A 57,671-nucleotide genomic window follows, 5' to 3' on the forward strand; every position below is an offset into this window, starting at 1 on the left:
AGATCGTGGTGAACCTGGCCGGCAATGTCCACGACGGCATGTGGCGCTGGGATGACCTGCTGCTGGAATCATCGCAGGTCGATCAAGCCCGGCTGGCAGGGGTCCAGGCGTCACTGCACTGCGAAGACGCCATCAATATCCAGTACACCTCCGGCACCACCGGTTTCCCCAAGGGCGCCACCCTGTCCCATCGCAATATCCTCAATAACGGCTTTTTCGTCGCCGAGAGCATGGGACTCACCGAGCGCGACCGGCTGGTAATCCCGGTGCCGCTGTACCACTGCTTCGGCATGGTGATGGGCAACCTGGGCTGTGTCACCCACGGCGCCACCATGATCTACCCGGGGGAGGCTTTCGAGGCGAAAGCGGTCCTGGAGACAGTGGCGGAAGAACGCGCCACCGCCCTCTACGGCGTCCCCACCATGTTTATTGCCGAACTGGACCATCCGGACTTTGCCCACTACGACCTCAGCTCCCTGCGCACCGGCATCATGGCCGGCTCCATCTGCCCCGCCGAGGTGATGAAGGCGGTCAATCACAAAATGCATATGCAGGATGTGCAGATCGCCTACGGCATGACCGAAACCAGCCCGGTGTCGACCCAGACCGCCGCCGACGATCCCTTCGACAAGCGCGTCACCACGGTCGGCCGCACCCAGCCCCACCTGGAATCCAAAATCATCGACCCCGCATCCGGCGAGACCCTGCCCCGTGGCGAGGTGGGCGAGCTGTGTACCCGTGGCTACAGCGTGATGCTGGGCTACTGGAACAACGAGGAAGCCTCCCGCAACGCCATCGACAGCGACAAATGGATGCGTACCGGCGACCTGGCCACCATGGACGAGGATGGCTATATCCAGATAGTCGGGCGCATCAAGGATATGGTGATCCGCGGGGGCGAGAATATTTACCCGAAAGAGGTGGAGGAATTCCTCTACACTCACCCGGCGATCGCCGATGTGCAGGTGACCGGTGTCCCCGACAGGAAATACGGTGAGGAGCTTGTCGCCTGGGTCCAGCTGCGCGCCGATGCCGGCGAGGTAACCGAGGAGGAATTGCGCGAGTTCTGCAGGGGCAAGATCACCCACTTCAAGATTCCGCGCTATTTCCGCTTTACCGACAGCTTCCCGATGACCGTCACCGGCAAGATACAGAAATTCCGCATGCGGGAGATTTCCATCAGGGAACTGGGCCTAGAGGCCTGACACTTACAGGGCGCGGCCAGTGTCCGCGCCCTGCCCCTGGCCATTGCCGCCCCCCTGCAATTCCTGTAGCCCCCACCAATAGCCCACACCAACAGCCCCGTACCCTTCGCCGGCTGCGATTCTCGGGTAGTATGGGTTTTTACTGCGGCCAGCCTGCCGGCGGGACAGCCGCGGAAACCAGTTCCCGAATACAGGTGCACCATGAAAACCATAACAAGAGTCATCTTCTTCACCATTGCCGCCCTGGTGACACTGGCAGCAACGCCGCTGTCCGCGAATGACTTCCCCTCCTTAAGCGACCTGCGCACGGCCCTGGAGAGCGGTGAGAAAACCTCAGCCCAGCTGGTGCGTGAATACCGTCACCGGATCGAGAGCTACAATGAGCGCCTCAACGCGGTGACCCAGTTGAGTGACAACGCGCTGCAGGAGGCCGAACGGCTCGATCGCCTGCGCAGTGCGGGTACCGTACTCGGGCCACTACATGGTATTCCGGTGCTGCTCAAGGACAATATCGATACCGGCGACGGCATGGCCAACACTGCAGGCTCCTGGCTGCTGCGGGAGAACATCCCCGCAGACGATGCCTTCCTGGTGCGATCCCTGCGCAAGCAGGGCGCCATCATCCTGGGCAAGGCCAACCTGAGTGAGTGGGCCAACTTCCGCTCCACCTCCTCCTCCAGCGGCTGGAGTGCTGTCGGCGGCCAGACACGCAACCCCTACGACCTGAGTCGCTCGCCCTGCGGCTCCAGCTCCGGCTCCGCCGTTGCGGTGGCGGCCGGCCTGGTACCGCTCGCCGTAGGCACGGAAACAGACGGCTCGGTAACCTGCCCCGCCGCGATCAACGGGGTGGTGGGCATCAAGCCCACCCTGGGGCTGGTCAGTCGCGACGGCATAATCCCCATATCAGCCCACCAGGACACCGCCGGGCCCATGGCCACCACCGTCGAGGGTGCGGTCGCGCTACTGGATGCGATGGTAGGTGAGGACCCGGGCGACCCCGGCAGCATCCCCGCGCGCGGCCCCTACCGCCGGCACCTGAACGCGAACGGCCTCGAGGGGCTGCGTATCGGGATCGTCCGCAACCTCACCGGCTACAGCCCCAAGACGGACGCTGTCTTTGAGCAGGCTCTGGAAACCCTGCGCGCACAGGGCGCCACCCTGGTCGACAATACCAATATCGACACCCTGGGCGACATACATGCGAAGGAGTTTGACCTGCTGGCGTGGGAGTTCAGGGATGCCCTGGCCGAGTACCTGGAAACCACGCCGGTCAAGGCCAGGTCACTGGATGCCCTGGTGGCGGCCAACAAGCGCGCACGGGACCGGGAGCTACAGCACTTTGGCCAGGAAATTTTCATCAAGGCACAGGAATCCCGCGGCCGCCAGGAACCGGGTTTTGCCGAGGAGGTGGCACGACTCAAGACACTGGCCGGGGAACAGGGTATCGATGCCCTGCTCAAGGAACACGACCTGGACCTGCTGGTGGCGCCCACCACCAGTCCGGCCTGGAAGATTGACCTGGTCAACGGCGACCACTACCTGGGCTCGGCATCCACACCGGCCGCGGTTGCTGGCTATCCCCACATCACTGTGCCGATGGGCTTTGTCCGCCACCTGCCGGTGGGCCTCTCGTTCTTCTCCGGTGCCAACCGGGAGGACATCCTGATTGCGGCTGCGTACAATTATGAACAGGCCAGCGGGGCGCGCCGGGCACCGGAAATTCCGGCAGGAACCCCGCGAGGCGAATAGCCCGGGCGGTACTGCACCCGCCCCACCCGATCCAACATGCACCAACTAAGGAACAGATTGTGACCCTGAAGAAAGACAAGCAGAAAGTCCTCGGTGAGGTATTCGATGAAGAGCGTATTGCCGGGTTTCTTGAGGGCGAGGCACCGGAAGGCATGGAGCGGGATTTCTACCTGCTGGAGCGAGCCTACCGGGGTATGAAAGCGGAAAGCTTCGCCACCTTCGTGCGCCTGTTCCGGGAGCAGGACCGCAACCTGGACAGTGTCGGCCCCGACGGCAAAACGCTGCTGCAAAAAGTGGCCGGCCATCGCCAGAGTGAAGAGTACGCGCACATCCTGCGCGATGCCGGCGCGGTCGAATAAGTCACAGGCAACAGGGAACACCCGATGACTTCCAATCCCACCCATGGTGTCGACGCACTGATCCAGGGGGCACGCCTGTTGGGACGGCGCGAGCTGCGGCCATTTATCATCGTGCCACTACTGATCAACCTGGTCCTGTTTATCGCCCTCACCGCCGTCATGCTGTCGCAGCTGGGCGGACTGTCGGACTACCTCGGCAGCCTGCTGGCACACGAGCCGGTCGACACCGAGAACATGTCCTGGTGGCGGGCGATACTGGCGCAAGGTGCCGCCTGGGCGGCCAATGTTTTCCAGTGGCTGGCGTGGCTGATCGCCATTGCCGTGGTGATCCTCTTCCTCTTCGTGTACGGCTACCTGTTCGGCATTATCACCAATATCATTGCCGCACCGTTTAACGGTTTCCTGGCGGAAAAGGTCGAGGAGCTGCTCACCGGCCAGGCGCCACCGGCAGAGCCGATGGTAAGCATGGTATGGCGCACTATCGGCCGCGAACTGCGCAAGCTGATGTACTTTGTCGGCTGGGGCCTGGTGATCTTTGTCATCGCCATGCTCACCAGCTGGACGGTGTTTATCCCGGCGATCCTGGGCGGGCTCTGGGGTGCCTGGTGCATGGCGATCCAGTACGTCGACTACCCGCTGGATAACCACCAGCGTCCCTTCGACGAACTGAAGAGTGTGCTGCTGCGACGCAAACTTTCCAGCCTCAGTTTTGGTGGAGCGGTGATGCTGGCCAAGATGGTGCCGGTCCTGAACATCTTCGTGATGCCGGCGGCCGTGGCGGGGGGCACGGTCCTGTGGGTGGATCGCCTGCGACGCCACGGCGACCCCGGTGCCGACCGCCTGCTTACCGATGAGGGCAGGCACCCCTGAAATCTGCATACCGGCCCGCGTTACTCAGGTGCCCACAAAGGCCGCCATCGGGCGCCGGTGGTACCAGCGGGCCGCCAGTACACTGGAAACCAGCACCATCAGGGTCACCACGCCGGCGGTTATCCCCAGGTATTCCGAGGTAATCGAGCCGGCTATTCCCGGCTCGGGCATCACCCCGGTGGGCTGGTAACTGGCCGCCGCCATCCCGGTATAATGCATCCCGCACACCGCTACCGCCATCACCAGCGAACTGCCGATTTTCTGCCAGCGACCGCGCATCACAAACGCCATCCACAGCGCGGCATAGGCTGCGACCACCGCAATCACTACGGAAATGATCATGATATTGAGGTCATACTTGATGCTGGCCGGCATCAGCATGGCCTCCATGCCCGAATAGTGCATACCTGCCACCCCTGCCCCCATAAATACCGAGGCCGGGATCAGCCGGTCAAACATAAATTTACCCGTGCCGACAATCGCCAGTCCCAGGGCGCATGCCGCCACCGCCACCAGCACGGAGCCGATAGTGCCGGCCACATCATAGGCCATGGGCATTTCGGTCTGCAGGGCCAGCATGCCGACAAAGTGCATCGACCAGATGGCCCCGCCCCCCATCGCCAGCCCCGCCACCAGGATGGCGCGACGCCGGTCATTCCCTGTCACCGCCTCGGGTATGGCGGTCACCAGCTGCAATGCGGCGAAGGAACCAAGGGCGGAGATAAGGTAAGAGAGCAACACCAGCAGGGGATCGTATTCGGTGGACATGGCAGCCTCATTGTCATTATTGGGTCGCATGGCCATTGTCGGGCCATTTCCAGAGACTACGGCCACCAATGTGAAACAGATCACACAGCATCAACAGACTTCAATGAGGAAAGTGCCACTAATCGCCTGTGGGGGCGGCCGCTGGCCGTGACAGGAAAGGCGGGATGAGGGACAGGCCGGGGAGCAGCGCTCACTGGCACGGCGGGGCGTGTAAGCCGGGGCAGGAAATTCAGGCGCTGACGCCGTCCCGGCATTCACCCCGCACTTCACCACCGAAAGCGTGCTCGGTGCGCTCAAGCTCGAAGAAGCCATCGCGACAGAATCCGGTCTCGGCCAGCTTCTGCTGCAACATGCGGTCGAATTGCAGGCGATCACTGAGCGGCCGCACCCGGTTGCGCGGCTGCTGGATCATGCCCTGCTGGGCCATGCGGCTGCGATTCACCCCGCTGGCAGTCGCCGGCCGGGGGATGTCATTGCGCATCACCTCAAGTGAGTAGGTGAACCGCTTGGCGCCATTGCGGGCAATCTCCGTATGGAAGGATTCTTTCAGGCCCGGCACTGGCAAGGAGCGCTCGCTGGCACAGGCTGCGGCCAGTAGCGGTACCAGCAGGAGCAGGGAACGGCGCACCAGGCGGTTGTCCTTTTTCTTCATACTGTGGATTCCCAAACCGTAAAACGACCAGGTACCTGTGGACAGGCCCGTGCGGGCCACCAGGACAGGGACCGGTTACTTGAAGACTACCGTTTTATTGCCGTGAATAAAAACCCGCTCTTGCAGCACCAGCTGCAGGGCCCGGCTCAGCACCGACTTCTCCACATCACGCCCTGCCGCCGCCATGCCATCGGCAGAATAGGCGTGGTCCACATGAATCACATCCTGCTCGATGATGGGCCCCTCATCCAGGTCGTCGGTGACAAAGTGGGCGGTGGCGCCGATGATCTTCACCCCGCGCTCGAAAGCCTGCTGGTAGGGCCGCGCCCCGATAAACGCCGGCAGGAAGGAGTGGTGGATATTGATAATGCGACCGCGATAGCGGGCGACAAAGTCCGGCGTCAGCACCCGCATATACTTGGCCAGCACCAGGTAATCCGGACCGTAGCTGTCCACCAGCTGCACCACCTGTTCTTCATGCTGGTTGCGCTCCAGCCCGCCTGCAGGCAGGCAGTGGAAGGGGATATTGAACTTCTCCACCAGGGCGCCCAGGTCCGGGTGATTGCCAATCACCGCGGCGATCTCCACATCCAGTGCTCCGGCATAGCACTTCATCAGGATATCCCCCAGGCAGTGGGGCTCGCGGGTGACCATCAGTACCAGGCGCTTGCGCCCGCTGGGAACCAGCTTCCGTACCGCACCCGCCGGCAGCGCCATATCCAGGTCTTCCAGCAGGGTGGAGTCGTTGAAATTGCCCTCCAGTGCGGTGCGCATAAAGAAGCGCCCCTGCACCCGGTCCACATATTCATCGTTCTTGATGATATTGAGCTGGTGCTTGTAGCAGATGTTGGTGATTTTCGCGATCAATCCCTTGGCATCCGGGCAATCGGTTAGCAGTATCTTCTTTTCCATGGTCGAAATTCAGGCCAAATATCCAGTGCAGAGACTATACACTACCGGGTTAACGTGAATCACACCTTGCTCACCAGGGAGAACCATGGACAAGAAACTCTACGCCACGCATATGGCCACGCTCCGCCAGCGCTATGACAGCATCCTGGAGGAAACCGGCTTTGACACCCTGAACGTATTGAGTGGCCGGCCCAAGGTGCAATTCCTGGACGACAACTACTACCCGTTTCGCGTCAACCCGCAGTTCAAGGCCCTGGTGCCGGTCACCGATAACCCCCACAGCTGGGTCATCTACCGCCGCGGGCAGAAGCCGAAACTGCTCTTTTATCGCCCGGTGGACTTCTGGCACTACGTGCCGCCGGCGCCGCAGACCTTCTGGAGTGACGAGTACGAGATCGAGTTGCTGAGCAAGCCCGATGAGGCGAAACAGTTCCTGGATGCCAGTAATGCCGCCTTTATCGGCGAAACCGACGGGGTGGAAGACTGGAGTATCGGTACCGCCAACCCGGAAGAATTGCTGGCACGGCTGCACTGGGCGCGGGCTTACAAGACACCCTATGAGATGACCTGCCTGCGGGAAGCCAACCGTATCGCAGTGCGGGCCCACCGCGCCGCCGTGGCAGCCTTCCGCGATGGCGCCAGCGAGTTCGAGATCAACCTGGCCTACCTGAACGCTGCCGGCCAGGGCGAGAACCAGATGCCCTACGGCAATATTGTCGGCCTCAATGAACACGCCGCAATCCTGCACTACACCCACCTGTCCACCGAGCGCCTGCCGGAAGCGGAGCGCCGCAGCTTCCTGATTGATGCTGGTGCCGACTGCAACGGTTTCTGTGCGGACATCACCCGCAGCTATGCCTACCGCGACGGCGAGTACGCCGAGCTGGTGGCGGCCATGCACGAAAAAGAACAGGAGCTGGTGGCCGGCCTCAAGCCCGGCGTCCCCTACCCGGACCTGCATCGCGACTGCCACCAGAAAATTGGTGAGCTACTGGAGCAGTTCGGGGTGATCAAGTGCTCCGCCGGCGCCGCCGCTGAATCAGGCCTCACCGCCACCTTCATGCCCCACGGCCTGGGCCACTTCCTGGGCCTGCAGGTACACGATGTGGGCGGCCACCAGAGCGCACCGGAGGGAGGCACCACCCCACCACCGGAAAAATACCCGTTCCTGCGCACGACCCGCATCGTGGAAGCCAACCAGGTCTTCACCATCGAGCCCGGCCTGTACTTTATCGACAGCCTGCTGGGCGACCTGAAGGACACCGGGCTGGCCGCCGAGGTGCACTGGGACAAAGTGGAGGAGCTGCGCCCCTTCGGCGGCGTGCGCATCGAGGACAACGTAGTCGTGCACGAGGATCGTGTCGAGAATATGACACGGGACTGTTACGGCGAGTAAGGAGCTGTATCGCGCGGAGCCCGGGCTCCGCGCGTCCTCCCGCACAATTCCCAGCCTTCATTCACTTTCATCGCCCCGCCTGGCCCACTCAGGCATGAAAAGCAGAACTTCTGGCACGCCTTTCTTTCCTGTAAGAGAAAGTATTCCCCCTCGCTTGCCTTCCCGGTAGAAAAATTTCAATCTTGACCCGCCAATAAAAGCAAAGGGTCCAGGACCATGAAAATTCCAGCTTTTACCGCGCTCCTGGCCGCTGCCCTGCTGGGCGCAGCGAGCCAAGTGCACGCAGATGTCATCGAGTATGTTATCTACAACAAGGAAGGTATTGCCGGCACCAGCACAATTGAACGGGATGGCGAACAGGTTTCCGGAAAGCTCAAGCTGGGTTGGAACAACCGGCGACTGGAGCTCAGGGAGGAATTCACCGTCGGTACCGGCGCCATGCCGGAGCAGCTCCACATCGAGGGTATCAGCCCCTTTGGCGCGCCGGTCGACGAAACCTTCTCACTCCAGGATGGCGTAGCCAACTGGAACAGCACCGACGAGCGCGGCAGCGCCAAATCCCCCTCGCCCCAGTTTTTCATCCCCAAGAGCACGTCCCTTGGTGTACAGAACCAGCTGGTTAAGGCCCTGCTCGAAGACGGGGACCGAACTGTTGACCTCCTGCCGCAGGGCCAGGCCCGGCTGAATGAACTGGACCAGCTCACCCTGGCCGAGGGAGACCGGGAGCAGAAGCTTTACCTGTACGGCATTTCCGGCCTCGGCCTGACCCCGGAACTGGCCTGGTATGACGACCAGGGGGACCTATTCGCACTCGACGATGGTGGCTGGTTCGCAATCCTGCGCAAGGGCTGGGACAAGTCCCACCTGGAACAGCTCAAGGAGCGCCAGATTCGCGCCGCGGATCACTACCTCCAGGAGCTGTCAGGCAAGCTCACACTGAAATCCGACACCCCCATCCTGATCAGCAATGTTGACCTTGTTGATGTGGAAGCGGGCCAGCTTCGCAAGGGAAAGCATGTCCTGGTCGAGAATGGCAAGATCAGCCGCATCAGTAACACACCAATACGCATACCAGGCATTACCCGTATCAATGCCAGGGGCATGACCCTGATGCCCGGGCTCTGGGATATGCACGGCCACCTGTCGCCGCAGGACGGCGTGCTGAATATGGCCGCCGGCGTGATCAACGTCCGTGATATCGGCAACACCCATGAAAACATCATGCGGATCGAGAAACTGTACGATTCCGGCAAGGTAATTGGCGGGGATGTGTATCGCGCCGGCTTTATGGACCGTGACAGCGAGAATGCCATGCGCATGGGCAAGACTGCCTCCAGTCTTGAACACGCGAAGGAAATAGTCGACTGGTATGCCGATCGCGGCTATATGCAGATCAAGACCTACAGCTCCATGGAGCCCGAGTGGATAGCGCCCCTCGCCGAGTATATCCACAGCAAGGGATTGCGACTGTCAGGGCATATTCCCGCGTTTATGACCGCGGAGGAAGCGGTGGATGCGGGCTTTGACGAAATCCAGCATATCAACATGCTGTTCCTCAACTTCATGGGCTCAATCGACACCCGCAAGAAATTACGCTTTACCGAAGTAGGTGAGCACGCCCACGAGCTCGACCTGGAAAGTGAGGAGGTCGCAGCATTCCTGGACAAGCTCGCCCACAAGGGCACGGTGGTGGATGCAACCACAACAGTATTCAGTTCGATGCTGCTGCGCCAGCCGGGCAAAATGGATCCGGAATACGCGAACATCGCCGATAACCTGCCCATCAATGTGCGCCGAAACTTTATCGGCGCCGAGCTCGATGTAAAACCTGAACATCGCCATGATTATGACCTGTCCGCACAGGCCCTGCTGGAGATGATGCGCAAACTGCACGAGCACAAGGTCCCCATGGTGGCGGGCACCGACGGACTGCCGGGCTTTACCCTGCTACGCGAGCTGGAACTCTATGCCAAGGCCGGCATTCCCAATGCCGATGTGCTGCGCACTGCTACCGTAAATCCAGCGAAGGTGGTGGGCAAGCTCCAGACCAATGGCACCATCTCGGTGGGCAAGGACGCCGACCTGGTATTGCTCGACGGCAACCCCCTGGAAGATATCAGTGCACTGCGGCGCACGGCGCTGGTGATCGAGGGACAGAACCTCTATCGCCCGGACGAGCTCTATCGGGCCATGGGCATCAAGCCCTTCCACGAGTCGATTCCGGTGCGGCTAGGTGGTGCTGTGGATATCGCCACCAACTAGTTTTAGCCACTTCCACCAGGACGGGCGGGCCGCCGGCCCGCCCGCTCCCCCGCGGCCAGAGATTACGCCACAGGGCCGTTGGCACTTTTACGCGAGGTCTTTCACCTCAAGTTGCGCCCGCACTGTCCGCGCTGCCTCAACCATGTTCAAAAGCGACGTCCCCACCTCGGCCCAGTCACGGGTTTTCAGGCCACAGTCCGGGTTAACCCACAGCTTTTCCGGCGGGATTACCGCCACCAGTTTCTGCAATCGGTCCACCAGCTCCTGCCGCTCCGGTATATTGGGAGAATGGATATCGTAAATGCCAGGCCCGATTTCATTCGGGTAGCCGCCATTGGCACCGGCGAAAGCCTCCAGCAACCGCAGGTCTGAGCGGGCCGACTCGATGGTGATGACATCCGCATCCAGCGCCACAATCGCGTCCATAATGGTGTTGAAATTGCTGTAACACATATGGGTGTGGATCTGGGTTTCCGGCTTTACCGTCGCACAGGTAAAGCGGAAACACCCCACAGCCCAGTCAAAGTAGGACCGGTGATCGGACTCGCGCAACGGCACACCCTCGCGCAGGGCAGGCTCGTCGATCTGGATAATGCCGATGCCCGCCTTTTCCAGGTCCAGCACCTCCTCGCGCAGTGCGCGGGCAATCTGCAGGCAACTTTCACCGCGCGGGATATCCTCCCGCGGGAAGGACCAGTTGAGGATGGTCACCGGGCCGGTCAGCATGCCCTTCACCGCCTTTTTCGTCAGCGACTGAGCATAGCGACTCCACTCCACAGTCATGGGGCTGGGGCGGGAAATATCGCCGAAGATAATCGGCGGTTTGACACAGCGGGAGCCATAACTCTGCACCCAGCCATTGCCAGTGTGGACAAAACCGTCCAGCTGCTCGCCGAAGTACTCCACCATGTCATTGCGCTCAGCCTCACCGTGCACCAGCACATCCAGGCCCAGGATTTCCTGGCGACGCACCGCCTCGGCAATTTCCGCGCGCAGGTGATCCAGGTATTCCTGTCGGCTGATATCTCCCGCACGGTACTGTCGGCGAATCTGGCGCAACAGGTCAGTCTGCGGAAAAGAGCCGATGGTGGTGGTGGGTAACAGGGGAAGCTGCCAGCGCCGGGCCTGCAGTGGCGCGCGCTCGCTATATGGCTGCGCGCGCCAGGTGTTCTCCAGCCCTGCCGGCACATGGGCTTCCCCACCGCCAATGCTCGCACCCGCGGCCGCATCACCCGATGTAACCGGCTCACCCGAATGCAGGGCCTCCTGCAGCTGGCGCAGCTCGTCGAGCTTCTGCCGCGCATAGGCGAGCCGTTGGCTCTGCTCAACCGGCAGTGCCTTTTCCGTGTCCAGGTCCACCGGGCAGTGCAACAGGGAGCAGCTGGCAGACAGCCACAGGTTATCCCCCAACTCCCGCGCCAACGGGGCCAGCCGGCCCTGCCAGCCAACGAGGTCAGCCCGCCAGATATTGCGGCCGTTTACCAGCCCCACTGAAAGCACCTGTCCGCCGCTGCGGGCGGCAACCGCCTGGCCGACCTCTTCCGGTGCCCGTACCGCATCGATATGAACCCCCTGCACCGGCAGGCCGAAGGCCAGCGACAGGTTTTCCCGCAGTGGGGAGAAATACGTGGCCAGCAGTTTTTTCGGGCCCTGCCCTTCAGCCAGCGCTGCGTAGGCCGGCGTAAAGGCATCGCGCCAATCCCCCGGCAGGTCCAGACCCAGGATCGGTTCATCCAGCTGTACCCATTCCACGCCGGCCTCTGCCAGCTGCTGCAATAGCTGCCGGTACAGGGGCAGCAGTCGTGGCAAAAGTTCCAGCCGGTCCCCGGCCGCACGCCCCAACCACAGGTAAGTGAGCGGCCCGATCACCACGGGTTTCGGTTGAAAGCCCAGGTCACGGGCCTCTGCCACCTCCGCCAGCAACCACTCACTGTCGAGCGAAAACTGCTGCCCGGCCTCGAACTCCGGCACCAGGTAGTGGTAATTGGTATCAAACCATTTCGTCATGGCGCTGGCAGCCACCGGCTCGCCACCCGGTGCACGGCCACGCGCCATACGGAAGTACTGGTCAAGCTTGCTGTCCGCCGCACCCACGGTAAATCGCTGTGGCACAACGCCGAACATCAGGGAGTGATTCAGTACCTGGTCATACCAGGCGAAATCCCCCACGGTTACCTGGCCCAGGCCTGCCTCGGCCTGCACCTCCCAGTTCCCGCGACGTACCACTGCCCCGGCTTCCAGTAGCTGTTCCTGCGCCACCTCTCCACGCCAGTAGGCTTCCAGTGCCCGCTTCAGCTCGCGATTGGCGCCAATGCGCGGATAACCGAGAATATGTGTCTGTGCCATTACGTTTCCCTCATGTGCTTGTTCTTTTGCCATTCGCTGATACTTACTCTTGCCGTCATCACGGCAGTGAGCCTGCATCTGCCCGGGCGCACACAAGGTGCGCCCCTACATGCCCCGCTCTGTTTCCCTCTGTTCCGGCAAATCCCCTGAACTTCGTGATCCCGGCTCGAGCCGGGTGACGAGGGCGGGAGAGTCATCTTGCCGGGAAAGCCGGACCCATCGCGGCCATTGGCCATAGCGAAGCGCCCTGTAGCCGGCCATCAGCCGAGGCGCGAAACCGAGGGTTGATTCTGCGATCCATGTGATATTCAATCAATTTCATATTTCTTGCCTAGAACATGAATATTTCTAAAGATGATTGAATTACGCCAGCTAAAGGCCCTGACGGTGCTGCGGGAGACCGGCAGCATGGTTCGCGCTGCGGAGCGAATGCACCTGACCCAGTCCGCCCTCTCCCACCTGTTCCGGGAGATGGAAGACCGCCACGAACAGGCGCTGTTTGTGCGCAAATCCCGGCCGCTGCGCTTTACCAGCGCCGGCCTGCGCCTGCTGCAACTGGCGGACGATGTGCTGCCACGGGTGGCAGTGGCGCAGCGGGACCTGGCCCGGCTGGCCTCGGGCCAGGCAGGGCGGCTCAATATCGCCATCGAGTGCCACAGCTGTTACCAATGGCTGATGCCTACTCTGGACACCTACCGGGACAACTGGCCCGAGGTGGAACTGGACCTGTCCAGTGGCTTTCACTTCGCCCCGTTGCCGGCCCTGACCCGGGGAGACCTGGACCTGGTGGTAACCTCCAACCCGGACCCGGAGCTCCAGGGCATCCACTACGCCCCGCTGTTCAGTTTCGAAATGGTGCTGGCCGCCAGTCGCAAGCACCCGCTGGCGGCAAAGAAGTGGGTGACGCCGGAAGACCTGGCCGGCGAAGTGCAGATCACCTATCCCGTGGAGCGTGAGCGGCTGGATATTTTCCAGCACTTCCTGGATCCCGCCGGTGTGGAGCCGGCAGATGTGCGCACGGCTGAGCTCACGGTAATGATGGTGCAGCTGGCGGTCAGCGGCCGCGGTATCTGCGCCCTGCCCAACTGGGCCCTGCACGAATACCTGCAAAAAGGCCTGATTGCACAGCTACGCCTGGGAGAACAGGGTTTGTGGAGCACGCTCTACGCGGCAGTCAGGGAAGAGATGCTGGGGCAGGCCTATCTGGCGGACTTTCTGCAAACCGCAAGGGATACCTGCTTTGCCAACCTGAACGGTGTTCGCGCTGCAGAAAACGGGGGGCACAGCCTTTAAACGAGAATCGCAAGCAGAACTACTGGGAAGAACAGTAATCAGGGGCTGGAAGCATAGGGGAGGCAGCAACGTCCTGGACCACCTGTCGACCGACAGGGGATTCACGCGGAAGTAGAAAACACGGTAATCTTTCACAAAGACTAAACCGGTATTCAGGGAGAGATATTATGACCGACACCATCCCCCAGAAATGGCACCCCTTGAGCCGTGGACTCCACTGGCTGATCGCCATCCTGTTCCTGTGCGCCTGGGCTTCGGTCGAACTTCACGAAGGGTACGACAAGGAAGATCCCATGCGTAGCTGGTGGATGGTGCTGCATTTCTCGATCGGGCTGAGTGTGCTGGTGTTCGCGATCGCCCGCATCTACTTCCGGGCCATCTACCCCCGCCCGGAACTCTACGGCGGGCGCTGGCAACGCAAGCTCTCACAGCTTGTGGAAAGCCTTTTCTACGTCATCATGCTGGCCATGCCGATCACCGGGATGGCCATGCGGCAATTCGCCGGCAAGGAAACCACGGTTTTCTGGCTATTTGAAATACCCACACTGGTAGAAGAGAACAGCGACATCGCCAAGCAACTGGCCTTCTTTCACAAGGAGCTGATCTGGAACGCCTTCCTGGTGCTGCTGGTGCTGCATATTGCCGGCGCCCTGTGGCATCACTTCGGCAAGCGGGACGGGACGCTGCGGCATATGTTGCCGTGGGGAAAGAGCTGACAATTCTTACTGGCGCAGCCCGGCCATAAAGCCGGGACTGCGCAGCAACAACGGATTACTGTTTTCTCTTACGGGGCTTGTCCGCGGTTTTGGGGCCGGACTTGGGCTTGGGCTTGGGCTTGCGCTTGCTCTGCGCCGGCTTGTCGCTAAACCGTGAAATTCGCATCTCCCGGCCTGCCACACGCACTTTTTTCAGATGACTGAAAATCTCCTTGGGCATGCCCTCGGGCAGGTCCACGGTGGTGTATTCCGGGTAGATTTCAATGCGACCGATGTAGGAACTATCCAGGTCCACTTCATTGGCAATAGCACCGACGATGTTACCCGGCTTGACGCCGGCCTCGCGGCCCACCTCGATACGGAACCGTTCCATCCCCTCATCCGGCGGCGGCATTTTCTTGTCTTTTTCGTAGCCACCCTGCTTGCGGCCGCGGCTCTCGAAATCGCCATCCCGTTCGCGGCGCTCGCGCTTCTCGCGCGGCTTGAATTCCTGCTCCTTGACCAGCAGCGGCTGGTCACCCTGGGCCATGGCGGCCAGGGCAGCAGCCAGGTCCAGCGGGTCCACCTCGTTCATCTCCAGGTACTTCTCCGCCAGCAGGCGATACGGCGCCAGGTCGATATCACCGTCGAGCGTCCCGGTGATACGGTCGCGGAAGCGCTGCATGCGCGCGTCGTTCACCGCGGCGGCGCTGGGCAGCTCCAGCTGCTCGATAGTCTTCTTGGTGGCACGCTCGATCGTGCGCAGCATCCGCCGCTCACGTGGGGCCACGAACAGGATGGCATCACCCTCGCGGCCAGCGCGGCCGGTACGGCCGATGCGATGGATATAGGCCTCAGCATCGTAAGGGATGTCATAGTTGATGACATGACTGATCCGCGCCACGTCCAGGCCGCGCGCAGCCACGTCGGTGGCCACCACGATATCCAGCTTTTTCTTTTTCAGCTTGTCGATCACCGCCTCGCGCAGGTTCTGTGCCATGTCGCCGTTCAGGGCGGCACTGGCGAACCCTCTCGCGGCCAGCTTGTCGGCCAGCTCCACGGTGCTGTTCTTGGTGCGCACGAAGATGATGGTGGCATCCACCGGCTCTGCTTCCAGGATACGGGTCAACGCGTCCAGCTTGTGCAGGCCACCCACCGGCCAGTAGCGCTGGCGGATGGTCTCCGCGGTCTCGGTCTTGACGCGGATCTTCACCTCTACCGGCTCGCGCAGGTACTCGCGGGCAATGCGGGCAATCTCTTTGGGCATGGTGGCGGAGAAGAGCGCGATCTGGCGCTGCTCGGGAATCTGCTCCAGCACCCATTGCACGTCGTCGATAAAGCCCATGCGCAGCATTTCGTCGGCTTCATCGAGGACCAGGGTCTTCAGGTTGGACAGGTCCAGGCTGCCGCGGCGCATATGGTCCATGACCCGGCCCGGGGTTCCCACTACCAGCTGCACACCGCGCTTGAGCTGCAGCATCTGGCCGCGGTAATCGGCGCCACCGTAAATGGGGGCCACATGGAAGCCTTTCAGCTTCTGGGCGTAGGACTGGCAGGCCTCGGCTACCTGGATGGCCAGTTCGCGGGTGGGCGCCAGCACCAGCGCCTGGGGGCGGCGGTCCTTCAGGTCCAGCTGCGCCAGCAGCGGCAGCGCGAAGGCCGCGGTCTTGCCGGTGCCGGTCTGCGCCTGCCCCAGCACATCGTGGCCGGCCAGTAATGAGGGAATAGTCTGCGCCTGGATCGGCGACGGGGTTTCATAGCCCAGGGACTGCACGGCACTGAGGATTTCGGACGGCAAGTCCAGCTGGTCAAAGCCAATCGGCTCGGGGGTATCGGTCATTTTGGAATTCACTTGAATCTACATAGGGGGGCCAGGCGTGGCCAGGTTCCCGGTGGGATAACCATAGCGCACAGCCGCACATTGCTGGGCAGGCGAAAAAGCCCATTAATAGCAACCCGCTATCTTCAAGCTTATTCAACGCAGTACAGGGGCCTTTGGCGAGGAGGTCTGTTACCCATGAGGCTTATGTCCCGCTTGCAACCACGTAAGGTGGTGGGGGCAGAAGGCCGCGCAGTCTAGCAGAGTGGCGGGCAGATTGGCAGCTTATTTTTTAACCAATCGAATTTGAAGGAAGCACGGCCCCCCGGTGCCAGAGACAACCGGGGAATGCCAGTCAGGCGGACGGTCAGTCGCGTCCGTACAAGTCGCGGGTGTAGACCTTACCGGCAACATCTTCCAGTTGCGGGCACATGCGGTTGGCCACGATAACATCGGCACGGTGCTTGAACGCCTCGAGATCGTTAATCACCGGGGAGTTGTAGAAGCTGTCACCCTCATATGAAGGTTCGTAGACGATCACCTCGATCCCCTTGGCCTTGATCCGCTTCATAATCCCCTGGATGGAGGAGGTGCGGAAGTTGTCGGAACCTGCCTTCATAATCAGCCGGTGCACGCCAACAACCTTCGGCTGCAGCTTCAGGATGGATTCCGCCACAAAGTCCTTACGGGTCGAGTTGGCATCAACAATGGCCTTGATCAGGTTGTTGGGCACATCCTCATAGTTGGCCAGCAGCTGCCGGGTGTCCTTGGGCAGGCAGTAGCCGCCGTAGCCGAATGAGGGGTTGTTATAGTGATCGCCGATACGCGGGTCCAGGCCGACACCGCTGATAATCTGGAAAGTATCCAGGCCATGGGTTTCGGCGTAGGTATCCAGTTCGTTGAAATAGGCCACCCGCATCGCCAGGTAGGTATTCGAGAATAACTTGATCGCCTCGGCCTCAGTGGAGCCAGTCATCAGGATTTTCACATCCTTACTGAGCGCGCCCTGCAGCATCAGCTCGGCGAACAGTTCCGCCTTCGGCGACTCGCCGCCGACCACAATCCGCGAGGGATACAGGTTGTCATGCAGCGCCTTGCCCTCGCGCAGGAATTCCGGGGCGAAAATAATATTGTCGTTGCCAAAACGCTCACGGACTTCCCGGGTAAAGCCCACCGGGATCGTGGACTTGATCACGATGGTGGCGGCCGGATTGATAGCCGTCACATCCTCAATCACTGACTCAACAGTGCTGGTATTGAAGTAGTTGGTCTCGGGGTCATAGTCCGTCGGCGTCGCCACGATCACAAACTCGGCGCCCTCATAGGCCTGGCGCTTGTCCAGTGTGGCGGTAAACTGCAGCTCTTTCTCGCGGAGGAACAGCTCGATCTCAGCATCGACGATCGGGGCAACTCCCCGGTTCAGGCCTTCCACTCGCTCGGGGACCACATCCAGGGCCACAACTTCATTGAACTGCGCCAGCAACAGCGCATTGGAAAGCCCCACATAACCGGTCCCGGCCACGGCGATTTTCATATTGGAACCTCTTGGAATCTCTTCTTGCCTCGCAGCAACCATTGCGCGGGTACAATTTGACAGGAGCCTGTCCTGCTGAAAGTGCGCAATTCTACGAAAAAACGCCCCTCCGGAATATAGGTCGGGCCCTTAAAAGGGCCCGACGGGTCGAAAACTGGTCAAATGGCCAAGTAGATTACTAAACAGCCTCGACCACCGACTGCTTCGCGTCTGCCAGGAAGCCCTGCAGTTCCTCGCCCAGGTCGGGGTGGCGCAATCCGTATTCGATCTGGGCCTTCATGTAGCCCAGCTTGTTGCCACAGTCATGGCTGCAGCCAACGATCTGGTAGGCTTCGACCCGCTGGCGGGTAAGGAGCTGGTCGATGGAGTCGGTCAGCTGGATCTCGCCACCGGCGCCGGGCTGGGTCTGCTCCAGCAGGTTCCAGATCTCCGCAGGCAACACGTAACGGCCTACCACAGACATGTTGGAAGGGGCTGCGTCGACACTGGGCTTCTCGACCAGGCCGTCAATCTTGGCGGTGCCGCCGGCGTGCAGCTCGGCACCCAGGCAATCCACAACGCCATATTTGCTGACCTCTTCCCAGGCCACCGGCTCCACCATGATCTGGCTGTGACCAGTCTGCTCAAAATTGCGTACCATGGCCGCCAGGTTATGGGCCGTCGGGTCAGCCCGATACTGGTCCACCAGCACATCCGGCAACAGCACTGCAAAAGGATTGTCCCCTACCACAGGGCGGGCGCAAGCAATAGCGTGCCCCAGGCCCTTGGCCTGCGCCTGGCGCACGGAAATCACCGTAACGTCCTCGGGCACGATCGAGCGTACATCGTCCAGGATCTGGCGCTTCAGGCGGTTCTCCAGCTGCGCTTCGAGCTCAAAAGAGGTATCGAAGTGGTTGGCGATGGCGTTCTTACTGGCGTGAGTAACCAGGACAATTTCCTTGATCCCGGCACTCACCGCCTCGTTGACCACGTACTGGATCAGCGGCTTGTCCACAATCGGCAGCATCTCTTTCGGGATAGCCTTGGTGGCCGGCAACATACGGGTTCCCAGGCCAGCCACCGGAATGACCGCTTTTTTTACTTTGTTCATTTTCTCTCCTGATAATACTGGTGTGAATTCCATTTCACTGTGCGGGCCCTACCCGCTGTTAAGAGAATGCCAGAGGCACCCGTGACTCACTGTCACCCGAATTAGGAATCCGCTTCGCCGGTCGCGCCTAATGGCCGCAGCACTCCATAATGCAAAGCTTGCAAGATACATCCCCGGCAAGCAACCGGCCATAAATCACACTGCATTACAGCCCACCATGTAGCGGACTGGCAGCACCCGCTGCCGGTGCCGCCACCCGCCGGCCACTGCCCACCACCGGTAGAATCCTCATGGTGGCTGCATCTACCGCATGGCCAACCTGCTTGAAGAAACTGCCATCCAATTGTGTCAGTTCATAGAGATACTGGCGGAAACGCCGGAAAAGCCGGAAGTCCACCGGATCGGCGTCGCGCCAGAAGCTGTCCAGGTCTCCCCGGTGGGTAAGGCCGGGCAGGTCGTAGAGGGCCCGACCGATCAGTTTTGTCGGCACCCGGTGCAGCAGCGCCGAAATTCCCACAGTGCTGTTGATGGTCACCAGGCCCTTGGCATGGTCCAACAGTGTGGGCAGGTGCAAGTCGTGGCAGTATATCACCCGCTTTTCAACGTTCTGCTGGACGGCCAGGGTGCGGATCAGGCGTCCGTAGTGGCAGAACCCCCGGTCCATGGGGTGGTGCTTGATCACAAGGTAATCACTGGCGTCCGCATTGGCGGCGAAAGATGAGATCACCTGGTCGATGGAATGCTCAATCGACAGCAGGTCGGAATGGGTACGCAGCTGGAAGTCGTCCCGGGTTTGCAGCGGCAGGAGGTAAAAGCGACCGGAAAGCTCTCCGGCCAGGCGCGGCAGGATCGAGCGCTCGGTGAGCTTGTACAGGCCCTTGCGGTAGAAGCTCCGCAGCCAGCACAGCCCCTCGGCAACCCAGCTCCGCCCCCGGTGATGCTGGTAGTGGGGAAACTTCCCCTGGGCGAAACGCGTGAACAGGTAGTAGCGGCAGGCATACTTGGTCCGCTGCCAGAAAGTCAGCCCCACCTCGAGCGAGGGCTGCCGGCCACGGGGCTCAAACGAATCTATTGCAGAGAGGGACCAGTCGGTACGGGAGTTGGCATTGACCCCGTACCACTCAAAGGTGACGAAGTCCGGCCGCAGGTAACCCTCCTCGAACACGCCGAAAGCCACTCCCAGCTCCTCACACACCTGCCCGGCTACACGGTGATAGTAGCGGCAGTCGCCATACACAAACACGGCATTGATGCGATGCTCAATCAGGTAGGCACGGATAAAGGAAGGCCAGTCGCGATATTGCCCGGTGTAATCGACCTGGTGATCCGCCCAACCGAAGTGGCGGTCGCCACCATTGAAGTTGATTTTATGGGTCTCAGTCCCCTGGCGCGCCAGGCGCCGTGCCAACTTGGCAAAGAAAGGCCCCAGCGGCCCCTGTAAAAAGACGACGGATGACACGATTCCCCCACACCGGTCCCGGGCCAGGCGGCCCGATTCCCCGGAATACAGCGGTCCCGACACCCGGTTCCGCGGCAATCCCCATTGCCAGCGGAAACGTTTTTACGGTGTCGCAAACCGCCCCCCATTTATTATGCGGCTGTGCCGCCGATCAGTGGCTGCCGGTTCCGGCGGGGTATTGCTACCAACGCCAGTGCCGTACAGAGTCCCCGACCACTGATCTCCCCATTGACCGCTCAAAAAAACAGCAGCCTTAGTATAATTTCGTCGGTTATTCTACCGCTAATCTGGTACTTAGTCCGCAGTTTGTAATGCGATGTAATGGTAGTAGCAGAAAGAAGTTGGATTGCCGGCAGCCAGACAGACCAGCGTCCAGCCGCCCACTACTATGAGCTAGCAATCGCCGTTCCAGAAAACGGCGGCGGGGTGAATTTCCCGGGATTCAGCGGCTGAAACGGCCGGTAAACCTGCGCTGCTCGCCTGCAAGCTCGCGGGGCCCATCCAGCCGGCGCAGCACTCGTTCCCACACCCACTCAAAGGCGCGCCCGGCAGCCCGGGGAATGGGGGTAAAGATAGGGTTGAACGGGTTGTCCCGCGCCTGCATCCAGATCGTCATGCGGTGGGAGGCCGCGTTAGCCTCGCCGCGGCGGTGAAAGCCATAGACATTGGCAACCAGCAGGGTATTGGCCGGTACACGGAAAACCCGCGGTGCAAAGCCCATTTCCGTAAGCTCCTGCGCGCTGACCCGGAAAGAGCCGTCCCAGTAGCGCCCCGGTGCCCGGGCCTCGCCCTTCTTGCAGGCCTCCAGGCTCTGGCGGTACTCCCACTTTAGCCTCGCCCAGCCCAGCCGCTGGGATCCCGGCACATAAACGAAAGGACCATTCCTGTCGTCCACCGGGTCAAGGTACAGCCACCCTTTCACACAGGGATGGAAAGTATCCGCGTGCATATCGCGCTGTGGATCCGGTCGCGGAGTCACATTGGCGTGATTGCACAAATTTTCGACATAAAAGAGCGGCGGGCGGTTCTTGGAGGAGCAGTAGCGCACCAGGTGATCGAGACGCGGGTCATTGGCGAAGGCAGCCATCTGCGGCGTCCCATTCCGGACCTCATGCGTCATAAAGGTGCGCTGGGTGAGTGTGGTGCCCTCCACGGTCTCACGCACCTCGCCCTCGTAATGCAGGAGCTCATCCCGCAGGCGCTGGAACTGCTCCGGCGGCAGGAAGTTTTCCTTCAGCACATAGCCATCGCGCAGGAAGGCCCGGCGATCTGCAGCGGGCACCAGGGGAGCCAGCAACAACAGGCGAAAGCGGAACAACCCATGGGCAATCACCACACGCAAAACGTGCAGCCCGCAGCGGTTCAGCCAGTAACTGCCGATAACCGGGTTGTTCTTGAAACTCTTGCCCCAGGCGAGCAGCTCCACGAGCCACAGGGGTAATTTCCACAATTTCGTCAGCCTGTGTGCCGGCATTAGTCTTTCTCGATCAATAATTTGTTCAAGCCGGTACCGGCGCGCTGGCCCATACCGTAGGAGCGGCCCATGGCCGCGATCCCAACTCGCCAGTCCCACCAGGTCGCGGCCATGGGCCGCTCCTACAACAAGAGGAACCCGGGAATCCCAGGCGGGTAGCGCTTACATACCGCACAGCACACACCCTGCAACAAGGTTTAAACCCCACACCCCGTAGGAGCGGCCCATGGCCGCGATCCCAACTCGCCAGTCCCACCAGGTCGCGGCCAGCGGCCGCTCCTACAACAAGGGGAACCTGGGAATCCCGGGCGGCTAGCGCTTACACACCGCGCAGCGCACATCCTGCAACAAGATTTAAACCCCAACCCCGTAGGAGCGGCCCATGGCCGCGATCCCAAATCGCCAATCCCACCAGATCGCGGCCATGGGCCGCTCCTACAGACATCATGAGATATTTCTGGATGCTACCGGCGCAAGAATGCATTGCGGTAAAGGCGAAATAACCGGCGCCCGATGGCCAACGGGCCCGATGGCGCTGGTCGCTCGCGTTGTTGCTGCAACAGGCGTACTGCCGTCTCGGCATTCACCAGCTCGCCCGTGTGCGGATCGCAATACACCGGGTACAGCAGCAACACACCGGCCACCAGCTGATCAATCTCCAGGGTTCGCCCCCGCCTTGCCAGCACGGGTGCGGGATCAAACTGCCCGGCCCGCGCGTCGGCCACAGACTGGAGTTTATCCCTGGCTACCGGATCCAGAAGCAGGTCCTCACTCACCCCCCAGCCCGCATAAAATGGCAGTCCGTAAGTGACCACTTTGCGCCCGCGCAGTAGTGCTTCAAAGCCGCTCAGGGAGCAGAGGGTATGCACCTCATCCACCTGCTCCAACAATTGCGGCATGGCAGCATCGGTAATCTGCCGGTCCCACAATTCCGTTGCCGTAACGGCACCCCTGCGGGCGCCGGCCACCACATCCGGGTGGGGCTTGTAGACAATAAATGCATCGGGGTTGAGCGCACGCACAGCGCGCAGCAATTCTTCATTGGTTTTCAGCAGCGGCGAGCCACCGGCAATGGACGCATCGGTTTCCACCTGCCCCGGCACCAGCAGTACTCGCTGCCCGGGTGCCGCGCCGAGGTCCGTTAACTTCCCAGCCTGGCCCACGTTGTATTTACTGAGCCGCGCGCTTACCAGTGACTCGCGCAGGGCACAGGCGCGCGCTAGCAGGGCCCGGTCGAATTCTGTTTCCGCCAGGATTGCCTCCAGGTCACTGGCAGCCCGGGCATCGTAATAAATGCCCCGCGCATCCAGCACCAGCGACAGGGGCCGGACCAGGTCGGCCCCCAGCCCCACCGAGCGCAGGAAACCATCCTCCATCCGCCACAGCGGCATGCCCGCATCTTTACATGCGCGCACCAATGACGGTGCCAGCCCACTGGCCCACGCCGCTACGCGAGTTTGGCTGGCCCCCTGCCGTGCCCGCACCGCCGCCGGCCGCGCAGGGGCAAACTCCAGTGTGCTGGGCCGCCCCAGGAAATCCGGCACAAAGCGCCTTTTCCACGGCGAGAAACCCAGCCCCAGCCAGCAATCCCCCAGCCGCGCCCGCTGGCGTTTCTGCTCTGCCAATAGCGCAATGGTGTCCTCGAGTTCACAGCGCTCACCGGTATAGGGGTTGATATAGCGGCTGTAACGCAGGTAGGCCGCGCAGAACACCTGCTCCAGGCTGCGCGGCACACCCCGGCGCTCGCAGTGCTGCCGGTCTTCCGTCAGCCCCCAGCCGGCATAAAAAGGCAGGCCGAAGCAGTGCACTTTCCTGCCCGCCAGCAGCGCATCAAAGCCCATCTGGCTGGTAACCACATAGACTTCGTCCACCACGTCCAGCACCGCCCAGGGTGAAATATCTTCGGCCAGTACACGGCAGCCGTGCTCCCGCGCCAGCTCCAGCAGGTAACCGCGCTTCTTGCCAGCAATAACATCCGGGTGCACCTTTACGCACACCTCAGACTCCGGATGCTCGGCAATGGCCGCCTCCAGCATCTGCCGGAAACTGTCGGCACCGGCCCCGCCGAATGTCACCGCCGCATCCCCCAGGGTCTGGTCCACCACCAGCACCCGCGGGCGATCGGGCCATTGCAGTGGCATATCCGGGGCGCGGTTATACTTGGACAATCGGTAGCGGCGTAACAGCACCATACACTCGCGCGCCCGCTCGATTTCACTTTCGCTGAAGTCCGCGTCGCGAACCAGGGTTTCCAGGTCACTGGGGTGGGTGGCGTCGTAATAAATACCGCTGTGGTCCACCACCATACTGTGGGCTGGTGCCCCACTCACACCCAGCTCCAGCGAGCGCAAGAAGCCGTCTTCCAGACTGATATAGGGCAGGTCGCGGGCAGCGGCAATGCGCCGGGCCTTTTTCGCCGTGGGCTTCAGGCCCCAGCCGGCAATATGAGTGACATCCCTGCCCGGCCGCTGGAAGAAAAACCGCGCGGGTGCCTCAAGCAATGTATCCAGGTGCCTGATCCGGAGAATACCCGGTGAGCAGTAACCGACTACAGGCATGCGCGGGCCCCCTCCAGCAACCGCTGACGCAGGGCAGCATCATCCACCAGGCGCAGGATCGCTTCCGCCCAGGCCCCCTGCTCCATGGGCACCAGCAGGCCGTTTTCACCGTCGCGGACAATATCGCCGTAAATATCGCCCCGGGCATAAACGCCCACCGCGCCGGCCAGGGTGATATCAAAAAACTTGGTGTGGGCGCGGGCACGGTTGAAACGGTTATCCAATAGCGGCGCCAGGCCAATGGTACGGCCCGGCCGCTGTACCAGGGCGCGATAGGTGGGCCATTTCATCGGGTGCAATACGTGGACCCGCGGCAGGCCGCGGAACAGCCGGTTGACCGCCGCATTGCCGATCACCTCGAACACCAGCTTCTCATTGCGTTCCAATACCTCGGCAATTACGGGCCGCAACCAGCGCAGGTCGGCACCGTGGGAGGCGGAACCGTGGTAGAAAACTGTCATAACCGGGGGGGATTCAGCGGTTCCCGCACCGGCCAGCACTGGTTCCGGCGGCCGGGCCGGCAGCAGCTGCGGCTGCCAGTGGGCATATTTCGATTGCAGGTAGGGAGTGGAAACCAGCAACTTTGCGCCCTGTGACCTGAGCCAGCCTCGGTGACGCCAGCTAAGGCGCAACAGCTTGGCCTGGTAACGCAGCGGCATGCCGATAAAGGCCCGCCAGTCGAACAGGTCATCGTCCATAAACAGGTAGAGCCCGGCGATGGCGGCCCGGTGCTGCGTGACCAGTGCGCGCCAGGGCCCGGGCAGGTAGCGCACAAACACCACCGTCGCCCCCTGCAGTTCACCCGCCGTGGGCAACTGGGAAAAAGTCCGGCGCAGGGGCGTGTAGCCCTGCTCCCGCAGGAAGGGCATCACGAAATAATCGGTGGACGGGTTCTCCCCCTCTTCCACCACAAAGCAACGCTTATCCCCCGGCAAAAAGCACTTCCCCAATATTATTATTGATTCACATTCTGTAGGAGCGGCCCATGGCCGCGACATCATAGTCCGATCACAACCCATCGCGGCCGCTGGCCGCGACCTAACCGCCCCGCTACCAGAACTCCAGTCGCGGCCATTAGCCGCTCCTGCAGCGAGCTTATCTTTATCATCACCCCGTAGGGGCGCACCTTGTGTGCGCCCAGGTCCCAGAACCGGGAATGGGCGGACACAAGATCCGCCCCTACGACAATCTGGGACCTAACCGCTAAAGGGGAATACCAGACGAACCCGGGATCCTATTCTTTCCACTCTCCCCGTAGGAGCGGCCGCTGGCCGCGACCTAGCCGCCCCGCTACCAGAATTCCAATCGCGGCCATGGGCCGCTCCTACAGCGAGCTTATCTCTTATCATCACCCCGTAGGGGCGCACCTTGTGTGCGCCCAGGCCCCAGAACCGAGAATGGGCGGATACAAGATCCGCCCCTACAGAACCCTGGAACCTCAACCGCTAAACGGGAATACCAGACGAACCCGGGATTCTATTCTTTCCACTCTCCCCGTAGGAGCGGCCGCTGGCCGCGACCTAGCCGCCCCGCTACCAGAACTCCAGTCGCGGCCAGCGGCCGCTCCTGCAGTGAGCTTATCTTTATCATCACCCCGTAGAGGCGCACCTTGTGTGCGCCCAGGCTCCAGAACCGAGAATGGGCGGATACAAGATCCGCCCCTACAGAACCCTGGAACCTCAACCGCTAAAGGGGAATACCAGACGAACCCGGGATTCTATTCTTTCCACTCTCCCCGTAGGAGCGGCCGCTGGCCGCGACCTAACCGCCCCGCTACCAGAACTCCAGTCGCGGCCATTAGCCGCTCCTGCAGCGAGTTTATCTCCTATCATCACCCCGTAGGGGCGCACCTTGTGTGCGCCCAGGCCCCAGAACCGGGAATGGGCGGACACAGGATCCGCCCCTACAACAATCAGGGACCTAACCGCTAAAGGGGAATACCAGCGGCAACAACACCAGTACCGTAACCGAATAAGCAACGGTCAACGGCAGACCCGCACGCAGGAAGTCCCGCAGGTGATACCCGCCCAGGTTCTGCACCATCAGGTTGGTCTGGTAACCGAAAGGGGTCAGGAAGCTGGCACTGGCCCCATAGGCCACCGCCATCACAAACGGCATCCAACTGACGCCGAAGCTCTCCGCCAGGCTCCACGCCAGCGGGAACGCCAGCGCCGCGGCGGCGTTATTGGTCATCAGCTCGGTCAGCGCCAGGGTGAGGAAGAAAACCCCAACCAGGCCCACATAGGGCCCGGCATCCGCCACGGTCCCCCGCAGGGCCAAGGCCAGCCCATCCGCCAGTCCGCTGCCGGAAAACGCCTCCGCCAGCACCAGCGCACTGGCAATAATCAGCCAGATCTGGAACGGGAAGCGGCGCTGCAACTCGGTGGTGGAAACAATATTCAGGCTGATCATGCCCCCGAGCAAAACCACCAAACCTTTCAACAGCGAGAAATAGCCCAGCGCCGCGCCGGCCACCACGGCAGCAAAGCCAAAGCCCAGCAGCCAGCTATCGCGCCGCGACAGCTGCCGCTGCACCTTGCCACCGCTGATCACATAAAAGTTCTTGTCGATATTGCGGTGATGCTTCCAGTCGGGCCCCACCGCCAGCAACAGCGCATCACCCGCGCGCAGCTCGATCTCCCCCAGCTTGCCGGAGAGGCGCTCACCGCCGCGGCGCATCGCCACCACGGCGGCATCGAAGCGGGTCCGGAACTGGCAGCTCTTGAGGGACTCACCCAGAATACTGGAGTTGGGTGTGAGCACCACCTCGGTCAGGTTCATCTTCAGCTGTTCGTCTTCCAGGGCAAACACCTTGAGGCCCTGGATATCCTGCAGCCGCCCCAGGTCTTTTACATCGCCACTGAAAATCAGCTTGTCGCCACTGCGGATGATCTCGGTAGGCGCCACCGGGCTGATCACCGTGCCACCGCGCACAATCTCCACCAGGTACAGCGTCTCCAGCTGGCGCAGCTTGTTCTGCTCCACGGTATGGCCATGCAGCGGCGAATCCTCGATCACTTTGGCTTCCAGCAGGTACTCCATCACCGGCTCACTGGCCACCCTGCCTTCCGGCAACAGGCGGTTACTCAGCAACAGCACCGCCAGCCCCACCAGGGTGGCGGCCAGACCCACCGGCAGGAAGGCAAAGAAGTCCAGCCCGGGCAGGCCCCGGTCCAGCACAAAGCTGTTCACAATCAGGTTGGTGGAAGTCCCGATCAGGGTAAGCGTGCCGCCCAGTATGGCGGCATAGGAAAGTGGCAAAAGCAGCTTGGCGGGCGGGTAGCGGCGCTGCGACCGTACACTGGAGGCCAGCGCTGCCACCACCGCCGTATTATTCAGGAACGCCGAACTCAGCGCCGTGGTACCGATCAGGCGCAGCAGGCTGCCCTTCAGTGAACCATTGATCAGCCCATCAGAGATCGCCCGCAGCCAGCGCGCCTTCTCCAGCCCGATGGAAGCCAGAATCAGGGCCACCAGCGTAACCAGGCCCGGGTTCACCGCCTTCTGTAAAACGGATTCAGCCGGCACCAGGCCGGTCAGGAAGCACACGCCGGCAGCCGAGGCGAATACCAGGGATGGGCGGGTACGGGTAAAAATCAGGGCGCCGATCACCAGGAGGAAGATACCGGCAACGACGAATTGGGTCAGTGTCATAAGTTATTGTGCCGGTCTTGTATTTGGTTGGCTGCCTACATTTTAAGCAACCGGCTGGTTCGGGCAATTATGCCAAATCTACCGACGCAGCCCAAAGTACTTAGCGCTATCGACATATAGCCATCAGGGCGCTATCTCAGCGAGAAATCCTCATAAATCAGTGTCAGGTTGGGATTGTATGCGGGATCTGAGTCCAGCACCTGCCCCCAGCGCCTGCGCATGTACTCCGCCTCGCGCTGGGCGCGACGGCGCTTGGCCATGGTATCGTCCGCACCCCGGGAAACTGACTCATGATGGTAAAGTTCCGCATGGGGAGTCCACAGGTTGCGGTACCCGGCCTCGCGAACCTTCAGGCATAGGTCAACATCATTAAAGGCCACTGCCAGGTTCTCCTCATCGAGGCCGCCCACCTGTTCGAAGATGGACTTGCGCAGCAGCAGGCAGGCACCGGTTACTGCTGACAGGTTCTGTACCAAATGCAGTCGCGAGAAGTATCCATAGTCATGGCGCTGGAAATACTTGTGAGAGTGGCCAGCCACTCCGCCAATACCCAGGATCACCCCAGCGTGCTGGACGGTGTCGTTCGGGTAGTAGAGCTTGGCACCTACACAGCCGATTTCCGGGCGGCAGACCTGGCCTACCATCTCTTGTAGCCAATCCTTGTTGATTGGCTCGATATCGTTGTTGATCAGCCCCAGGATCTCACCCTTTGCCAGCCGCGCCCCGAAGTTATTAATGGAGGAGTAGTTGAAGGGGTGATCCCAGCGATGCACTGATACCCGTGGATCGGAACTCACTTCCTCAAGATACCGCAGCGTCCTGGCGCAGCTACTCTGGTTATCCAGGATCAGCAACTCGAAATTTGGGTAATCTGTGCGGGACAGCAGCGCATCCACACAGGGCTTAAGGATCTCACAACGATCCCGTGTCGGCACTAGCAAGCTGACCAGTGGCGCTGGCTCTGGCACGGACCAGCGTAGGCTGTAGGTATTTGGGGCAGTACCCGGCTCCACCCGTGCTGGCAGATTCTGCCGCTTAAGATAGTCTGCCACCGCCCGCAGCCCCGCCTTCATGGCATAACCCTTATTGGCCCCCGCCAGTGCTGTAGAGCCCTTGGCGGCTCGCCAGTGGTAAAGCACTTCGGGGATATGTACCACTGTGCTTTCACTCAAGTGGGGCAAACAACGGAGTAGCAGGTCGTGATCCTGACTGCCCTCAAATCCCTGGCGGAAACCACCGACCTTTCGTACCAGGTCGGTCTTCAGCACCATCAGGTGGCAGATGTAGTTCTGGGAAAGAAGCAGGTCCGGGTTCCATGCGGGCTTGAAGTGCGGATCAAACCGTTCGCCTGCTTCGTCAATCTTATCTTCATCGCTGTACAGAAGCTGGGCGCGGGGCGCTTCTTCGATAGCCTCAGACACCCTGGCCAGGGCATGGGGCACCAGGGCATCATCGTGATCCAGCAGCGCGACGTAGTCCCCGGTCGCCAGCTGTAACGCGCTGTCACTGGCCGCAGAAATATGCCCGTTTTGCTCCCGGCGGCGCACTTTTATCCGCGGGTCCTGGGCAGCATATTGCTCCAGCAGACTGCCTACCCTCCTGTCCGGAGATGCGTCGTCCGCTACGCAAAGTTCCCAGTTCTGATAGGTTTGCCCCAGAACTGAATCGATACACTGCTGTAACAGGGAAAGGTCGCTGTTATAGGTGGGCAAGAGGATAGAGATTAAGGGACCGCCTCCTGTAGAGGAGAGTTCAGCTGGCCCGCGAGATCGTTCCACCTCAGCGATCCAGTCGTGATAGTCCCGCCCGTGGTTCCTGCGCTCAAATGTTTCGCTATAACGAGCCCACGCAAACTCCTGCCATGGCTGTCCCCGCTCGCCTGCCTGATGCTTTAGCGCCGAGCGGACCTCCTCCTTAGTCAGGCCGCGATAACAGATGTGCATATTCGCCAGCCGCTGCACCAGCCTGTCCAGGCCGAACCAGGAACTCAGTCGAACTAACTGCAAGTGTCCTACCGAGAAAAGACCAGGGGCTTCTAACGGATCGAATCGCACTGCGCGGATTGCCGCGGGAAAATACAGCAACCGCTTGGAGACCTTGCCGGCCCGCAAGGGCAAGGAGTACTTCTCGTCTTCACTGAAGCCATTGCCGGAATCAACGTATAGGCAAACGTCGGCCTCATTCTTCTGGCACTCCAGCTGGAGCTCCAGCATGTACCAGCCAGGCCGAAACCTGCCGGGCACCACCTGGAACTGGGGGTCAATGCCGGTCGAGCGCCACTGGTAGCCATCCCCTCCATCTGCCGCCACCACGTCGGTGGTGGGCCGCAGTCGAGCTAGAAGGTTCACCCTGAAAAATGACTTAAAAAATTCAATCACGGCTTTGGTCTTAAACTGGTGCTAAATAACATTATCTAATTGGGCGCAACGGCAGCGGCCCGCCCCACGCGAGCCCGCCGTGCGCCATTCAGGTGACGAACTGCCTGTACCAGCCGGAATAGTCTTGCCCAAGCAACTTGGACAGCTGGTCGATCTCATCACGGTATAGGTTTGCCGCGAACTCAAGGAGGCTCTCTCTCAACGGGTGCTGTTCGCCGGCAAACACCCGCTCGGTAAAGAAGCCCGGAGGGAAATCATCCCAGGCGGAAGGGTCCACACCAATATGCCGACTCACTGTATCGAGTGCATTCCTGGGGCGCTCCAGTAATTCCTGGTAGTCCAGCAGCAGGAAATTATCCCTCGGAAAAAACTCAAACCAGTTACGCAAGCATGCAGAGTAATTACTTCGCGCGCGATTGCCTTTGAGGTTCAGCTGCCACCGGAAAAATTCATCGGACAGGTGCTCCGGCTGTATGGCCTGTCCCTCGAAGCGGGTCTCCTGCAGCATCCGCAGGTTCATCAAGGCCAGGGACCAGGCCCGCTCAATCGGATTGCGCATAATAAAGATAATGGGCAACTCGCCCGAGAAGCCACGCACGCGCCTGATCATTCGCCGAGGCAGAATAGCGTAGGCTGGTGTAATATCGCCCCGAGCTGGGCCCGGAAGGCCCGCATACAAGTCACTGTACCAATCAGTGCCCTTATCGTAGTGCAGGTCCCAGAAATGAACTTCTTTCCGACCGGGGAAGTTCACCTTTGGATGCGCACTGAGCTTCTCGTACAGCCAGGTGGTCCCCGCCTTTTGGGCACCGATGCAAAGAAAGTCCGGGCCCTGCCGCCTTTCGCCGGCAGCCGGAAGCAGCACTGAGGGCAAAGCACTCAACTTGATGCCTCCTCAAGCTTGGTAGCCCGCCACTCGGCATGGGTCATCCAGCGTTCTAGCTCTGGAAACTGAATCGGTTTTGCGTGCAGGGGCTTTACATCATCCACCACCCGCACCTGAATGACGTCCGAGGGAGCCACATCCAATGCCTTCAAATCCAACTCATAACCGCACTCGCCAGTGGGGTGAACCCCCGGCTTTTGCAGGTGCTCGCGGTAGATACTGGCCTCGACCTGTGCGATCACCTTCCCGTTTACCTCAACCTCTACCGTGACAGGCCGGGCGTGGTGCACAGCCCGCGCCCAGCCACGGAGCACACCCGTGCGCAAAATATCGAGGTTCACCGCACCGCGGCCCTTGGTGATTCGAGTTTTATCCAGGTAGTCAGAGGGGTTCGGAGAGATAAACCGAAGTGCTGTCTCTAGTTCTTGTGAACTAGGCTCCAGACCGGCAAAGTCGACCAGTTGCTCGACAAACTCGCGCTTGTAGCGGACTACCTTGTCAGACGAGACCATCATTGCAGGAGATTCGGTACGCTGGAGAAACTCAACAATCTTGCCATAATCATCAAGCGCCTTACGCAGCCCGACCTTCATGTCCTGCTTCATCGAAATGGCATTGCGGTTGGCAATGGAGAACAGATCACGGAACACAAAGATAAAATGGGGATTTCGCAGTTCCTGCTCCAGGAAATCGAGTCGAGAGAGAGTCGAAGGCCGCTTCCAGCCCCACTGATCATGCGATGCGTTATAGGCAGATACCACATCCTCGAAAGCTTCTTCCGACTGCCCCTCAAAGGACAGGCTGAGCCGCAGGTCTTCGAATACCGGTGGGTGACAGCGCTCGCCCATAGGCAGGCCCAAGGCAGCAAGAGCACCGGCAACTATCGAGGTGCCCCCGCGCGCTACGCCTACTACCACAATCGTGCGCGGGCCGCCTGGCTTTGGTTCTGCCACGACGGCAGCGCCCTTGTTTACCAACGCTTCAGAGTTCATTTACTTCTCGAATTATATCTATCAGCGGGACCTGTAAGCGAAGGTCGCCCGCCACAATTACCTTGTTAAGCAACCGAACTATCGGGCTGTGCTTCTTTAGCATTAGAGCGATACCCATTCGGGTTCTGGCTCTGCCAACGCCAGGTATCAGCCATCATTTCCTCTAACCCGAGTTCAGCATTCCACCCCAGAAGCTTTTCAGCTTTGGTCGCGTCTGCCCAGAAGGCAGGAAGGTCGCCGGGCCGACGGGGCGCGATGCTATAGGGAATCTTGACCCCAGATGCCTCTTCAAAGGCCTGGATAATCTCAAGCACAGATGTGGCCTTGCCAGTTCCGAGGTTAAATGCCTCTGCACCCGTGTTATTTTTCACCCAATCGAGTGCCTTTACATGCCCCCTGGCCAGATCCACCACATGCAGATAATCGCGCTCGCAGGTGCCATCGGCAGTCGGGTAGTCATCCCCGAAAACCGACAGCTCGGCCCGCTTGCCGACAGCTACTTGGGCGATGTATGGCAAGAGGTTATTGGGAATACCCTGAGGATCTTCACCGATCAAGCCAGAAGGATGCGCACCAATAGGATTAAAGTATCGCAGTGATGCGATCGAAAGCTTAGGAGCTGCATTTGCAGCATCCTTCAAAATCTGCTCAACCATCCACTTACTAGTGCCATACGGGTTGCTAGTGCCACCCGTTGGAAGAGTTTCGACATATGGCACAGGCGCATCGATCCCGTAAACAGTGGCGGAGGAGCTAAATACTAAATTTTGTATACCAGCCTCGCGCATTGCATCAATCAGGACAAGACTACCTGCCACATTATTCTGGTAGTATTCGACGGGCTTTAGAGAAGACTCGCCGACGGCCTTCAATCCAGCACAGTGTATAACCGAAGATACAGATTGCTCCGAGAGCACCACATTTAGTATTTTCGAATCACGAACATCACCTTGATAAAATTCAATATCTTTTCTCGCCATGCTTTTTAAACGATAAAAAACATCAATAGCACTATTAGCAAGATTGTCCAGAATCACTACATCCATGCCTGCAAGACCAAGCTCTATAACAATATGACTCCCTATATAACCAAGCCCGCCCGTCACCAAAACTGTACTCATCTGCACAACTCAATTTATAACCAAAATGAAAAATATGATACCTGGCGGCAGACTACTAAAAGCCCTTAGGCGCGCCCCTCAAGCAATTCGACAGGGACACCTGCTTGCGAAAGAAAACCAGATTGCCTGAGAACCTCAGGAGCAACGCTCTTAAGAATCCTAAAAATACTACGCCTAATTGCCATTTTATCCGGCGGAGTAACACGATAATCATCTTCCAAAGCCAACCAACTTTCTTTTATGAAATCAATTAGAATGCCGCTCTCTATACGATCAAAAACAGCCTCCAGCATAGAAAATAGCTTGACAGAGGACTTAGCACCTCCGGAAAGAGACGAAGACAAAATCTTGGAAGCCCTATCAACATCGCCTATGTTCAGATAACAGCTAGACAGCGTATAAATATACGAATCACTATCTCTTATATTGGCGGCCCAAGCCCTCTCAAATTCATCCAGAGCAGACGTTGAATAAGGAGAATATATTAATCTTATAAACTCAGACAAGAACTGAAAATGTTTATCCTGCTCCGGCAAAAACGTGTTCGTGAAGAACTCAATATTTGAGGCGCTAACCAGACGCCTTGCTCCGTAATGGATAATCAAAGGTTGGACAACAGCGTGCTTAACACCTTCAAACATTAAAACACAACTATTATTGAGCCCAGCAAACTCCAAATAAGACAGATGGTCGTGGATAATCTCATCCCCATAAAGTACTTTCTTTTTAGCGGGACTCAACATAATCTTGTCTTTTAACTCATAAAATCTCTCTATATTTTTAGCATGGCAATCCGCAGAATAGATAGACGCGCAATATCGAGGGCCGGAAGGGGATAGAGAGATTACATTATCCGCACCGAGAAATGCTCCATAGAGAAGCGCACCATAACCTCCCATTGAACACCCAAAAGTCGTGACCTTTCCATCAGCTTTTCTTAGTTTAGCCACAATATCAGATAGAAATTCAATTGAATCAGATAATTCTCCTACACCATCGATGCCAAATTGATAATAGCTCTCACGAGAAGAATTCATAAGTATGACGTTAGCACCAACAGACTGCAGTTGCTTATAGTACTGAAACCTTCCAGGAGGATTATTAACGCCTGAGAATGCCAAAACAACATCATTCGAATTAGGGTTCTGAAGAACCTTGACGTAATCTGTAACTTTTTCTACTGAGCTAAAATCGCTCATAATCAACTAACGCTCATCCAAACTAAAATGCTCACATCTCCGGAGAGAGGCCATCAAACACCCTCGAGATACAAATGGCTATAATTAGAATCTATTTTAGCCATTCGACTCAAAACTTCCGAAAGCGTACTATTTAGCCTTGCAATTGTCTCTTCTTTGAGCTCTTTTTTATATCTACCAGGCATAGTATCGGAGCCAGACCAGCGATTCCCAACCCACTTAGGGTTTCCAGCTAAATTCTCTACTCTTTCCGGCTCTACCTGCTCTCTTAATTCATCTGACAGGTCCACACCAACAAAGTCCGCGGCGGCATCTACAAACCCATCAAAATCCAAACAAAGCTGAGCATAGGTGAGCAGCTTATAACGATCCCGCAACTCATTTATTAGCCACCAAAAGTTATCATAATATCTAATCTCGGCTGCAGCCTGCTTGAGCACCCAAGAGTCAATCCCTTGCTCTGCAATTCTTCTTCTTCTCTCATTCAATACGTCCTCACTAACTCCCGGAGCAGGGTGGCTCTGGGTCCAATGAAACATATTACAAAGCCGATCTCTTGGATCCCTAAAATTCAATGAGAAATCGTAATTAGAAAGGGTTGTCTGCCGATTAAAATCTATCGGCCTATTAAAAACATGGAACTTACCGTCCTGCGGTACCGTAGAATCCCTAAGCTCTGCCAATCTGCCGTCAAGCATGAAACGATCAACAAACTTGCTTTCCCGCTCGCAATAGCCTCCGAGGCGACACAGTATACGGATCATGGATCCTGTTCCGGACGTCGCAGAAGCAAAAAATATTTTCGTTCTCATTTCACAAGACTCAAGTTCACTCAAGCTCCAACGCCTCCTTATAAACCTCTACTTTCTTAGATATTAGCTCTCCGTGAGGCCGTAATTTTTTGGCCATACACATAAACTTGTATGCGACCTCAATATCTCGCCCTTCCCAATAAAGAGCTGTGTCTCGCAAAGTAACAGCATCAAACTCCATCTCTTGACCGCCCATCAGCAACCCCTTAAAGCAGTCTATAGCATGTACCCCTCGATTCCGAAGATAGTCATAGATACAAAGTCTGATATGAAACGGAAGTTGCTGAGATTGGCGAACTAAGCATGTCAGCATTTCATGATTAAAGCCTCCCCCCGTATTCGTTGGGAAGTCCTTATCACAGCATTCATCTCCTAACATATCTCTTAACGCATTATTTTCTTCTTCTAATTCCGCTCGAACAGCCTGCAGTTCATCATCGGATAATAGAAACTTTCTATCATCAAAGTCGAGCTCTGAATTAAAGTGATGGATATCATCTCGCAAAGGGTTCAACTTGCCGTCAACTATACTCGGATACTGGCTATTAATATAATTAATCAACCTAACTGTCTCGTCACCCAGGCCCTCGTTGGCATTAACAGTATTTATATATGTCGCCTGCTCAGCAGCGATCAATTCGAGAAAAAAACCAACCGGCCCAAAAGATGACTGACAAGCTCTTTCGAACGAGTAAAACTCAATTTCAGGAAAAATCCCTTTCAAATTTCTTATTAACAGTGATGCCTTTGGAACGGAAATTTTACTCAGGCTTTCTTGCCCCCCCTTAATGTTTTGCTGAAGCATAGAACATAGAAAGGAGTATGGCCTTCTCACAAAGGAAATAACTCGTACTCTAAATCCAAAATTACTTAAATAATCTCTAAACTTAGCTAACGACCTCTCGGAGAGGATCGATATATCCTCGCCTGAAAAAATTAGCTTTTCATGTCGCTCGAGGCACTCATCTAGCTGACGCCTGTATTCTTTGTTTACCTCTTGGACATCAACGTCCCAACGAACATTAATATGGTACGTGGATGGCGACTCTGAAAAAAGGCTATATATCGGTATCGAATGATTTTCAATTGTGCGCCCATCAAGATTAAAGACAGGATATTTATATCCCGTTTTAGACAACATGCAATCCGCATTTCTCGCGAGCGTTGACTGTATCGTGGATGTCGCCGTTTTATGAAGCCCTACGTGAACTATAACCTCTTTCATTTCTTTCTTTCTCTACCTTAATAGCACTCAAGATGAAGCTTAGAACACTCAATCATATTTATTGGTTGTGCAATTGCATTCCGACAATCTTGCCAAGCCCCATAACAAGAAACCGCCTCCATGAGAACCGAACGCAAACTTGATGAAGTGCGCCCCTTATAAGTAAGCCCACCTTTATTTTTTGAGATTTTTTCACCAACACCGCCTAAGTCAGATCCTATTAGAGGACGTCCATGATTGTAGGACTCCTGAATAACCATGGGCGAATTTTCCCACCAAACTGAGGGAATGATGACCCAATCAGCTTGCTCCATCAGCCTTCCAATTTCATGGGACTCATAAGGGCCATGTAGCGTCACAAGATCATCCAGCTCTTCAAGCAGATCGTGAATTTTCTCCTGAAATTCTTCCGTCTGGCCTTCCAAATTTGCGCCGTGGATATCCAGATGAACTTTTTCTTTGATATCTTCGGGCAGAAGCTTGAAGGCCTCCAGCATCACGTCCACGCCCTTGAAGGGGTTAATCTGGCCGAAGAAGGCAAAGCGCCCACGCACCTCACCATCAGCGAGAGGGCGCGGACGTGGAGCTTCCACTTCCGGCTGGCCATTCTCAATCATGACCATCTTTTCCTCGGGAATGCCCCAGGCTTTGTAGCGGTCGATCAGGAAGTGGCTGGGAGAAACAAAGACATCCACCAGGTCAAAAATCGATTTGATGTACTTCTCCCTCAGGAAGAAGTCCGCGGCCGAGCGCTCTGGGAAGCAGCGGGCACAGTCCGTTGGCGACGACTTATAGCAGAGTTTCATCTGCTTGCCCGGCTTGACCATCTGGCCGTTATTGGCACAGATGGCCAGGTATTCGTGCAGGGTCAGCACAATGCGGGCTTCCGGCAAGGTGTTCTTGACCTCCCGAATTAGCTCCAGCCCCATATGGATATAGTGATGAAGGTGGACCACCGTGGGCTGGTAGCGCTGCAACAGTGCGCGGAAGTCCTGCCAGACATGCTTCTTGTTCCCCGACTGGAACAGGAAGAAGTCCGACATATGGGTATGGAACAGGATCTCGCGCTCGGAATTGATCGTCGAGAAGGCGGAGCCACCGTGGGACGGCTGGTCCGTACGGGCCAGGAAGACCGTATCCAACCCCCGGCGCTCGTATTCCTTAAACAAATTATAGGCAGCCACTTCTGCCCCGCCCTTACTGTGGTCCGGGTGCCCGTGGGAGATAATCAGGATTTTTTGTTCGCTCATTGGTTTCTCCTACCGCACCAACTCTTCAATGAGGCTGCCCCAACGCTCGGTATGCTGCCAGGCGTTATAGAGGGTGATCTTGAATTTCCAGTCCCGGTTATCGAACAGGTCCTGGGACTGGCGCTCCAGGTGATAGAGTTTTTCATCGCCGAGCACATAGTGCCGATAACCCGCCTTGCGGAGTTTGAGGCACAGGTCCGTGTCTTCGAAATCGCCCAGCACATAGGTTTCATCGAGGCCCCTAACGGATTCGTAGAGTGCCTTGTCAATAAACATGCAGGCACCCGTGACTGCCGGCGACTCGGCAACGGGGGGTTGCTCGACCAACCACTCCGGATTGCCTTTGCCCGGGTGCTCGTTCAGCCACACGTCGCCAAAGCGGGGGTTTTTAGCAAAATCGATGCCGACATGCTGGATGGTGCCATCGTCGAATACCAGCTTCGGGGCCACCACGCCAATGTCTGTAAGGCTTTGGGCTTTTTCTTCGATCCGTGACAGCCAGCCACTCTCACTGGGAATCACATCTGAATTCAGCAGTACCAGTTTATCGGCTGTAGCAAAGCGTGCGCCCAGGTTATTGGCGCCGGCATAACCCAGGTTTCGCCCGGCATACAGGACACGGAAGCTCACTGGAAACAACATGCTGGTATCGTGACAGAAAGGGATAAACTCGTTGTACAGCCTTGGATCGTCGAGAACGTAGATCAGCTCAGTCTCGGAAAAATCACTGTCGTTGGTGAACTGGGCTAGCTGGTGCAGCAGGAAATCGTAGCGGCCGTAAAGGGGCACGATGACGCTGCGCCAGGGCTTGTGCACCGCGGGGCCAAACTGTAGCTGCTCTACTTCCATCTCACCGAGACTCTCCCTGCGGTGCTGCCACAGTGCCGCCAACGCAGGTCCGATGTGCTGCTGCATATTGCCCTGGTAGTCGCTGCCTCCGACCTCGAAGTTAACCAGCACCTGCTGACTGGCGAGGCCAACATCCTGGCCCACTATCTTTTGCTGCACTGGAAGTTCGCATACTGCACCTTCGCGGGTAATAAACACCATCTCCAGCTGGGCACGCTCTATAAGGTGCGGCATCTCGATCCAGGCATACAACCCGGGTCGATAGGAAGCATCCGCTCTGCCCGGAAAGGCATCAAGCACATCCGGGCGAGGATAACGTGCAGAGTTTTCGAGCAGGTTCTCGCTATAGGTTCCATCAGTTGTGCGGATAACCAAGGAAGAAAGACCCTGTTGCCCATCAAGGAGCCAACCAGACATAAACAGGCCCTTGCCCGGCACCGCAAGCAAGTTTTCCCAGTGCCAGTTTACGCTCTGGCGAAGCTGTTCCTCGCTGAGTTTTCGCAGACCGGGGATTTCAAAGAGCTTATTGCCCATATGTCGCTGCAGTGCGCGTTTCAACCTGACCTTTTCCTCACTCCGCCAGGTGGTGCAGTGGCCGAAAAGCTCCTCACCGTTGAGGGTCGTAAAAGGCTTCAACTCAACAATGTACCGATCTTCACCAGCCTTGATCTCCAGGGTGAGCTGCTCATGGTCTGGTAACCGGTCGTGAACCCAGTCTGCCAGGAGGCTAAAACCCCAACGATTCTCCTCGCCCTCGTTTGCGAAATGCTTGCTTACGTCCATTCGAGTGGTCCGCAAGAGTGAGAACGGGAGTTCCGTCTTGCTTGACTTGCGCGACTCTTCCTTGCTCTCAATCAGATTGAGTTCGAAATCGACAGCGGCATGGCCGGGATGGAATGCCCAGCCCTGGATCAGCAGATGGCGCTCATTAACTACACCACATACGTCTACCCAGACCCGCACAGGATCAGTTTCGATTGTTTCCGGCCCGGAGGCGAATGTCTTGGTAAAAAGGCGCACAGTGCCCCTCACTTTGATGCTCCCAGAGTGGGGTTGGTTACCTGGTATTGTTCCTTGATCCAGCTTTGGTAACTGCCATCCATCACAGCAGACCACCATTCTTCGTTATTCAGAAACCAATTCACTGTTTTAGCGATGCCACTGTCAAAGGTTTCCCGGGGCTCGTAGCCCAGTTCGTTATTGGATCTGGTTGGATCAATTGCATACCGGCGGTCGTGACCCGCTCGGTCTTCAACATATGTGATCAGCGCTGCTGAATTGCCTTCGCTGGCTTTAGCAGCCTTTGGAAAACGTTCAGCTAGCAGGGGGCACTCCACAAATGCCTGATCAACCAGCCTACAGATTAACTTGACGATATCGATATTGGCCCATTCGTTAACACCACCAATGTTGTAGCACTCTCCCAGTTGGCCGTTTTTGATCACCAGATCGATACCACGCGCATGATCTTCCACATACAGCCAATCCCGTATCTGCTGGCCATCCCCATATATGGGCAGCGGCTTGTCCTGCAAGATGTTGGTGATGACCAGCGGAATCAGCTTCTCCGGGAAGTGATAGGGCCCGTAGTTGTTGGAACAATTACTGGTAGTGACTTTCAGCCCGTAAGTGTGGTGATACGCCCTCACCAGGTGGTCCGATGCAGCCTTGCTGGCCGAGTACGGGCTGTTGGGTGCGTAGGGTGTGGTTTCACTGAAAGCAGGGTCTTCCGGACCAAGGGTGCCGTAGACTTCGTCTGTCGAGACGTGGTGGAAGCGATGGCTCTCTTTGTTGAGGCCCTCGTCCAGCCAGATTTTCTTAGCGGCCTTCAGCAGGCTGTGGGTGCCGATGATATTCGTCTCGATAAAGGCATCCGGGCCGGTGATGGAGCGGTCTACGTGGCTCTCTGCGGCAAAGTGCACCAGGGTATCGATGCGATGCTCTTTCAGGAGCATCTCTACCAGTGCGGTATCGCAGATATTGCCGTGGCAGAAGAAAAAGTTTGGGTTCTCTGCTACCGGGTCCAGGTTGGCTTTGTTGCCGGCATAGGTCAGCGCATCCAGCACGACGACCTTGTCCTGGGGGTAGGTTTTCATCCAGTAGTGGACGAAGTTGGCGCCTATGAAGCCGGCTCCGCCGGTGACTAGTAAATTGCTCATTGTTCGGTTTTTCGTCTTCTCTTTCGCGGCCATGGGCCGCTCCTACAAGTTTCTCAGTTTCCGGAGCCCACGATTGACTGGGATGCCGGTGGTAGTCGGTTTCTAGTTCGCCTTGCTTTGCAGGACCTGGCGGAGGACCTGGCGCCAGTGGTGCAGCTTGATACCCTTGCCGTTCACCTCTACCCGCTTTTCCAGCACGCTGTAGGGTGGACGGGAGGCGGGGGTTGGGTAGTCGGCGGTGGTGATTGGGTCGATGCTGACTTCTTTATCGGCCGGGATCAGGCCGCTGGCTTTGCCCTCTTCGTAGATGGCCACGGCGAAGTCGTACCAGCTGGCAGCGCCGGCGTCAGTGCAGTGATAGATACCCTGGGCGCAATCGTTGGCGGCCAGTGAGTAAAGGGCCCTGGCCAGGGTGCCGGTCCAGGTGGGTGTACCTATCTGGTCAGCCACCACACCCAACTGGTCCCGTTCGTTCATCAGGCGCAGCATGGTGTTGACGAAGTTGTTGCCATGGGCGGCGTACACCCAGGCGGTGCGGACAATAACGGCTTCCGGCAGGATGGCCTGCACGGCGACTTCGCCCGCAGCCTTGCTGCCGCCGTAGACGCCCAGCGGACGGATTGCGTCCTCTACCGTATAGGGGCTGGACTTGCTGCCGTCGAAAACGAAGTCGGTGGATACGTGGATCAGCCGTGCACCAAACTCCTTGCAGGCCACGGCCAGGTTTTCCGGGCCGGTGGCGTTGATGGAGTAGGCGCAGTCTACTTCTGACTCAGCTTTGTCGACAGCGGTGTAGGCGGCAGCGTTGATCACCACATCCGGGCGGTGTTCATCCAGCGCACTAAAGACGGCAGCGCGGTCGCTGATATCGAGATCTTCGCGGCCCAGAGCCACCAGCTCGACTCCTTTTGGTGCATCCTGTTGCAGCTGCTGGCCCAGTTGGCCGTTCTTGCCGGTGATTAATATCTTCATTTGGTTCTGTGCGTTCTTGTTTGTTCTTTGCGGCCTTTTGGCTCTACTTGTTTAGCCTGCGGGGTTGTCCGCCATGTGGCTCTGCTTGCGCCTGCCCTGGAACCCGTTACCGGATCAAATTCGGCAAGAGATTACTGCATGGCACAGGCAGCAATTACGCGGCCAGTGTCAGGCGAAAGTGACTGCATCTTTTAGCAAGCTGCCCTCGGCGTCTTTGGCCGACAGCTTTGGTTGTTCACCGTTCACCAGCGGCCAGTCAATGGCCAGGTCCGGGTCATCCCAGCGCAGGGAGTGCTCGAACTCCGGCGCGTAATAGTCGGTGCACTTGTAGACAAACTCGGCGGATTGGCTGGTTACATAGAAACCGTGGGCAAAGCCCTCCGGCACCCACAGCTGCCGCTTGTTTTCAGCGGACAGGGTGACGCCCACCCATTGGCCAAAGGTAGGCGAGCTTTTGCGCATATCCACAGCCACATCAAACACCTCACCGGCGGTAACACGCACCAGCTTGCCCTGGGTGTTCTGGCTCTGGTAATGCAGGCCCCGCAGGATGCCCTGGCTGGACTTGCTATGGTTGTCCTGCACAAAGATTCGGTCAGCACACTCGCGGCTGAAGACGTCATGGCGGAAGGACTCAAAGAAAAACCCACGCTCGTCACCGAACACTTTCGGCTCGATAATTTTCACTTCGGGAATTTTCGTCTCGATAATTTTCATACTACTTATCCTGGAAATTGTCTGGTCATCAATAGGTCGTCCAGCGCAGAACCGCTGGGTGATATTCCCGGCAATCTGAAGCCCAGTGAATCAGCGCCCGAAGGCGTGGTCGCTCCGTGACTCGGCCAGTATCTGCATCAGGTACTCGCCGTAACCACTCTTGATCAGCGGTTGCGCCTGCTCTTCCAGCATGGCGGCATCGATAAAGCCCTTGCGGAACGCCACTTCTTCCGGGCAGGCGATTTTCAGGCCCTGGCGGCGCTCGATGGTCTGCACATAATGGGCGGCATCCAGCAGGTTGTCGTGAGTACCGGTATCCAGCCAGGCGGAGCCACGGCCCATCAGTTCCACATTCAGCAGTCCCTGCTCCAGGTAGATACGGTTGAGGTCGGTAATTTCCAGTTCGCCACGGTGACTCGGCTTGATCTCCCGCGCCAGGTCGCACACCTGGTTGTCGTAGAAGTACAGGCCGGTAACGGCATAGTTGGATTTGGGCTGCGCCGGCTTTTCCTCGATGCTGATGACCTTGCCATTGGCATCGAACTCGGCCACGCCGTAGGCGCGGGGATCCGCCACGTGGTAGCCGAATACCGTGGCGCCCTGCTGGCGGGCATCCGCATTGCGCAGTACTTCATTAAAGCGCTCTGCATAGAAGATATTGTCACCCAGCACCAGTGCACTGGGGCTGTTGCCCACGTGCTCGCGGCCGATAATAAATGCCTGCGCCAGGCCATCCGGGGAGGGCTGCACGGCGTAGGTGAGATTGACGCCCCACTGGCTGCCATCACCCAGCAGGTTCTGGAACAGTTGCTGTTCCGTAGGCGTGGTGATGATCAGGATATCCCTGATACCCGCCAGCATCAGCGTGGTGAGGGGGTAATAGATCATCGGCTTGTCATAAACCGGCATCAGCTGCTTGCTGACGCCTTTGGTGAGCGGGTACAGGCGCGTGCCCGAGCCGCCAGCCAGGATAATGCCCTTGCGGGCGGAGAGTTCCTTTTCCATTGATAGTGCTTCCATAAGTCCCCCTTTTGTTGTTCGCGGCGGCAGTCACTGGGCCGGCACGCCCAGAATCATCCTCATAATGATTCAGGGGCTGTGCCATGCTGGCCCGGGATACCACTGCTTCGCAAAATTGCGGCCATTTCTGCCGCTACCTCTTCTTGCCCGGCTCCGGGCTGGTTAACCTGTTATGAGCGCTCTCCGCGATTCCAGGATTTAAAATACTTATCGGTCCGCACGTCAGAACGACAGTACTGCGGCGGTCCCGACAGCAATACGGTACAAAATTTCCGTGACATCCTTGGTCACCTGCAGCTCGCTGGAATTGATCTTGGGCATCACCATGATCTCGTCCCCCGGCCGCAGGGCTTCACCCAGGCGGTTGTCGAACTTGCTGTCTTCGATGCGGCTGATAGTACCGTCCAGGTGCAAGATCACCAGTTCGTCCTGGTTGGCGTTGTTGGCAAAGCCGCCCGCCAGCTCGATATAGTCTTCCAGTGTGCGCCGGTCGTTGTAGACCAGCGAGGTGGGGAACACCACCTCACCCACCACGGAGATGGTGGAGGTCTTCACCGGCACCACCAGTTCGTCGCCATCTTCCAGCAGCATGTCACCGGCATTGGGGGTATTGGCCAGTACCACCTGCCCGCGCGGTTGTGCCTTGCGGGCCTGCTTGATAAAACTCTGGATCATGGCCGCATTATCTCTCTGCGCCGCCTTCTCCAGGTCGGTATTGGGCTGGCGGGTGAGCACTTCCATCTGCAGGGCATCCAGCGAGCGCTCCAGTGCCACGCGCTGCTTTTCTGCCACGCTCTCGCGGTAAAGCTGGATCGAGTCCCGATCGGCATTGGCGCGGAATTGCAGTTGCGCCAGCAGTTCGTCCAGGGTTGCACCGTAGGGCATCACATAAGTGGCAGGGCCGTCGGTTTCACCAGTGACTTTCACCGAGATGGACTGGATTTCGTTATCGCGAATCAGCTCTACCCGCGCGCCGGGGTGCAGGGCGGTAGTGAGCGCCTCTTCCAGCGGCACATAGGTGGCCTGCTGCTGGTCATCGATGACCTGGGTGATGCGGGCGAAATTGGCCTGTGGATCCGGCTTGGCCACCATCAGCATTTCCGCCAGGTGTGTGCTGGGGCCGATAAACTCGATCTGCGCCGGCTGCTGCACGGCGCCCTCGATGGTCACCGCACCCTTGCGTGGTCCAACCACAATGGAATCGCCATTGCGCAACTGCAGTGGCGGCATGCTGCCTTCCACCAAAAAGTTGTACAGGTTTACCTTTTCGATCAGCCGGCCATTACGCTGCACCCGGACATCGATAAAGCTGCCACTCTTGCGGTCGATACCACCGGCACTGTCCAGGTAGTAGAGGATGGAATCAGAGGAATAGCCGTTGTAAAGGCCCGGGCTCTTCACATAACCGGTGACAAAAACCTTCACCGGCTGGCTGGCCTCCAGGTTGGCGTAGGCCCGCACATTGTTCTTGAATACGCGTTTCACGTGGCGCAGCACGAACTCGTTCAGTTCGCCGTTTTCCACGCCGGCCACATGCACTGGCCCCACTTCCGGGATAAAGATATTGCCCTGCGGGTCCACCGGCAGGGTGGCGCTGAAGCTGTAGGCACCCCAGAGCTGCAGGTTGATCTGGTCACCCACGGTGATGCGGTAGGACGGGTTGAAGCCGGAAAACGGCTGGTCCTTGAAGGCACCGCGGAACAGGGAGGCACCAAAAACCGGTACACCACTGTCGGCCGGCATCTGCGCGCTCTCCCCCTCCAGCTGCTGGGTTTCCAGCTGCGCCTGGGCGGTGAATGCGGCACTCCCCAACAGTGCCAGCAGCAGGATTCCCATGCCTTGTTTCAGTGTCTGTTTCATGTTGTCCGTTTTTCTATTTCGTATTTTCAGCTTGTTTGCCCGCCTGCAAGCAGGCTCCTACGGGGGGAAGACCTCCCGCGGGTTGTCAAATCCGGTGGTCGCGAATACTGGAAACCAGCATCTTGCCAATGCCGTAGAGCAATAGCAGGATCACCGCCAGGCTGGCCAGGTTATAGAATTTGCGCGGGTACTCCGCCTCTTCTGCCAGTGACGGCTTGCTCACCGTCATCAGGTGCTTGAGCCGGCCAGATGCCTCCATCCGTGCGGTTTCCAGTGCCTTGAGGGCTGCCTGGTAGGCGTCCATGGCGAATTGCAGGTCCAGCTCCAGGTTCTGGAAATGGGCGCTCAGGCTATTCAGCCGCTGCTCGCCGTCTTCCTCGGTGGCCCCCACCAGGCGCACTTTTTCCGCCTCGATCTGCTGTTCCAGTGCGCTGATTTCCGCTTGCAGGGAAACCACCTGGGAACTGCCCGGGTTCAGGTAGGTTTTGGCTGCGGTGAGCCTGGCGCGCTGCTCGGACACCTTGGCCTCCAGCCCCTGGATAATGCTGCTGATGCCCCTGGTGAGTTCTTCCGGGCTGACCACCTTGTTGCGGTTCTGGAAATCCAGAATCTCCTGCTTGGCGCTGCGCAGCTTGGTCTGGGCCAGTTCCAGTTCGGTGCGCACGAAAGCCACCTGCTTGTCCGCCAGCTGGTTGCTGAGGGCGTTGACGAAGTCCTCGGATTTTTGCGTGAGCACTTCTACCTGCTGCCGGGCAAAGTCCGGGTCGAATGCCTGGGCAGCGATGGTGATGATGCCGGTCTGCTCATCAAAGGCTACCGACACGTGTTCCCGGTAGTATTCCAGGTAGTCTTCCTGTGATGCGTCAGCAGCCAGGCGGGAGAACACATCGTGCTCGGTGCTCTTGTAGTAATCGGACAGGTTGAGCTCCTGGTCCAGGAACAGGGCCATATCCAGGGAGTGGATGTAATTCACCACCAGATGGGCATCCTGGCTTTCACTGCCTACACCCGGCACCAGGAATCCCAGCGTCGAGGACATACTGGGCTCGGAGCCATTCTCTTTAACGATCAGCTGGGTGGTACTGACATAGCGCTCGGTGACCCAGAACAGGTAGTAAGCACTGACCAACAGCAAAGGCAACAGTACGAATACCGCCAGCCCCTGCCAGCGACGCCAGCTACGGGCTACGGGTGAGGCGTCCGCCTGCGGCTCGTTGGCCGAGAAGTGCGCCATCATGCCCTTTACACTGGCCGCGGCTTTTTTCAGGCCCTGCGCTTCTCCACCCTTGCCTTCTGGCCCTGGCTGGGAGTTGTGCGCCGGCGCTACCGGTTCCTTTGTTTCCATAAGTGCTGGATGCTTCCCCAAATCAATGGCTGGTAGCCGCTGCCGGCTGCTGGTTATTCTGTTGTTTCTGCTTTGGCTTTGGCAGGCCCTGCTGGTACAGCGCAATTGCCTCCTCGACCGTGTCGAAGATTTTCAGGCCGCCCTCCCCCACGTAGATGCCTACATCGCAGTTCTTTTTCAGCTGCGGCATAGCGTGGGCGACGATAATAAAGTTTGCTGTCTTGCGCTTTTCCGCAATCACCTGCTCGCACTTGTGCTTGAAGTGGGCGTCCCCCACAGACATCACCTCATCCACCAGGTATACATCGAAGTCAACGGCAATACTCAGGCCAAACGCCAGTCGCGAGCGCATACCGGAGGAGTAGCTTTTTACCGGGGCATCAAAGTAATCGCCGATCTCGGCAAAATCCTGCACCCGCTCCAGCACCCGGCGGCGGGCTGTGCCCCAGATACCGTGGATACCGCACACAAAGGCGCAGTTCTCGCGCCCGGTCATACTGCCCTGGAAGCCACCCTGCAGCCCCATGGGCCAGGAGATGCGCTTGTCTGTCACAACCTCACCCGAATCCGGGTAATCGATCCCGCCCATCAGTTTCAGCAGTGTGGACTTGCCGGCGCCATTGCGACCGAGGATGCCGATGTTCTTGTTCTCCGGGAATACCGCGCTGACATCCCGGAACAGCACCTTGCGGCCTTGAGGCGTGCGGTATGACTTGGTGAGGTTGCGTAGCTCGATCATTGGCTGCGTACCAGGTCACGCCAGTTCGCCCGATAGACCAGCAGCCCAAACGCCAGCATGGCCACCGAACTGAACGCCAGGTACGGCAGGTTGGCGAACATGCCATGGTAGCTGGCAAACAGGCCCTCACGGGTCAGCTCGATTACGTGCAGCAGCGGGTTCCAGGACAGGTACGGGTGGTACTCCTCCGGGATCTGCTCGAGGGAGAAAAACACCCCGGACATAAAATAGAGTGGGCGAGGAACAATGGAGGCAAACTTACTCACTTCGGGGTAACGCTCACCGAGCACACACAGGGCCAGACTGAGCCCCAGGCAGAACCCCAGGAAAAGCAGGTTCACCACCACCAGCAGCAGGAAATCATTAAAAGTGGCAGAAACCCCGAACCAGGCCAGAATGCCCAGCAGCGCCACCATCGCGAACAGGTAGATACAGAACTCCAGCAGTACCCGGGTGATCACCGCATCAAACGGGCGCAGCTGGCGGTAATTGAACAGGCCCCGGTTGGATTCCACTGCAGCCAGTGATTTTTGGAAACAATGGGAAAAGAACAGGAACGGCGCGATACCGCCGAGCATAAACAGCATGGTGGGAATACCCGGGTAAAACTCCCGGCCCAGGAAGCTGAAAATAAAGGCCAGCACCATGATGTGCATGGCCGGCTCCAGCAGCACCCACGCGTAGCCCAGGCGCCACTTGCCGAAGCGGGTCTTCATCTCGCGCACCAGCAGTGCGTGGACCACGTCGCGCTGGATCTGCCAGGGACTGCGTTGAGTGATGGAGTTCATTTTTAATACAGCTTTTTTTGTTTGTTTTTGGCACCGCTCGCAGGCTATCGTGTATCCGGGATTTGACAATGCAAACCCCGGACCAGTGTCCTACTTTTAGCGGCCACCGGCCCCGCGGCATCAATAACGGACAACAATCCCGTAAATTGCAGCCACCCGGACCATTTTGTGAACTCCCTCTCTTTTCCCCGTTGCATGACCGGCTAGTATTTGCGGCCTTGCCAAATTCCGTTTTCCACAACGCGGGGATTTTAACCCCCGTACCACAACCGAATCAGCTGTAGTCTGATTACATGCGATTACAGCGCACTGCCCGGGTCACGAACCGCTTCCCCATAAGCGGCACTCCCTCACCAGGAGCTTAAGCTGCGCCACTCCTGAAAATTCTCGCAAGACGCTGCGCATTTGACGCACCAGAATCAGAACCCCTCAAAGGAAATGCGATCGCTCACAGTTTGAGCAGACCTGGCTGGGCAAAAAATGACCTATCACGCCAACTCACTGCTACAGGCGCCTTCGCAAGAATCCGAGCAAAAAACAAACAGAGCAATCGTCAGCAAATATGCGAACCAGTTCACTAATGCCGGCGAGAGTATGCCGGATTGCTTATGGCGATTCCACGAGTTTTTTGTAGGGATATTTGCTGAAAAATCATGATGTTAGGCAATCACAGAACCCTGTACGCGGTGATATGGACTGCAAGGAAATACGACCGCCAGATACATGGGCAGTTCAGCAGCGTGGAATATTTTCCCAAATTTTTTGTAAATAAATTACCAGGATATCCTTTCAAGCATGCCGGGAATACACATGCCCCCTAATCACGACTGGACGTCAGGGCGCTGCTAACACGGCCAGTAATGCACCATGGCCCTGCCTCGATTTCGCAGCGACAGCGGACAACAAAAAAGGCCGCATCCTTTCGGATGCGGCCTTTTTCATATTTGGTGGAGCCTAGGCTGGGCGCCCCACGGTATCAAACCGCTTTCAGCGGTTCGACCTCTGAATTCAAGCCAAACAAAAACCCCGCACCTTTCGATGCGGGGTTTTTTTGTTTGGTGGAGCCTAGCGGGATCGAACCGCTGACCTCAACACTGCCAGTGTTGCGCTCTCCCAGCTGAGCTAAGGCCCCAAATTGGGTTGCTTTCTTGTGGGTTTCCCCTGAAAGCGAGGCGCATTTTAACAGCGGGCCGGCGCCTGTCAACAGGGAAAATAACTTTTTAATCAACCAGTTACGACCGGTGCGTCGAGATCGGTCTTTTGCGCGCCCCGGGCCGGGAGTCACTGTGCCAGCCTGGTCGTGAATCCGGGCGCACACGAAGTGCGCCCCTACTGGGGTTCCGGTATACGGGTGCGGGCGGTATTGGCCGTAGGGGCGCACCTTGTGTGCGCCCTGACCGGTACGGGCGGTTACGCCAGGCTGGCGTATTCCTTTTCCCAGCGTTTCAGCACTTTCTTGCCGGCACCGCCGAGGACATCCACGGCATGGCGCAGGCGGGCACGGCTGAGGTCCGGGCCCAGCAGGACCATGGCGTCCATGACCGAGAAGGACGCAGTGGTCCCGCTGATGGCCACGAACAGCGGCGCATTGAAGTCCTTGAGCTTGATCTCCATGGCCTGGGACAGGGCTTTCATGCTCTGGAAGATGCTGTCCTTGTCCCAGCTACGCAGGGCCTCCAGGCGCCACAGGGCGAACTGCAGCAGCTTCTTCTGCTCGTCCAGTTCCAGCTTGTTGGCGCTGAAGCTGGCCTCCGTGAGCGGCAGCTGGCCGGCGGCCAGGAAACTGGCCAGCGGGGCGAAGTCGCCGAAGGTCTCCATGCGGCCTTTCGCGTGTGGGAGTACCTTGAGCAGGTTCTCGCGGTTGAGCAGCCAGTTTTGCAGGCGGTCTGCCAGTTGCTCGTCTTCCAGCTCGCGGATCCACAGTCCGTTGAGCCAGGACAGCTTCTCCACGTCGAACACCGGCCCACCCAGGGAGACGCGCATGATGTCGAAGTGCTCCAGCATCTCGTCCAGGCTGAACTTCTCGCTCTCGTCCGGCATGGACCAGCCCATGCGGCCCAGGTAGTTCAGCAGGGCCTCGGGCATAAAGCCGGCGCGCTGGTAATAAAGGATGGAGGTGGGGTTCTTGCGCTTCGACAGCTTGGTCTTGTCCGGGTTGCGCAGCAGCGGCAGGTGGCACAGCACCGGCATGTCCCAGCCGAAGTACTCGTACAGCAGCTTGTGCTTGGGTGCGGAATTGATCCACTCCTCACCGCGCAGGACATGGGTGATCTCCATCAGGTGATCGTCCACCACGTTGGCCAGGTGATAGGTGGGCATGCCATCCGACTTGAGCAGGATCTGCGCATCCACCTGGCCCCAGTCGATCTCGATGGTGCCGCGCAACAGGTCTTCCACCACGCAGGTGCCGCTCTCGGGCACGTTCATACGCACCACGTAGGGCTCACCGGCGGCCCGGCGCTTCTCCACCTCTTCTTCCGGCAGGGCCAGATCGCTGGGCTTCAGCGCGGTGCGGCCGGCCTCGCGCAGTTCCTCGCGCAGCTGTTCCAGCTCGTCGGCGGTGCGATAGCAATGGAAGGCGTGGCCCTTCTCGACCAGCTCGTCACAGTATTTTTTATAGACATCGCCGCGTTCGCTCTGGCGGTAGGGCCCGTGGGGGCCACCCACGTCCGGGCCCTCGTCCCAGTCGAGCCCCAGCCAGCGCAGGCTGTCGAGGATGGCCTGCTCGGATTCCGGGGTGCTGCGCTGCTGGTCGGTGTCCTCGATCCGCAGCACGAACTTGCCGCCCTGGGCGCGGGCGAAGCACTGGTTGAACAGGGCGATGTAGGCGGTACCTACATGGGGGTCGCCGGTGGGCGACGGCGCGATACGCGTTCTTACGGTCATGACAAGCCTGGTCCAGATCAATGGGAGTGTTTTTGAGGCGCGGCATTATATCGCTGTGGGGCTTCGGGTCACAGTCGGGGCGCGAAAACTGTCCCACCTGACTAATCGCGCAAAATACCGGCAGGAAGTGCAAAAAAGACCCGCAAAAAGCGTGACTAAGTTCACGAAAACCTTATTATTGGCGCGAAAACCAGAGGGTGCTACGTCCGTACCTAAAAACTGGGTGAGCGATAACAAATTAGCTTGATAACAACCCACTATCGACCTGTCTTTTATAAGGGAAATTTCATGAAGACTATTCTGCGCAGTGCCGCTGCGATCCTGGTATTTGCCGTTCCCAGTGCAGTAATGGCTGCCGGAGAGACTGACTCCAAGGATATCCTGATCAACCTAACGATCCCGGAGCGGATCGTCGTCGACCAGCTCGACAATATTGACTTGACGCCAACTGCTGGCAACGATGCTGCTGGCGAGGATGCCTTCTGTGTCGGTGGTACCGGCTTTGCCACCTACTCAATCCAGTTTGATAGCGGCAACGGCAGCACAGCTGATCAATTCCTGCTGGCTAATACTACTAATGCCAGCTTGACGGTGCCCTACTCCGTTGGGTACAGCAACGACGAGACTGCCTCTTCAGCGACTTCGACCGCCACACAGGGAGACCTGCTTCCAGGTAATGCCCGTCGCGACTTCAGATGCGGCGTAGGCTACGAAAACGCCAAACTGTTTGTCAGCGTTCTGGCCGATGACTGGCAGGATTCCGCAGGTGGCTCATACAGCGATACGCTGACCGTCCTGGTAACGGCCGAATAACGACGGCCCAGGGTGCCGGGCCATACCCGGCACCAATGCCCCTCCCATGAAGTACCTAACCGCGGCTGTCATCTTTACCGCCGCCTGCTACAGCTGTCCCACTGCAGGCACGGCCGCGTTCACCCTGGAAACGGCGCCCCCTGCCGGATTTGATGACCTCACCGAGCCCCAGCAGCTGGTGGCAGACCTCTATTTCGGGGGCCGCATGGTCGGCGCTGTCGCGGTCACGGTGACGCCAGGCCAGGTCAGCTTTGATGAGCCCGCTGCGGTGATGGCCCTGCTCCCGGAAGCGCTGCCACCGGAGCAGGTGATACCTTTGCTACAGGGAGAGCACCCTACCAACGCGCACCGAATATGCCGTCGTGGACAGGACTCCGGCTGTGGCTTCCTTGAGCCAAATGACTTTGCCCTGATCTATGACGAGGATCGCTTCCGCGTCGACCTGTTCTTCGCCCCGCACCTGCTGCCCCGCCGCACCGCAGTGGAAGACCCGTATTTACCCGAGTCCAGCAGTGATGTTTCCTACATCCACAGCCTCAGCGGTAGCTGGAGCGGCATAAGGACAGATGCCGGCCCGGATGACACCACTGCCAGCTTATTCGGCCGCTCGGTCCTGGGTTTCGGCGAGAGTGGCGTGCATGCCCAGTGGGCCACCGGCAACGAGCGTGGAGCCGAGCTTTACCAGCTCAACTGGGCACAGGATTACCGCGGCCGGGCCTGGGCAGCAGGCCTGATCCAGCCCCAACAGGGGTTCAGCAGCTTTGCTGCCGCCCCCTATCTTTACGGCCTGGAGTACCGCAGCTCCTATAACAGCCGCACCGACAACCGCCAGCAGCAGGGTGCCCCCCTGGAGGTAAATATGCCGCTGCGCGGCCGGGTGGAGGTGTACCGCGATGGCCGGCTGTTGCACAGCGAACTGCTGGAAGCCGGCAACCAGCTGCTGGATACGTCCACGCTTCCCGGCGGCGCCTACGAGATAGAGGTACGCTCTTTCGACGAGAGCGGCCGGCCACTGGCGCAGTTCACCCAGTTCTTTGCCAAGGATGCGCGCCTGCCCGCGCCCGGCGAGTGGCGCTGGAGCCTGCAACTGGGGCGCCCGGCCCAGTTGTCCAAAGACCTGATGCCCACAGCGGCGGGCGACTACCTGGTGAGCGGCGGGCTGGCCCGACGTATCCACGACAGTGCCGGGGTATTTGCCAGTGCGGCAGCCACCGAGACAGAGCAACTGCTGGAAGTGGGCGCACGCTGGGTGACTCCATTCGTCGCCATCTCCCCGAGCCTCCTGCAGACCGCCGATGGCCGGCAGGGCCACCGGCTCACCGCGCAGGTCACGACCCCGTGGTTCCGACTCAACGCAAGCGAGTCTTACCTGGAAAATGCGCAAAAGACGCGCGCTGCAGATAACTTCTCATTGCTCGGGCGAGGTTTCCGCCAGCGCAATGCCAGTGCCAGCCGGGAATTCTGGGATGGCCAGCTCACTCTGAGATACAGTTCGCGGGAATTTGGTGGTGCCTTCGTGGAACCGGACTTTGAGCTGGACACCGGGCTGGAGTCCGCCGGTGAACTCATCACCCTCGAATATCGCCGCAATATTCTCCGCAATCGCAACTGGCTGGGAGACCTGACCCTGGCACACAGTGAGGCGGACGGCCGCCCCCTCTCCACTGCGAGCCTACAATTCCGTGCGCGCGACAAACACTGGGGGCACGGGACTCGTGCGCGAAGTGAGTATAGCGAAACCGGTTTCGACAACCGCGTGGGTGTGGACAGTACCTGGAATGACCGCGACACCTGGGCTGCGGAACTGGAACAAAGACTGACCGCTGAAACCGCGGGCGGGGACCACTTCCTCGGCAGCCGTACCCGCCTTTCGGGCCACCGCGGCTACTTGGATTCGTCCCTGCAATGGACAGATTCCGCCGGCACAGAGGCATTCAATTATGTCGGGAGTTTCAGCACGAACCTGGCAGGTGATGGCGATACCATTGCCTGGGGTGGGGAGCGCCCCTACCAGAGCGCCGTGGTAGTGGATATCGACGGCAGCCCTGAAGAGGATTTTGAAATCCTGGTCAACGGTGTCCGGCGCGGCTACGCCCGTGGCGAACAGCGCTCGGTAGTGAACCTGCCCTCCTTCGATACCTATGAAGTCAGCCTGCGACCTCTGTCCGATGGATTCCACGATTACACCGAAACAAGCGAATCCCTGACCCTGTACCCGGGCAATGTTGCCCGGGCACGCTATCGCATCCAGCCACTCATCCTGGCACTGGGGCGCATTGTGCGCAACGGCCGTCCGGAGGCAAAAGCCCGGATAACCATTGGCGAATACTCTACTGTCACCGACGAGAACGGCGTGTTCCAGATGGAGATGCACGGGGACCCGCGCGCCCTGACCTTGCCGCCAGTGCGCTGGAAAGGTTGCCATGTGGCCCTGCCCGACCAGATCGCTGGCAAGCACTGGATCAACCTGGGCGAGATAGATCTCGGTAAAGCGGAATGTGAACCGGCAAGCGCCCGACTCGAACGGACGGGGGAACAGGATGCTTAAGCAGCTCTGCCAGAAGTTGTTCCTGTTGACCTCGGGTGCTTTTTTGCTACTGGCTGCCGCTGGTACCAATGCGGCCTGCGATCCCGATGCATTGCTGCAGGCGTGTGATTTTGACAGCCCTTACAGCGTGACCCTGCAGGGTGCCACTGCCGGGCAGGCGATAGGCGCAATTAGCTTTCGCGTCACCAGCAAGCGCCCCAAGAACAAAGGTACTTTCCAGGCCAGTAAATACAGTGTTATCGCCTACGCCGAGATAGGAACCGAGTTTTCACTGGTTTCCCAGTACGGTGATTCAATGCCTCTGGTGCTGACTTATAACAACTGGAACGGCAACTTCGCGGAACTGGCCCCGAGCACCAGCTCCGGTCAATTGAACGGGACCACCACATTCCAGCCCGCCTCACTCCAGCTTGCGATAAGCGATACCGCCACCGCGTTGCGTCCCGGTACCTACACCGGCGGTATCCGGCTTTTATGGCAACCGGCGAATGCCTGCAAGGAGTGCGTACCCTTCACTGAAACCATCGACATTGCGGTGACCATCCCGGCCACTATTGCAATCAGCGGGCTGGACGATGTCAGCATCGATTACCCCGCCAGTAGCAACAGCCAGGCATTCTGCGTGACCACCTCTGCGGGACTGGATTTCAATATCCGCGCAGACAGTGATACCGGCTCCGGGAGTTTTATCCTCGAAGGCCTAGGTGTCGGCGACAGGATAGAATATCGCGTGGCTGCCGGCAGTGTCGGCGGCAGCCCTGTGGACCTGGTGGAGGGTATACCGAGCGCGGCGCAGTGGCCGGGGGATCCACTGGACAACTGCGGCAGCGGTGGTGAGAACATGCAGCTGGTGATTGCAGTGGACAGTAGTGCGCTGGAGAGCGCGGTGGAAACGGCTTACACAGACAAGCTGACGATTACAGTAGAGGTGCAATAGTCCCGCTCAGTCCGGGATCGGTATTTCGAACCGCCGGCTTTCCCTGCCCCGTGCCAGCAATTTCAGCATCCCACCCGACTGCAGGGACTCATCCACGGCCAGGGCCGCCCCTGCGTATATGCGCCCCGCCATATCCAGCGGGCGGCAACTGGCTCGAGAGGGGCAATAAGTGACCTCCGAAACCTCGGTATTGATGTTGCCGCGATTGGTCAGCTGCCAGCCCTCTTCGCCTTGCTCAAGTGCCAACTGTGCCCGCCCCTCTTCCGGCTGCACAAACACCAGCGCCTGGTAAGCCACCAGGATTTTCAGCGCTGTGCGATCAGACTTGATTTCCCCCACCACCGGCTTGAAAGTCACCCGATAGACCTTTTCCCGGTCCAGGTCGCGCTCCAGCGACATAAGCCGGAAACGTTTCTGCTCCCCGGAGGCCAGCACTGCACGTGCGGGGTTCACCAGCAACTTGAACTCCTTCGGGTTCACCACCCGCACCCGTTTCTCGTCGGGCATACCCGGGTTGTCGACACGGTAGATTTCCGTCTGCAGGTAGAGGGTTTCCTGGTCCGGGTTTGAGACCACGATATCGTCGCGGGAATTGGGCTGGTCGGTGAGGTAGACAATGATCTTGTCCAGCGACATGGCACCCAGAGCGGGCTGGGCCAGCAATAGCAGGGTCAGGGTAAGAACGCGTTTCATGGCACCGATGGCAAATAAAGGGGAGCGGGTGAAGTTCATGACGCCATTCTATGCCGAACAGACGTGCCGGCAACAGCCCGCGGCCCCGACTACTCTGCGGCAACCGTGATCGCGAGAATGCCATCGTCCTGCCGGCCGGACAAGACTGAGTGCTTGCCTACGGGGGCCGGGATACAGCCCTCTTCCAGCTGCCTGTGCGCAATAGCTGATGACCAGTCGGCCCCGCTCCCCACCCGCACAGAATAATGCCGCGCCGGCACGCGACGGATGCAGACCCGAGGCCGTGGACTTTGCAGGTCCGGGGCATCAAATTCGACCGAGACCGGCAAACGCAGGGCGATGTGCACGCTGCCGGTGGCGATTGCGTGGTCCGCCAGGGCGAGCGGGCAGGCCAATAATGACACCAACAGGGCCCGTGTCATCGCGCTGCGCGACATATTTACCTCCACCCCGGCTCTGGGGTAGCTGCACCACTGATGAAGACAGTCTAGCCAGCGCCCCACGGGGCGCCCTGATCGCCCATGCTGATACGGCTTTTTCCCGGCGCTGCAGGCTTGCAACCGCCGGTGTACGGTCTATTTTTTCAGTGGGGCCGCTCTCATGGGGCGACCGTTCGACCGATGTGGAATCCCCCTGGGGTCGACGACAATAACGCCGCTACTCAGGTCTGAAGCTCATGCTCATTGCCCACCGAGGCGACACCGTACGCCAGCAGGCCAATACCATCGCCGCTTTCGAGGCGGCCCACGGCCTCGGTGCCTGCGCGATCCACACGGAAATCCAGTTCAGCGCGAGCGGCACGCCCTGGTGCCACCATGCTCCCAACCTGCAGGTACCGGGTGGCAAGCCGGTGGCCATCGACCGGTTACGTGACGGCGACCTGCGCGGTTTCGGCCTGAATACCCTGGCCGATGTCGTGGACTGGGCCAGCCGTCACCGTCACCTGGACTGGTTTGTGGAAGTGGACCACGCGCAAATGGAGCGTATGGGGGTTGAGAACACCATAGGCCGGGTGGCGCGGCTGATCCGCCCGGAGAGCGATTCCTTTGCCCTGGTGAGTACCGATATCCGCAGCCTGCGGATGGCCCGCAACCTGGGCTGCCACCAGGTGGCATTGAAAGTGGAAAGCGTGGCGCAGAGCCTTTCTGTCGGGGTTTTGACCCTGGCACCGGATTACCTGCTGATCCAGGACAGCCAGGTGGACTGCCCGGAACTCCCCCCGGGGCCCTGGCAGTGGGTGGTTTTCGAAATCAATTCTGCGGAGGAAGCCGTACGCTGGCGCCGGCGCGGGGCGCACCATATCCTGACCGGTAACCTCGCTTTGTTGATGCGCTCCCGGGAAGCCAGTGATGTCTACGGATTTTGATGTACTCGTAGTAGGGGCCGG

General features: G+C 58.8%; 45 protein-coding genes and 1 tRNA gene (2 of these 46 running past the window's edge). 13 read left to right on the forward strand and 33 right to left on the reverse strand.

What is annotated here, in order from left to right; all coding sequences use genetic code 11:
- The 4 genes from LVD10_RS09695 to cysZ form a co-directional block, all read left to right on the forward strand.
- Positions 1–1,205, forward strand: the 3' portion of a protein-coding gene (locus LVD10_RS09695; protein WP_237063415.1) for an AMP-binding protein. The gene continues 484 nt to the left of window position 1, outside the view; only the last 1,205 of its 1,689 coding nucleotides appear in the window; the start codon falls outside the window, past its left edge; its stop codon occupies positions 1,203–1,205.
- A gap of 201 nt (positions 1,206–1,406) precedes the next feature.
- The gene (locus LVD10_RS09700; protein WP_237063417.1) at positions 1,407–2,954 is read left to right on the forward strand and encodes an amidase; all 1,548 of its coding nucleotides are present in this window, start codon (positions 1,407–1,409) and stop codon (positions 2,952–2,954) included.
- Positions 2,955–3,013: 59 nt separating this feature from the next.
- Positions 3,014–3,313, forward strand: a complete 300-nt coding sequence (locus LVD10_RS09705) for a PA4642 family protein (RefSeq protein WP_232941241.1) — start codon at positions 3,014–3,016, stop codon at positions 3,311–3,313.
- 24 nt (positions 3,314–3,337) lie between these two features.
- Complete coding sequence (cysZ, locus tag LVD10_RS09710) at positions 3,338–4,183, forward strand: sulfate transporter CysZ (protein ID WP_237063419.1); 846 nt, start codon at positions 3,338–3,340, stop codon at positions 4,181–4,183.
- 24 nt (positions 4,184–4,207) lie between these two features.
- Here cysZ and LVD10_RS09715 read toward each other — a convergent pair whose 3' ends face one another.
- The 3 genes from LVD10_RS09715 to purU all read right to left on the reverse strand — a co-directional run bounded on the left by LVD10_RS09715 (position 4,208) and on the right by purU (position 6,515).
- The gene (locus LVD10_RS09715; RefSeq protein WP_232941239.1) at positions 4,208–4,987 is read right to left on the reverse strand and encodes an MHYT domain-containing protein; all 780 of its coding nucleotides are present in this window, start codon (positions 4,985–4,987) and stop codon (positions 4,208–4,210) included.
- A gap of 193 nt (positions 4,988–5,180) precedes the next feature.
- A complete protein-coding gene (locus LVD10_RS09720) occupies positions 5,181–5,603 on the reverse strand; it encodes a hypothetical protein (RefSeq protein WP_232941238.1) in 423 nt (140 codons plus the stop codon).
- A gap of 75 nt (positions 5,604–5,678) precedes the next feature.
- The gene (purU, locus tag LVD10_RS09725; RefSeq protein WP_237063421.1) at positions 5,679–6,515 is read right to left on the reverse strand and encodes a formyltetrahydrofolate deformylase; all 837 of its coding nucleotides are present in this window, start codon (positions 6,513–6,515) and stop codon (positions 5,679–5,681) included.
- 85 nt (positions 6,516–6,600) lie between these two features.
- On the opposite strand from purU, the gene pepQ reads away from it, so the two are divergent.
- Together pepQ and LVD10_RS09735 are read left to right on the forward strand one after the other, a co-directional pair.
- Complete coding sequence (pepQ, locus tag LVD10_RS09730; RefSeq protein ID WP_237063423.1) at positions 6,601–7,911, forward strand: Xaa-Pro dipeptidase; 1,311 nt, start codon at positions 6,601–6,603, stop codon at positions 7,909–7,911.
- A gap of 216 nt (positions 7,912–8,127) precedes the next feature.
- Positions 8,128–10,173 carry an amidohydrolase family protein gene (locus LVD10_RS09735; RefSeq protein ID WP_232941235.1) on the forward strand — a complete coding sequence of 682 codons (2,046 nt, stop codon included), beginning with the start codon at positions 8,128–8,130 and terminating at the stop codon, positions 10,171–10,173.
- An 87-nt stretch (positions 10,174–10,260) separates the two neighbouring features.
- Here the strand turns inward: LVD10_RS09735 and metE are convergent, their stop codons facing one another.
- Positions 10,261–12,519 carry a 5-methyltetrahydropteroyltriglutamate--homocysteine S-methyltransferase gene (gene metE, locus LVD10_RS09740; RefSeq protein ID WP_237063425.1) on the reverse strand — a complete coding sequence of 753 codons (2,259 nt, stop codon included), beginning with the start codon at positions 12,517–12,519 and terminating at the stop codon, positions 10,261–10,263.
- Between the two features lie 354 nt (positions 12,520–12,873).
- Here metE and LVD10_RS09745 point away from each other — a divergent pair, with 354 nt between their 5' ends.
- Both LVD10_RS09745 and LVD10_RS09750 read left to right on the forward strand, forming a co-directional pair.
- Positions 12,874–13,812: a LysR family transcriptional regulator gene (locus LVD10_RS09745; protein WP_237063427.1), complete on the forward strand. Its 939-nt coding sequence runs from the start codon at positions 12,874–12,876 to the stop codon at positions 13,810–13,812.
- A gap of 167 nt (positions 13,813–13,979) precedes the next feature.
- Positions 13,980–14,528 carry a cytochrome b gene (locus LVD10_RS09750; protein WP_237063429.1) on the forward strand — a complete coding sequence of 183 codons (549 nt, stop codon included), beginning with the start codon at positions 13,980–13,982 and terminating at the stop codon, positions 14,526–14,528.
- Positions 14,529–14,583: 55 nt separating this feature from the next.
- Here LVD10_RS09750 and LVD10_RS09755 read toward each other — a convergent pair whose 3' ends face one another.
- The 27 genes from LVD10_RS09755 to gltX form a co-directional block, all read right to left on the reverse strand.
- Positions 14,584–16,347: a DEAD/DEAH box helicase gene (locus LVD10_RS09755; protein WP_237063431.1), complete on the reverse strand. Its 1,764-nt coding sequence runs from the start codon at positions 16,345–16,347 to the stop codon at positions 14,584–14,586.
- Positions 16,348–16,693: 346 nt separating this feature from the next.
- The gene (locus LVD10_RS09760) at positions 16,694–17,860 is read right to left on the reverse strand and encodes a nucleotide sugar dehydrogenase (protein WP_237063433.1); all 1,167 of its coding nucleotides are present in this window, start codon (positions 17,858–17,860) and stop codon (positions 16,694–16,696) included.
- 178 nt (positions 17,861–18,038) lie between these two features.
- Positions 18,039–18,950 (reverse strand): UTP--glucose-1-phosphate uridylyltransferase GalU, encoded by a 912-nt coding sequence (gene galU, locus LVD10_RS09765; protein WP_237063435.1) that lies wholly within the window; start codon positions 18,948–18,950, stop codon positions 18,039–18,041.
- A 205-nt stretch (positions 18,951–19,155) separates the two neighbouring features.
- On the reverse strand, positions 19,156–20,409 hold the full coding sequence (locus LVD10_RS09770) for a capsule polysaccharide biogenesis protein (RefSeq protein WP_237063437.1): 1,254 nt from the start codon (positions 20,407–20,409) through the stop codon (positions 19,156–19,158).
- 442 nt (positions 20,410–20,851) lie between these two features.
- A complete protein-coding gene (locus LVD10_RS09775; protein WP_237063439.1) occupies positions 20,852–21,859 on the reverse strand; it encodes a phytanoyl-CoA dioxygenase family protein in 1,008 nt (335 codons plus the stop codon).
- A 488-nt stretch (positions 21,860–22,347) separates the two neighbouring features.
- Complete coding sequence (locus LVD10_RS09780) at positions 22,348–24,441, reverse strand: capsule polysaccharide biogenesis protein (RefSeq protein ID WP_237063441.1); 2,094 nt, start codon at positions 24,439–24,441, stop codon at positions 22,348–22,350.
- Positions 24,432–25,376 (reverse strand): glycosyltransferase family protein, encoded by a 945-nt coding sequence (locus LVD10_RS09785; RefSeq protein ID WP_237063443.1) that lies wholly within the window; start codon positions 25,374–25,376, stop codon positions 24,432–24,434. Before LVD10_RS09785 ends, LVD10_RS09780 begins: the two co-directional genes overlap by 10 nt.
- Positions 25,377–26,361: 985 nt before the next feature.
- Positions 26,362–28,095, reverse strand: a complete 1,734-nt coding sequence (locus LVD10_RS09790) for an SLC13 family permease (protein ID WP_237063445.1) — start codon at positions 28,093–28,095, stop codon at positions 26,362–26,364.
- A 131-nt stretch (positions 28,096–28,226) separates the two neighbouring features.
- Positions 28,227–30,473, reverse strand: a complete 2,247-nt coding sequence (locus LVD10_RS09795; protein ID WP_237063447.1) for a glycosyltransferase — start codon at positions 30,471–30,473, stop codon at positions 28,227–28,229.
- A gap of 88 nt (positions 30,474–30,561) precedes the next feature.
- Positions 30,562–31,356: a sulfotransferase domain-containing protein gene (locus LVD10_RS09800; protein WP_237063449.1), complete on the reverse strand. Its 795-nt coding sequence runs from the start codon at positions 31,354–31,356 to the stop codon at positions 30,562–30,564.
- A complete protein-coding gene (locus LVD10_RS09805) occupies positions 31,353–32,351 on the reverse strand; it encodes a sulfotransferase family protein (RefSeq protein ID WP_237063451.1) in 999 nt (332 codons plus the stop codon). Before LVD10_RS09805 ends, LVD10_RS09800 begins: the two co-directional genes overlap by 4 nt.
- A gap of 65 nt (positions 32,352–32,416) precedes the next feature.
- The gene (gene galE / locus LVD10_RS09810) at positions 32,417–33,472 is read right to left on the reverse strand and encodes a UDP-glucose 4-epimerase GalE (protein ID WP_237063454.1); all 1,056 of its coding nucleotides are present in this window, start codon (positions 33,470–33,472) and stop codon (positions 32,417–32,419) included.
- Between the two features lie 65 nt (positions 33,473–33,537).
- Entirely contained in the window at positions 33,538–34,671 is a 1,134-nt protein-coding gene (locus LVD10_RS09815) for a hypothetical protein (protein WP_237063456.1), read from the reverse strand.
- 53 nt (positions 34,672–34,724) lie between these two features.
- On the reverse strand, positions 34,725–35,507 hold the full coding sequence (locus LVD10_RS09820; protein ID WP_237063458.1) for a hypothetical protein: 783 nt from the start codon (positions 35,505–35,507) through the stop codon (positions 34,725–34,727).
- Complete coding sequence (locus tag LVD10_RS09825; protein WP_237063460.1) at positions 35,500–36,708, reverse strand: hypothetical protein; 1,209 nt, start codon at positions 36,706–36,708, stop codon at positions 35,500–35,502. Before LVD10_RS09825 ends, LVD10_RS09820 begins: the two co-directional genes overlap by 8 nt.
- 17 nt (positions 36,709–36,725) lie before the next feature.
- Complete coding sequence (locus LVD10_RS09830; RefSeq protein ID WP_237063462.1) at positions 36,726–37,958, reverse strand: glycosyltransferase family 4 protein; 1,233 nt, start codon at positions 37,956–37,958, stop codon at positions 36,726–36,728.
- A gap of 9 nt (positions 37,959–37,967) precedes the next feature.
- On the reverse strand, positions 37,968–39,827 hold the full coding sequence (locus LVD10_RS18055; protein WP_237063464.1) for a glycosyltransferase: 1,860 nt from the start codon (positions 39,825–39,827) through the stop codon (positions 37,968–37,970).
- A gap of 8 nt (positions 39,828–39,835) precedes the next feature.
- A complete protein-coding gene (gene rfbB, locus LVD10_RS09840) occupies positions 39,836–40,999 on the reverse strand; it encodes a dTDP-glucose 4,6-dehydratase (protein WP_369413278.1) in 1,164 nt (387 codons plus the stop codon).
- A 69-nt stretch (positions 41,000–41,068) separates the two neighbouring features.
- The gene (gene rfbD, locus LVD10_RS09845) at positions 41,069–41,938 is read right to left on the reverse strand and encodes a dTDP-4-dehydrorhamnose reductase (protein ID WP_237063466.1); all 870 of its coding nucleotides are present in this window, start codon (positions 41,936–41,938) and stop codon (positions 41,069–41,071) included.
- A gap of 168 nt (positions 41,939–42,106) precedes the next feature.
- Positions 42,107–42,655: a dTDP-4-dehydrorhamnose 3,5-epimerase gene (gene rfbC / locus LVD10_RS09850; RefSeq protein WP_237063468.1), complete on the reverse strand. Its 549-nt coding sequence runs from the start codon at positions 42,653–42,655 to the stop codon at positions 42,107–42,109.
- Between the two features lie 90 nt (positions 42,656–42,745).
- Complete coding sequence (rfbA, locus tag LVD10_RS09855; RefSeq protein ID WP_237063470.1) at positions 42,746–43,675, reverse strand: glucose-1-phosphate thymidylyltransferase RfbA; 930 nt, start codon at positions 43,673–43,675, stop codon at positions 42,746–42,748.
- A gap of 222 nt (positions 43,676–43,897) precedes the next feature.
- A complete protein-coding gene (locus LVD10_RS09860; protein ID WP_237063473.1) occupies positions 43,898–45,535 on the reverse strand; it encodes a polysaccharide biosynthesis/export family protein in 1,638 nt (545 codons plus the stop codon).
- Positions 45,536–45,620: 85 nt separating this feature from the next.
- Positions 45,621–46,880 (reverse strand): KpsE/RkpR family capsule polysaccharide export protein, encoded by a 1,260-nt coding sequence (locus tag LVD10_RS09865; protein WP_237063475.1) that lies wholly within the window; start codon positions 46,878–46,880, stop codon positions 45,621–45,623.
- A 22-nt stretch (positions 46,881–46,902) separates the two neighbouring features.
- Positions 46,903–47,619, reverse strand: coding sequence for an ABC transporter ATP-binding protein (locus LVD10_RS09870; protein WP_237063477.1), 717 nt, complete (start codon positions 47,617–47,619; stop codon positions 46,903–46,905).
- Positions 47,616–48,407, reverse strand: coding sequence for an ABC transporter permease (locus tag LVD10_RS09875; RefSeq protein ID WP_237063478.1), 792 nt, complete (start codon positions 48,405–48,407; stop codon positions 47,616–47,618). The genes LVD10_RS09870 and LVD10_RS09875 overlap by 4 nt, the downstream gene beginning before the upstream one ends.
- A 1,056-nt stretch (positions 48,408–49,463) precedes the next feature.
- A tRNA-Ala gene (locus tag LVD10_RS09880) sits at positions 49,464–49,539 on the reverse strand.
- A gap of 278 nt (positions 49,540–49,817) precedes the next feature.
- On the reverse strand, positions 49,818–51,293 hold the full coding sequence (gene gltX / locus LVD10_RS09885) for a glutamate--tRNA ligase (protein ID WP_237063480.1): 1,476 nt from the start codon (positions 51,291–51,293) through the stop codon (positions 49,818–49,820).
- 288 nt (positions 51,294–51,581) lie between these two features.
- Between gltX and LVD10_RS09890 the strand changes: the two genes are divergently transcribed.
- Genes LVD10_RS09890 through LVD10_RS09900 form a run of 3 tightly spaced genes read left to right on the forward strand, consistent with a single transcriptional unit; the run spans position 51,582 to position 55,591 of the window.
- Positions 51,582–52,106 (forward strand): hypothetical protein, encoded by a 525-nt coding sequence (locus LVD10_RS09890; RefSeq protein WP_237063482.1) that lies wholly within the window; start codon positions 51,582–51,584, stop codon positions 52,104–52,106.
- A gap of 46 nt (positions 52,107–52,152) precedes the next feature.
- Positions 52,153–54,654: a TcfC E-set like domain-containing protein gene (locus tag LVD10_RS09895; RefSeq protein ID WP_237063484.1), complete on the forward strand. Its 2,502-nt coding sequence runs from the start codon at positions 52,153–52,155 to the stop codon at positions 54,652–54,654.
- Complete coding sequence (locus LVD10_RS09900) at positions 54,647–55,591, forward strand: hypothetical protein (RefSeq protein ID WP_237063486.1); 945 nt, start codon at positions 54,647–54,649, stop codon at positions 55,589–55,591. The genes LVD10_RS09895 and LVD10_RS09900 overlap by 8 nt, the downstream gene beginning before the upstream one ends.
- Before the next feature lie 6 nt (positions 55,592–55,597).
- On the opposite strand, the gene LVD10_RS09905 is transcribed toward LVD10_RS09900, so the two are convergent.
- Together LVD10_RS09905 and LVD10_RS09910 are read right to left on the reverse strand one after the other, a co-directional pair.
- A complete protein-coding gene (locus LVD10_RS09905; protein WP_500793343.1) occupies positions 55,598–56,284 on the reverse strand; it encodes a fimbria/pilus periplasmic chaperone in 687 nt (228 codons plus the stop codon).
- A gap of 89 nt (positions 56,285–56,373) precedes the next feature.
- Positions 56,374–56,721 carry a hypothetical protein gene (locus LVD10_RS09910; RefSeq protein ID WP_237063490.1) on the reverse strand — a complete coding sequence of 116 codons (348 nt, stop codon included), beginning with the start codon at positions 56,719–56,721 and terminating at the stop codon, positions 56,374–56,376.
- 239 nt (positions 56,722–56,960) lie between these two features.
- On the opposite strand from LVD10_RS09910, the gene LVD10_RS09915 reads away from it, so the two are divergent.
- Positions 56,961–57,650: a glycerophosphodiester phosphodiesterase family protein gene (locus tag LVD10_RS09915; protein WP_232941216.1), complete on the forward strand. Its 690-nt coding sequence runs from the start codon at positions 56,961–56,963 to the stop codon at positions 57,648–57,650.
- On the forward strand, positions 57,634–57,671 hold the 5' end (the start) of the coding sequence (locus LVD10_RS09920) for a glycerol-3-phosphate dehydrogenase/oxidase (protein ID WP_232941215.1). 1,171 nt of this gene lie beyond the right edge of the window; 38 of the gene's 1,209 nt are visible here — the first part of the coding sequence; it begins with the start codon at positions 57,634–57,636; its stop codon lies beyond the right edge, outside the window. The genes LVD10_RS09915 and LVD10_RS09920 overlap by 17 nt, the downstream gene beginning before the upstream one ends.

It is taken from the genome of Microbulbifer zhoushanensis, from assembly GCF_021729055.1.
Lineage (GTDB): Bacteria > Pseudomonadota > Gammaproteobacteria > Pseudomonadales > Cellvibrionaceae > Microbulbifer > Microbulbifer zhoushanensis.

Excerpts from the sequence above, each read along its gene's own strand:
- LVD10_RS09700 (WP_237063417.1), top strand. The coding sequence starts at position 1,407 with ATGAAAACCATAACAAGAGTCATCTTCTTCACCATTGCCGCCCTGGTG.
- cysZ (WP_237063419.1), top strand. The coding sequence starts at position 3,338 with ATGACTTCCAATCCCACCCATGGTGTCGACGCACTGATCCAGGGGGCA.
- LVD10_RS09715 (WP_232941239.1), bottom strand. The coding sequence starts at position 4,987 with ATGGCCATGCGACCCAATAATGACAATGAGGCTGCCATGTCCACCGAA.
- LVD10_RS09720 (WP_232941238.1), bottom strand. The coding sequence starts at position 5,603 with ATGAAGAAAAAGGACAACCGCCTGGTGCGCCGTTCCCTGCTCCTGCTG.
- purU (WP_237063421.1), bottom strand. The coding sequence starts at position 6,515 with ATGGAAAAGAAGATACTGCTAACCGATTGCCCGGATGCCAAGGGATTG.
- pepQ (WP_237063423.1), top strand. The coding sequence starts at position 6,601 with ATGGACAAGAAACTCTACGCCACGCATATGGCCACGCTCCGCCAGCGC.
- LVD10_RS09735 (WP_232941235.1), top strand. The coding sequence starts at position 8,128 with ATGAAAATTCCAGCTTTTACCGCGCTCCTGGCCGCTGCCCTGCTGGGC.
- metE (WP_237063425.1), bottom strand. The coding sequence starts at position 12,519 with ATGGCACAGACACATATTCTCGGTTATCCGCGCATTGGCGCCAATCGC.
- LVD10_RS09745 (WP_237063427.1), top strand. The coding sequence starts at position 12,874 with ATGATTGAATTACGCCAGCTAAAGGCCCTGACGGTGCTGCGGGAGACC.
- LVD10_RS09750 (WP_237063429.1), top strand. The coding sequence starts at position 13,980 with ATGACCGACACCATCCCCCAGAAATGGCACCCCTTGAGCCGTGGACTC.
- LVD10_RS09755 (WP_237063431.1), bottom strand. The coding sequence starts at position 16,347 with ATGACCGATACCCCCGAGCCGATTGGCTTTGACCAGCTGGACTTGCCG.
- LVD10_RS09760 (WP_237063433.1), bottom strand. The coding sequence starts at position 17,860 with ATGAAAATCGCCGTGGCCGGGACCGGTTATGTGGGGCTTTCCAATGCG.
- galU (WP_237063435.1), bottom strand. The coding sequence starts at position 18,950 with ATGAACAAAGTAAAAAAAGCGGTCATTCCGGTGGCTGGCCTGGGAACC.
- LVD10_RS09780 (WP_237063441.1), bottom strand. The coding sequence starts at position 24,441 with ATGCCTGTAGTCGGTTACTGCTCACCGGGTATTCTCCGGATCAGGCAC.
- LVD10_RS09790 (WP_237063445.1), bottom strand. The coding sequence starts at position 28,095 with ATGACACTGACCCAATTCGTCGTTGCCGGTATCTTCCTCCTGGTGATC.
- LVD10_RS09805 (WP_237063451.1), bottom strand. The coding sequence starts at position 32,351 with ATGAACTCTGAAGCGTTGGTAAACAAGGGCGCTGCCGTCGTGGCAGAA.
- galE (WP_237063454.1), bottom strand. The coding sequence starts at position 33,472 with ATGAGTACAGTTTTGGTGACGGGCGGGCTTGGTTATATAGGGAGTCAT.
- LVD10_RS09815 (WP_237063456.1), bottom strand. The coding sequence starts at position 34,671 with ATGAGCGATTTTAGCTCAGTAGAAAAAGTTACAGATTACGTCAAGGTT.
- LVD10_RS09825 (WP_237063460.1), bottom strand. The coding sequence starts at position 36,708 with ATGAAAGAGGTTATAGTTCACGTAGGGCTTCATAAAACGGCGACATCC.
- LVD10_RS09830 (WP_237063462.1), bottom strand. The coding sequence starts at position 37,958 with ATGAGCGAACAAAAAATCCTGATTATCTCCCACGGGCACCCGGACCAC.
- rfbB (WP_369413278.1), bottom strand. The coding sequence starts at position 40,999 with ATGGCCGCGAAAGAGAAGACGAAAAACCGAACAATGAGCAATTTACTA.
- rfbD (WP_237063466.1), bottom strand. The coding sequence starts at position 41,938 with ATGAAGATATTAATCACCGGCAAGAACGGCCAACTGGGCCAGCAGCTG.
- rfbC (WP_237063468.1), bottom strand. The coding sequence starts at position 42,655 with ATGAAAATTATCGAGACGAAAATTCCCGAAGTGAAAATTATCGAGCCG.
- rfbA (WP_237063470.1), bottom strand. The coding sequence starts at position 43,675 with ATGGAAGCACTATCAATGGAAAAGGAACTCTCCGCCCGCAAGGGCATT.
- LVD10_RS09860 (WP_237063473.1), bottom strand. The coding sequence starts at position 45,535 with ATGAAACAGACACTGAAACAAGGCATGGGAATCCTGCTGCTGGCACTG.
- LVD10_RS09865 (WP_237063475.1), bottom strand. The coding sequence starts at position 46,880 with ATGGAAACAAAGGAACCGGTAGCGCCGGCGCACAACTCCCAGCCAGGG.
- LVD10_RS09870 (WP_237063477.1), bottom strand. The coding sequence starts at position 47,619 with ATGATCGAGCTACGCAACCTCACCAAGTCATACCGCACGCCTCAAGGC.
- LVD10_RS09875 (WP_237063478.1), bottom strand. The coding sequence starts at position 48,407 with ATGAACTCCATCACTCAACGCAGTCCCTGGCAGATCCAGCGCGACGTG.
- gltX (WP_237063480.1), bottom strand. The coding sequence starts at position 51,293 with ATGACCGTAAGAACGCGTATCGCGCCGTCGCCCACCGGCGACCCCCAT.
- LVD10_RS09890 (WP_237063482.1), top strand. The coding sequence starts at position 51,582 with ATGAAGACTATTCTGCGCAGTGCCGCTGCGATCCTGGTATTTGCCGTT.
- LVD10_RS09895 (WP_237063484.1), top strand. The coding sequence starts at position 52,153 with ATGAAGTACCTAACCGCGGCTGTCATCTTTACCGCCGCCTGCTACAGC.
- LVD10_RS09900 (WP_237063486.1), top strand. The coding sequence starts at position 54,647 with ATGCTTAAGCAGCTCTGCCAGAAGTTGTTCCTGTTGACCTCGGGTGCT.
- LVD10_RS09905 (WP_500793343.1), bottom strand. The coding sequence starts at position 56,284 with ATGAAACGCGTTCTTACCCTGACCCTGCTATTGCTGGCCCAGCCCGCT.
- LVD10_RS09910 (WP_237063490.1), bottom strand. The coding sequence starts at position 56,721 with ATGTCGCGCAGCGCGATGACACGGGCCCTGTTGGTGTCATTATTGGCC.
- LVD10_RS09915 (WP_232941216.1), top strand. The coding sequence starts at position 56,961 with ATGCTCATTGCCCACCGAGGCGACACCGTACGCCAGCAGGCCAATACC.